General features: G+C 63.7%; 49 protein-coding genes, 1 pseudogene and 1 CRISPR repeat array (1 of these 51 only partly in view). Of the genes and pseudogenes, 31 read left to right on the top strand and 19 right to left on the bottom strand.

The genetic code is table 11. The features are described from left to right. Window positions 1–13 precede the first annotated feature (13 nt). Together HELO_RS00510 and HELO_RS00515 are read right to left on the bottom strand one after the other, a co-directional pair. The gene (locus tag HELO_RS00510; RefSeq protein ID WP_013330857.1) at window positions 14–1,255 is read right to left on the bottom strand and encodes an ammonium transporter; all 1,242 of its coding nucleotides are present in this window, start codon (window positions 1,253–1,255) and stop codon (window positions 14–16) included. A gap of 45 nt (window positions 1,256–1,300) precedes the next feature. Then, window positions 1,301–1,639, bottom strand: a complete 339-nt coding sequence (locus HELO_RS00515) for a P-II family nitrogen regulator (RefSeq protein WP_013330858.1) — start codon at window positions 1,637–1,639, stop codon at window positions 1,301–1,303. Window positions 1,640–1,931: 292 nt separating this feature from the next. Here HELO_RS00515 and HELO_RS00520 point away from each other — a divergent pair, with 292 nt between their 5' ends. From HELO_RS00520 to cas6f, 8 genes are all read left to right on the top strand, one after another. Next, complete coding sequence (locus HELO_RS00520; RefSeq protein ID WP_013330859.1) at window positions 1,932–2,273, top strand: accessory factor UbiK family protein; 342 nt, start codon at window positions 1,932–1,934, stop codon at window positions 2,271–2,273. 92 nt (window positions 2,274–2,365) lie between these two features. Next, the gene (locus HELO_RS00525) at window positions 2,366–3,871 is read left to right on the top strand and encodes a YifB family Mg chelatase-like AAA ATPase (RefSeq protein WP_013330860.1); all 1,506 of its coding nucleotides are present in this window, start codon (window positions 2,366–2,368) and stop codon (window positions 3,869–3,871) included. Window positions 3,872–4,133: 262 nt separating this feature from the next. After that, a complete protein-coding gene (cas1f, locus tag HELO_RS00530; protein ID WP_041601826.1) occupies window positions 4,134–5,111 on the top strand; it encodes a type I-F CRISPR-associated endonuclease Cas1f in 978 nt (325 codons plus the stop codon). Beyond that, window positions 5,108–8,449, top strand: coding sequence for a type I-F CRISPR-associated helicase Cas3f (gene cas3f / locus HELO_RS00535; RefSeq protein ID WP_013330862.1), 3,342 nt, complete (start codon window positions 5,108–5,110; stop codon window positions 8,447–8,449). The genes cas1f and cas3f overlap by 4 nt, the downstream gene beginning before the upstream one ends. A 392-nt stretch (window positions 8,450–8,841) precedes the next feature. Beyond that, a complete protein-coding gene (gene csy1, locus HELO_RS00540) occupies window positions 8,842–10,218 on the top strand; it encodes a type I-F CRISPR-associated protein Csy1 (RefSeq protein WP_013330863.1) in 1,377 nt (458 codons plus the stop codon). Next, on the top strand, window positions 10,211–11,170 hold the full coding sequence (csy2, locus tag HELO_RS00545; RefSeq protein WP_013330864.1) for a type I-F CRISPR-associated protein Csy2: 960 nt from the start codon (window positions 10,211–10,213) through the stop codon (window positions 11,168–11,170). Before csy1 ends, csy2 begins: the two co-directional genes overlap by 8 nt. Window positions 11,171–11,187: 17 nt before the next feature. Further along, on the top strand, window positions 11,188–12,219 hold the full coding sequence (csy3, locus tag HELO_RS00550) for a type I-F CRISPR-associated protein Csy3 (protein WP_013330865.1): 1,032 nt from the start codon (window positions 11,188–11,190) through the stop codon (window positions 12,217–12,219). A 3-nt stretch (window positions 12,220–12,222) separates the two neighbouring features. Beyond that, window positions 12,223–12,792, top strand: coding sequence for a type I-F CRISPR-associated endoribonuclease Cas6/Csy4 (gene cas6f / locus HELO_RS00555; protein WP_109637282.1), 570 nt, complete (start codon window positions 12,223–12,225; stop codon window positions 12,790–12,792). 129 nt (window positions 12,793–12,921) lie between these two features. Beyond that, window positions 12,922–13,369: direct repeats of the CRISPR family, unit length 28 nt; unit sequence GTTCGCTGCCGCCCAGGCAGCTCAGAAA. 80 nt (window positions 13,370–13,449) lie between these two features. Here cas6f and HELO_RS00560 read toward each other — a convergent pair. Next, window positions 13,450–14,307 (bottom strand): annotated as a pseudogene (locus tag HELO_RS00560) (glycerophosphodiester phosphodiesterase family protein); the annotation flags it as partial. 120 nt (window positions 14,308–14,427) lie between these two features. Between HELO_RS00560 and HELO_RS00565 the strand changes: the two are divergent. Then, window positions 14,428–15,048, top strand: coding sequence for a DUF4202 domain-containing protein (locus HELO_RS00565; RefSeq protein ID WP_013330867.1), 621 nt, complete (start codon window positions 14,428–14,430; stop codon window positions 15,046–15,048). Window positions 15,049–15,158: 110 nt separating this feature from the next. Further along, entirely contained in the window at window positions 15,159–15,437 is a 279-nt protein-coding gene (locus HELO_RS00570; protein WP_013330868.1) for a hypothetical protein, read from the top strand. Window positions 15,438–15,509: 72 nt separating this feature from the next. On the opposite strand, the gene HELO_RS00575 is transcribed toward HELO_RS00570, so the two are convergent. Continuing rightward, window positions 15,510–16,766, bottom strand: coding sequence for a dicarboxylate/amino acid:cation symporter (locus HELO_RS00575; protein ID WP_013330869.1), 1,257 nt, complete (start codon window positions 16,764–16,766; stop codon window positions 15,510–15,512). A gap of 147 nt (window positions 16,767–16,913) precedes the next feature. Beyond that, window positions 16,914–17,675: a dienelactone hydrolase family protein gene (locus tag HELO_RS00580; RefSeq protein ID WP_013330870.1), complete on the bottom strand. Its 762-nt coding sequence runs from the start codon at window positions 17,673–17,675 to the stop codon at window positions 16,914–16,916. A 182-nt stretch (window positions 17,676–17,857) separates the two neighbouring features. Between HELO_RS00580 and HELO_RS00585 the strand changes: the two genes are divergently transcribed. Further along, window positions 17,858–19,096 carry an ABC transporter substrate-binding protein gene (locus HELO_RS00585; RefSeq protein ID WP_049786177.1) on the top strand — a complete coding sequence of 413 codons (1,239 nt, stop codon included), beginning with the start codon at window positions 17,858–17,860 and terminating at the stop codon, window positions 19,094–19,096. 108 nt (window positions 19,097–19,204) lie between these two features. On the opposite strand, the gene HELO_RS00590 is transcribed toward HELO_RS00585, so the two are convergent. The 6 genes from HELO_RS00590 to HELO_RS00615 form a co-directional block, all read right to left on the bottom strand. Next, window positions 19,205–20,524: a branched-chain amino acid ABC transporter permease gene (locus tag HELO_RS00590; protein WP_013330872.1), complete on the bottom strand. Its 1,320-nt coding sequence runs from the start codon at window positions 20,522–20,524 to the stop codon at window positions 19,205–19,207. Continuing rightward, a complete protein-coding gene (locus HELO_RS00595) occupies window positions 20,521–21,528 on the bottom strand; it encodes a branched-chain amino acid ABC transporter permease (RefSeq protein WP_013330873.1) in 1,008 nt (335 codons plus the stop codon). Before HELO_RS00595 ends, HELO_RS00590 begins: the two co-directional genes overlap by 4 nt. Before the next feature lie 40 nt (window positions 21,529–21,568). Further along, window positions 21,569–22,273, bottom strand: a complete 705-nt coding sequence (locus HELO_RS00600) for an ABC transporter ATP-binding protein (RefSeq protein ID WP_013330874.1) — start codon at window positions 22,271–22,273, stop codon at window positions 21,569–21,571. An 86-nt stretch (window positions 22,274–22,359) separates the two neighbouring features. Continuing rightward, the gene (locus HELO_RS00605; RefSeq protein ID WP_041601828.1) at window positions 22,360–23,130 is read right to left on the bottom strand and encodes an ABC transporter ATP-binding protein; all 771 of its coding nucleotides are present in this window, start codon (window positions 23,128–23,130) and stop codon (window positions 22,360–22,362) included. Window positions 23,131–23,200: 70 nt separating this feature from the next. Continuing rightward, entirely contained in the window at window positions 23,201–24,646 is a 1,446-nt protein-coding gene (locus HELO_RS00610; protein ID WP_041602309.1) for a sodium-dependent transporter, read from the bottom strand. Window positions 24,647–24,796: 150 nt separating this feature from the next. Continuing rightward, the gene (locus HELO_RS00615; protein ID WP_013330877.1) at window positions 24,797–25,117 is read right to left on the bottom strand and encodes a hypothetical protein; all 321 of its coding nucleotides are present in this window, start codon (window positions 25,115–25,117) and stop codon (window positions 24,797–24,799) included. A 161-nt stretch (window positions 25,118–25,278) separates the two neighbouring features. Between HELO_RS00615 and HELO_RS00620 the strand changes: the two genes are divergently transcribed. Further along, window positions 25,279–25,623: an I78 family peptidase inhibitor gene (locus tag HELO_RS00620; RefSeq protein ID WP_013330878.1), complete on the top strand. Its 345-nt coding sequence runs from the start codon at window positions 25,279–25,281 to the stop codon at window positions 25,621–25,623. 90 nt (window positions 25,624–25,713) lie between these two features. Here the strand turns inward: HELO_RS00620 and typA are convergent, their stop codons facing one another. Next, entirely contained in the window at window positions 25,714–27,540 is a 1,827-nt protein-coding gene (gene typA, locus HELO_RS00625; protein ID WP_041601829.1) for a translational GTPase TypA, read from the bottom strand. Window positions 27,541–27,738: 198 nt separating this feature from the next. On the opposite strand from typA, the gene HELO_RS00630 reads away from it, so the two are divergent. The 8 genes from HELO_RS00630 to ntrC all read left to right on the top strand — a co-directional run bounded on the left by HELO_RS00630 (window position 27,739) and on the right by ntrC (window position 37,083). After that, window positions 27,739–28,623 carry a LysR family transcriptional regulator gene (locus HELO_RS00630; RefSeq protein ID WP_013330880.1) on the top strand — a complete coding sequence of 295 codons (885 nt, stop codon included), beginning with the start codon at window positions 27,739–27,741 and terminating at the stop codon, window positions 28,621–28,623. A 136-nt stretch (window positions 28,624–28,759) separates the two neighbouring features. Next, the gene (locus HELO_RS00635; protein WP_013330881.1) at window positions 28,760–29,656 is read left to right on the top strand and encodes a HalD/BesD family halogenase; all 897 of its coding nucleotides are present in this window, start codon (window positions 28,760–28,762) and stop codon (window positions 29,654–29,656) included. A gap of 72 nt (window positions 29,657–29,728) precedes the next feature. Further along, window positions 29,729–30,997: a M24 family metallopeptidase gene (locus HELO_RS00640; RefSeq protein ID WP_013330882.1), complete on the top strand. Its 1,269-nt coding sequence runs from the start codon at window positions 29,729–29,731 to the stop codon at window positions 30,995–30,997. A gap of 29 nt (window positions 30,998–31,026) precedes the next feature. Continuing rightward, window positions 31,027–31,896 (top strand): glycine betaine ABC transporter substrate-binding protein, encoded by an 870-nt coding sequence (locus HELO_RS00645; protein WP_013330883.1) that lies wholly within the window; start codon window positions 31,027–31,029, stop codon window positions 31,894–31,896. Between the two features lie 373 nt (window positions 31,897–32,269). Further along, window positions 32,270–33,676: a glutamate--ammonia ligase gene (gene glnA / locus HELO_RS00650; protein WP_013330884.1), complete on the top strand. Its 1,407-nt coding sequence runs from the start codon at window positions 32,270–32,272 to the stop codon at window positions 33,674–33,676. Between the two features lie 207 nt (window positions 33,677–33,883). Further along, complete coding sequence (locus HELO_RS00655; RefSeq protein ID WP_013330885.1) at window positions 33,884–34,465, top strand: DUF4124 domain-containing protein; 582 nt, start codon at window positions 33,884–33,886, stop codon at window positions 34,463–34,465. Window positions 34,466–34,637: 172 nt separating this feature from the next. After that, entirely contained in the window at window positions 34,638–35,684 is a 1,047-nt protein-coding gene (gene glnL / locus HELO_RS00660) for a nitrogen regulation protein NR(II) (RefSeq protein ID WP_013330886.1), read from the top strand. Further along, on the top strand, window positions 35,677–37,083 hold the full coding sequence (gene ntrC, locus HELO_RS00665; RefSeq protein WP_013330887.1) for a nitrogen regulation protein NR(I): 1,407 nt from the start codon (window positions 35,677–35,679) through the stop codon (window positions 37,081–37,083). The genes glnL and ntrC overlap by 8 nt, the downstream gene beginning before the upstream one ends. 89 nt (window positions 37,084–37,172) lie before the next feature. Here the strand turns inward: ntrC and HELO_RS00670 are convergent, their stop codons facing one another. From HELO_RS00670 to HELO_RS00680, 3 genes are all read right to left on the bottom strand, one after another. Next, window positions 37,173–39,365, bottom strand: a complete 2,193-nt coding sequence (locus HELO_RS00670) for an esterase-like activity of phytase family protein (protein WP_013330888.1) — start codon at window positions 39,363–39,365, stop codon at window positions 37,173–37,175. Window positions 39,366–39,511: 146 nt separating this feature from the next. After that, window positions 39,512–41,329 (bottom strand): aminopeptidase P family protein, encoded by a 1,818-nt coding sequence (locus tag HELO_RS00675; RefSeq protein WP_013330889.1) that lies wholly within the window; start codon window positions 41,327–41,329, stop codon window positions 39,512–39,514. 3 nt (window positions 41,330–41,332) lie between these two features. After that, window positions 41,333–42,904, bottom strand: coding sequence for a peptide MFS transporter (locus tag HELO_RS00680; RefSeq protein WP_013330890.1), 1,572 nt, complete (start codon window positions 42,902–42,904; stop codon window positions 41,333–41,335). A gap of 367 nt (window positions 42,905–43,271) precedes the next feature. Here HELO_RS00680 and HELO_RS00685 point away from each other — a divergent pair, with 367 nt between their 5' ends. From HELO_RS00685 to HELO_RS00710, 6 genes are all read left to right on the top strand, one after another. Next, entirely contained in the window at window positions 43,272–44,231 is a 960-nt protein-coding gene (locus HELO_RS00685) for a hydroxymethylglutaryl-CoA lyase (RefSeq protein WP_013330891.1), read from the top strand. A 2-nt stretch (window positions 44,232–44,233) separates the two neighbouring features. Beyond that, on the top strand, window positions 44,234–45,439 hold the full coding sequence (locus HELO_RS00690; RefSeq protein ID WP_013330892.1) for a CaiB/BaiF CoA transferase family protein: 1,206 nt from the start codon (window positions 44,234–44,236) through the stop codon (window positions 45,437–45,439). A 65-nt stretch (window positions 45,440–45,504) separates the two neighbouring features. After that, the gene (locus HELO_RS00695; RefSeq protein ID WP_013330893.1) at window positions 45,505–46,503 is read left to right on the top strand and encodes a Bug family tripartite tricarboxylate transporter substrate binding protein; all 999 of its coding nucleotides are present in this window, start codon (window positions 45,505–45,507) and stop codon (window positions 46,501–46,503) included. Further along, a complete protein-coding gene (locus tag HELO_RS00700) occupies window positions 46,500–46,964 on the top strand; it encodes a tripartite tricarboxylate transporter TctB family protein (RefSeq protein ID WP_013330894.1) in 465 nt (154 codons plus the stop codon). Before HELO_RS00695 ends, HELO_RS00700 begins: the two co-directional genes overlap by 4 nt. A gap of 9 nt (window positions 46,965–46,973) precedes the next feature. Continuing rightward, window positions 46,974–48,470: a tripartite tricarboxylate transporter permease gene (locus HELO_RS00705; RefSeq protein WP_013330895.1), complete on the top strand. Its 1,497-nt coding sequence runs from the start codon at window positions 46,974–46,976 to the stop codon at window positions 48,468–48,470. 73 nt (window positions 48,471–48,543) lie between these two features. After that, entirely contained in the window at window positions 48,544–49,881 is a 1,338-nt protein-coding gene (locus tag HELO_RS00710) for a deoxyguanosinetriphosphate triphosphohydrolase (RefSeq protein WP_013330896.1), read from the top strand. 12 nt (window positions 49,882–49,893) lie between these two features. Here the strand turns inward: HELO_RS00710 and HELO_RS00715 are convergent, their stop codons facing one another. Beyond that, window positions 49,894–50,703, bottom strand: coding sequence for an ATP-grasp domain-containing protein (locus HELO_RS00715; protein ID WP_013330897.1), 810 nt, complete (start codon window positions 50,701–50,703; stop codon window positions 49,894–49,896). A 7-nt stretch (window positions 50,704–50,710) separates the two neighbouring features. Here HELO_RS00715 and HELO_RS00720 point away from each other — a divergent pair, with 7 nt between their 5' ends. Then, a complete protein-coding gene (locus HELO_RS00720) occupies window positions 50,711–51,526 on the top strand; it encodes a ribonuclease T2 family protein (protein ID WP_225884542.1) in 816 nt (271 codons plus the stop codon). Here HELO_RS00720 and HELO_RS00725 read toward each other — a convergent pair. Next, entirely contained in the window at window positions 51,504–52,412 is a 909-nt protein-coding gene (locus HELO_RS00725; RefSeq protein ID WP_013330899.1) for a nuclease-related domain-containing protein, read from the bottom strand. The two genes, HELO_RS00720 and HELO_RS00725, sit on opposite strands and share 23 nt — an antisense overlap. Window positions 52,413–52,508: 96 nt before the next feature. Between HELO_RS00725 and HELO_RS00730 the strand changes: the two genes are divergently transcribed. Further along, complete coding sequence (locus HELO_RS00730; protein ID WP_041601830.1) at window positions 52,509–53,366, top strand: NAD-dependent protein deacetylase; 858 nt, start codon at window positions 52,509–52,511, stop codon at window positions 53,364–53,366. A gap of 233 nt (window positions 53,367–53,599) precedes the next feature. Here the strand turns inward: HELO_RS00730 and HELO_RS00735 are convergent, their stop codons facing one another. Continuing rightward, on the bottom strand, window positions 53,600–53,974 hold the full coding sequence (locus tag HELO_RS00735; RefSeq protein ID WP_013330901.1) for a translation initiation factor Sui1: 375 nt from the start codon (window positions 53,972–53,974) through the stop codon (window positions 53,600–53,602). A 100-nt stretch (window positions 53,975–54,074) separates the two neighbouring features. Next, a complete protein-coding gene (locus HELO_RS00740; RefSeq protein ID WP_013330902.1) occupies window positions 54,075–55,256 on the bottom strand; it encodes an alpha-hydroxy acid oxidase in 1,182 nt (393 codons plus the stop codon). Between the two features lie 134 nt (window positions 55,257–55,390). On the opposite strand from HELO_RS00740, the gene HELO_RS00745 reads away from it, so the two are divergent. The 3 genes in view from HELO_RS00745 to HELO_RS00755 are tightly spaced (at most 12 nt apart) and all read left to right on the top strand, a layout consistent with a single transcriptional unit that may run on beyond the window. After that, complete coding sequence (locus HELO_RS00745) at window positions 55,391–56,128, top strand: GntR family transcriptional regulator (protein ID WP_013330903.1); 738 nt, start codon at window positions 55,391–55,393, stop codon at window positions 56,126–56,128. After that, a complete protein-coding gene (gene manD, locus HELO_RS00750) occupies window positions 56,125–57,336 on the top strand; it encodes a D-mannonate dehydratase ManD (RefSeq protein ID WP_013330904.1) in 1,212 nt (403 codons plus the stop codon). Before HELO_RS00745 ends, manD begins: the two co-directional genes overlap by 4 nt. Window positions 57,337–57,348: 12 nt before the next feature. Then, a protein-coding gene (locus HELO_RS00755) for a Zn-dependent oxidoreductase (RefSeq protein WP_013330905.1) crosses the window boundary here: on the top strand, window positions 57,349–57,671 show its start. Its footprint extends 700 nt past the window's final position; the window shows 323 of its 1,023 coding nt (coding positions 1–323); its start codon is at window positions 57,349–57,351; the stop codon falls past the right edge of the window.

The raw sequence follows: 57,671 nt of genomic DNA on the forward strand, positions 1-57,671 counted from the left end.
GGGACACATCGCCTCACTTCTTGGCGACGTTGAACTCGGGGTAGGCCTCGAGACCGCATTCGGCCAGGTCGACGCCTTCGTATTCCTCTTCCTCGCTGACCCGGATGCCCATCACGGCCTTGAGGATCAGCCAGACGATCAGGCTGGCCACGAACACCCAGACGAAGATACCGAAGATACCGATGATCTGGGCGCCGAAGCTGGCTTCGCCGTTGGACAGCGGGACCGCCAGGACCCCCCAGATGCCGACCACGCCGTGGGCGGAGATCGCACCGACCGGGTCGTCGAGCTTCAGCTTGTCGAGGCAGACGATGGAGACGACGACCAGCAGGCCACCGAAGCCACCGATCAGGGTGGCACCCAGGGCACTGGGCGACAGCGGGTCGGCAGTGATGGAGACCAGGCCGGCGATGGCACCGTTCAGTGCCATGGTCAGGTCGGCCTTGCGGAACCAGGCCTTGGCCAGGATCAGGGCGGCGATCACGCCACCGGCGGCAGCCGCGTTGGTGTTGACCAGGACTTGCGCCATGTTGTTGGCGGAGGTCACGTCGGACACCTTCAACTCGGAGCCGCCGTTGAAGCCGAACCAGCCCAGCCACAGGATGAAGGTACCCAGTGTCGCCAACGGCATGTTGGCGCCCGGGATGGCGTAGATGGCCCCGTCCTTGCCGTACTTGCCCTTGCGGGGGCCGAGCACCAGCACGCCGGCCAGGGCGGCAGAGGCACCGGCCATGTGCACGATGCCGGAACCGGCATAGTCGGAGAAGCCGATCTCGGCCAGCCAGCCGCCGCCCCAGGTCCAGTAGCCGGAAACCGGGTAGATGAAGCCGGTCAGGATCACCGAGAAGATCAGAAAGGCCCACAGTTTCATGCGCTCGGCGACCGCGCCGGAAACGATCGACATGGCGGTGGCCACGAACACGACCTGGAAGAAGAAGTCGGCGCGGGCGGAATAGTAGGGCGCGTCATCGCCGCCGGCCATGACCGCATCCACGGAGTTCTCGCCACCCAGCAGGAAGCCCAGGCTGGGCAGGATGCCGCCGGCGCTGCTGGAGTACATGAGGTAGTAGCCCACCAGCAGGTACATGGTGCAGGCGATGGCGAACAGGGCGATGTTCTTGGTCAGGATCTCGGCGGTGTTCTTGGAACGGACCAGACCGGCCTCGAGCATCGAGAAGCCGGCGGCCATCCACATCACCAGGGCGCCGCAGACCAGGAAGTAGAAAGTATCGAGCGCGTAAGCAAGCTCTGTCATGACGAATGTCTCCGTATCGGGAACAGGCAGGAAGGCGGTCGGCGATCAGACGGCGTCGGCGCCACGCTCGCCGGTGCGGATGCGGATGACGTCTTCCAACGGGGTCACGAAGACCTTGCCGTCGCCGATCTTGCCGCTGTTGGCGGCATTGCAGATCGCGTCCAGCACGGTATCCAGTCGATCGTCGTCCACCGCGACCTCGACCTTGACCTTGGGCAGGAAGTCGACGACGTACTCGGCGCCGCGATAGAGCTCGGTGTGGCCCTTCTGGCGACCGAAGCCCTTGACCTCGGTGACGGTGATGCCCTGAACGCCGTTGTCGGCGAGCGCCTCGCGGACATCGTCGAGCTTGAAGGGCTTGATGACGGCAGTGATCAGCTTCATCCCGATTCTCCCTTGTTCGGTGAACGCGGCACGTTGCCGCGCGGTGCATAGTTGTCCTGATGAAGCGCGAATCGTGCCAGGTGGCGGGATATTGCTGACTTTTCATGAACCTGTGACTAGCGCGAGGTATCGCTGAGCAAGGAAAGTGCAATGCGGGGCCGGCTCATGCACAGGATTGGTGCCGGGGTGGCGGCGCCATGCCCCACAAGGTGGCAGGCATAAGGAATGCGGCGAGGAGCCGCCTTGCGTATCCTGTCGGTAGGTTTTCCACAATACGTTCAGGAGAGTCAGCATGGTCAGCCAGGACCGCATCAGCCGCTTGGCCCAGCAGATCGGGGAGCGCCTGCAGGGGGCTTCCCAGGCCCCGGAAGATGTGCAGAAAGGGGTGCAGCAGGTGGTGAAGGGCGCCTTCGACCGCCTCGAGCTCGTCTCGCGGGAGGATTTCGACATCCTCATGGATGTCCTGCAGCGCACACGCGGGCGGGTCGAAGCCCTCGAGAAACAGGTCGCCGCCCTGGAAGAGGCCCTGGACGCTTCCGCCGCCGCCGATGAAGATGCCGAAGAAGTCCGGGAAGCCGAGGTGGGCAGCGACTCCCCCGAGGAAGACGCCGGCGCCGGAGAGACCGGACGGTGAAATCCCGGGCGCGCTCCGTGTCACTGGTCTAGCCTGAAAAAGCGAGACAAGGAAGTCTCTCCAAGAAGGTACAGTGGCGCGAGGGAACGCCTATGACGCTGGCGATCATTCGCACCCGGGCGGGCCTCGGCCTGGAGGCGCCCGAGGTGCTTGTCGAGGTACACCTGACCAACGGCCTGCCTGGCATCACGCTGGTCGGGCTGCCCGAAACCGCCGTCAAGGAAAGCCGGGAGAGGGTGCGCAGCGCCCTGGTCAATGCCGGTTTCGAATTTCCGCTGCGGCGTATCACCCTGAATCTGGCGCCCGCCGATCTTCCCAAGGACGGCGGGCGCTTTGATCTCCCCATCGCACTGGGCCTGCTGGTCGCTTCCGGACAGATTCCGCCCGAGGCCCTGGCCGAGGTGGAGTGTGTGGGCGAACTGGCGTTGGACGGCGGCCTGCGCCCGGCGAGCGGGGTGCTACCGCTGGCCATGGCCACGCGGCAAGCGGGGCGGCGCTTGATCGTGCCCCGAGCCAACGCCGACGAAGCGGCCCTGGCCGGTGATCTCGAGGTTCTGCCCGCCGAGCATCTGCTGGAGGTGGTGGCCCATCTTCTCGGGCAGGAAACCATTGCCGCCCATCGGCTACAGGCGCCGCCACGTCGCGATACCTCGGAGCCGGATTTACGCGAGGTGAGAGGGCAGCACCAGGCGCGTCGTGCCCTGGAAGTCGCGGCGGCGGGAGGCCACAACCTGTTGTTCGCCGGCCCGCCCGGCACCGGCAAGACCATGCTGGCCAGTCGTCTGCCCGGCATCCTGCCGCCGCTCGGCGAGGACGAGGCCCTGGAGGTCGCGGCGGTACGTTCGGTCAGTGGATTGCCGCTGGCCGAGCAGTGGGGACGTCGCCCCTTTCGAGCCCCACATCACACTGCGAGTGCCGTAGCTCTGGTCGGCGGCGGCTCGCGTCCCAAGCCGGGGGAGATCTCCCTGGCGCACCACGGCGTACTGTTTCTCGACGAACTGCCGGAGTTCTCGCGGCAGGTTCTGGAAGTGATGCGCGAGCCCATGGAATCCGGACAGATCCACATTGCCCGCGCCAACCACGAGCGTCGTTATCCGGCGCGTTTCCAACTGGTGGCGGCCATGAATCCCTGCCCCTGCGGTCATCTTGGCGACCCGCGCCAGGCCTGTCACTGCACGGCCGCCCAGATTCAGCGCTATCAGGCGCGACTGTCAGGCCCCTTGCTGGATCGCATCGACCTGCAGGTGGAAGTGCCAGCCCTGCCAGCAGAGCAATTGACCTCGCGGGAGTCGGGAGAGGATTCGGCGACGGTACGCGAACGGGTTTTGGCGGCGCGTGAGCGCCAATGGTCGAGAGGAGCGCTCAACGCCTACCTGGCAGGCCCCGATCTGGAAGCTGCTTGCGCGCTGGGTGCCGATGACCGTGCCTGGCTCGCCGAAGTGCTGGAGCGACTGCAGCTTTCGGCACGAGCCTTCCATCGCGTGCTCCGGGTGGCCCTGACCCTCGCCGACCTGGCCGGTGCCCCCAGGCCGACCCGCGAACATCTGATCGAGGCCATCGGTTATCGCCAGCTCGACCGCTTGCTCAAGGGCGGCTGAAGCGACTGACGCCCTGACTGTCGCAAGAATTCGGCAGGTGTCGTTACTCATCAACCCGGCCTCGGGTGAAGAAAGCCTGGCAACCGGGAACCGGCTGCAGGCCAGGATCCCGGTAGCGCTGTACTGGTTTCGACCCGGATAGCATTGTCCCGACTCGAGGCCGGGTTGAAGAGTGTCGTGGATGAATGTCCAGAGGTGGCGGGTAGAAAGGGGGCGTGCTTGGATAGGGGATCAATGGGGCAGTAAAGAGGGCAGTGGCAACATGGATGATCTCTCTCCTTCCGATCTCAAGACAATCCTGCACTCGAAGCGTGCCAATCTGTATTACCTGCAGCACTGTCGAGTGTTGGTGAATGGTGGCCGTGTCGAGTACGTCACCGACGAAGGCAAACAGTCGCGCTACTGGAACATACCGATCGCCAATACCACGTCACTATTGCTGGGAACGGGGACTTCGATCACACAGGCGGCGATGCGTGAATTGGCCAAGGCCGGTGTGCTGGTTGGTTTCTGTGGCGGTGGCGGTACGCCACTCTTTGCCGCCAATGAGGTGGATGTCGATGTTGCCTGGCTAACACCGCAGAGTGAATACCGTCCGACTGAATATCTGCAGTACTGGGTGCGGTTCTGGTTTGATGATGAAAAACGTCTCGACGCAGCGCGTTGTTTTCAACTGGCACGGCTAGATCGGATCGAGCATCTCTGGGGAGAGTCGCGCTTTCAACGGGATACAGGTTTCACGCCGAGCAAAACCGAGCTAAAAGCGTTGCTTACATCGAGCCGGGAGGCTATCGGTCAAGCTGTTGATACCACTGCACTGCTGACAGAAGAAGCGCGACTCACCAAGAAACTATTCCGGTTGGCAAGCCATGCCACCGATTATGGTGACTTTACCCGCGTGAAGCGTGGGCAGGGCGTGGATCCGGCCAACCGCTTTCTCGACCACGGCAACTATTTGGCTTATGGGCTGGCGGCCACGGCAACCTGGGTACTGGGAATTCCTCATGGTTTGGCGGTCTTGCATGGCAAGACTCGGCGAGGTGGCCTGGTTTTCGATGTGGCAGACCTGGTCAAGGACGCCATCATCCTCCCGCAAGCGTTTCTCTCGGCCATGAAAGGGGACGAGGAACAAGAGTTTCGCCAAGCGTGTATCGAGCGGCTGACACGTACCGAATCCCTCGATTTCATGATCGATACGCTCAAGGCTGTGGCCCTCGATCTCGGAGGGCCTGAGGCATGAATGTGCTACTGGTCTCCCAGTGCAACAAGAACGCACTCAAGGAAACGCGGCGTATCCTCGATCAATTCGCCGAGCGCCGAGGAGAGCGTACTTGGCAAACTCCGATTACGCTCGAAGGGCTCGACACGCTGAGGAAGTTACTGCGTAAGACGGCGCGGAAGAATACCGCCGTAGCGTGCCATTGGATTCGTGGTCATGACCACAGCGAACTGGTGTGGATCGTCGGAGATGCCAAACGTTTCAACCCGCAGGGCGCGGTGCCGACCAACACCACATCGCGGGATATTCTGCGCCGCGAAGACGAAAACGACTGGCATAGTGGCGAGGACATCTTGTTGCTGGCGTCCATGTCAGCGTTGCTGCACGACCTGGGTAAAGCGTCCGCAGCCTTCCAGCAACGGCTTCAAGGCAAGCTGGAAGGGCGTAACCTGTACCGCCATGAATGGGTGTCGCTGCGGCTCTTCCAGGCCTTCGTCGGTGATGACGATGATGCGACCTGGCTCGCTCGACTCGCCGAGGGGCGTTATCAAGAAGCAGATTGGTTAGAGAATATGGAACGAGATGGGCTCGACGCCGAGCCAGCCGCCATATTCCGGCGTTTACCGCCCTTGGCCGCTGCTCTCGGGTGGTTGATCGTGAGTCATCACCGGTTACCTCTCAAGCCACCCGACGATCTCTCGAACCCGGCGACTCGCTGGGGCAGCCAGAATGTCACGCTGCAAATGGAACAACTAGGGGATGTTCTGTCGTTGATCGACGCGCAGTGGAACGAGATCTCCACGACCCAGGACCCGCAACGAATCACTCCGTATTGGACGTTTCACCATGGGTTGCCGCTTTCCACGTGGCGTTGGCGTGAACGCGCTGCCAAGCAGGCGAAACGGTTACTGGCCAGGTTATCCGATGACACGAACTGGCTTGATAGTCCCTATGTCATGCATCTCTCGCGCCTGTGTTTGATGCTGGCGGATCACCACTATTCGAGTCTTGAAGATCCAGCCAGACGGGTACAAGGCGAGCCCGGCTATCCGCTGGTGGCCAATACCGTGCGCAAGACGGGACAACCCAACCAATTGCTCGATGAGCACATTCTGGGGGTTGAAAAGCACGCCAGCACCATCGCGCGGGCCTTGCCTACCGTGGAGAGCCATTTATCACGCCTGGCGCGGCACAAGGGCTTTCGCAAGAGAAGTGAACACCCTCGCTTTCGTTGGCAGGACCAGGCGTTCGACCTTGCCCAGTCATTGCGCGAGCGTAGCCAGTGTCAGGGATTTTTCGGCATCAACATGGCCTCCACTGGCTGCGGTAAAACGCTGGCCAACGGACGAATCATGTATGCGCTGGCGGATCCCGAGCAGGGCGCGCGCTTCAGCATCGCACTGGGGCTTCGCACACTTACGTTGCAAACCGGCCAAGCGCTGCGTGAGCGCTTGCATCTCGGTGAAGACGAGCTCGCGGTGCGGGTGGGTGGCAGTGCCAACAAGGCGTTATTCGAGCACTACGAGAAAGACGCTGAAGCGAGCGGTTCGGCTTCGACGCAAGGACTGATCGATGAAGATGCCCACGTGGTATTCGAAGGCCATATCGACACTCACCCTGTGCTTCGACGCTTGGGGGATGAGCCGGGAACGCGTTCGCTGATTGCCGCGCCCATTCTCGTCTGCACCGTGGATCACCTGGTGCCGGCCACTGAAAGCACGCGAGGTGGACGCCAGATTGCCCCCATGCTCCGCCTGATGAGCAGCGACCTAGTACTCGATGAAATCGACGACTTCGATATCAACGATCTGCCAGCGCTGACCCGATTGGTGCACTGGGCAGGGTTACTCGGGTCGCGTGTGTTGCTGTCATCGGCTACCTTGCCGCCCGCTTTGGTACACGGATTGTATGAGGCGTACCGCAGCGGACGTGAAGCCTATCAGCACCATCGCGGTGAGCCAGGCCAGCCCGTGAATATCTGCTGTGCGTGGTTCGACGAAAATGATCGCCAGCATCAGGATTGTGCCGACGGTGATGCCTTCAGCGCCGCGCATGCCGCCTTTGCGACGAGACGGCTCAAGCGCCTGGCCGAGAATCCCGTGCGCCGCCGAGGAGAACTCCTTTCTTTACCGGCCTTGGGAAAGCGCCCGGAAGAGATTCGTCCTGGCCTGGCCGAGTTGCTTCGAACCCAAGCCGCCCAGTTACACGAGCGTCACCATTCGCGTGACCCTGTCACCGGCAAGCGCGTCAGTTTCGGTTTGATCCGCATGGCCAATATCGATCCGTTGGTCGATGTCGCCAGGTCGCTTTTCCAGCAGGGCGCTTGCTCTGGACAACGCATCCACCTTTGCGTGTATCACTCGCGGCATCCTCTGGTGATGCGCTCGGAAATCGAACGCCGCTTGGACCGCACATTGCAACGTGCCGAGCCGGAACGCGTGTTCGAGCAGGCCGATATCCGGCGTCTACTCGATGGCAGTGACGAAGCCGATCATCTCTTTATCGTGCTCGGGAGCCCGGTTACCGAAGTTGGTCGAGACCATGACTATGACTGGGCCATTGTCGAGCCTTCTTCCATGCGCTCGATCATCCAGTTGGCTGGGCGCGTATGGCGCCATCGTGACAAGCCCTGCGACACGCCGAATATCCAGCTTCTGGATACCAATCTCAAACATCTGGAAGACCCCGGGCGACTCGCCTTCCAGCGCCCAGGGTTCGAGACGGATGAGGCCTGGCGACTTAATCATCACTCGTTGAACGCGCTGCTCGTACCGGATGAATACCAGATCATCGACGCTCGGCCGCGCGTGCTGGCGCGCGAGACGCTATTCCCACGCGATAGCCTGGTCGATTTGGAACACCAGCGGTTGGTAACGCAAATGCTGGAACCGCCCACACAGCCGCTGACCAAGAAGGAGCGCAGGTTGGGCATGGAGCCGTCACCACCGCCCTTGGGGGCTTATAGCTGGTATGCCGTGCCGCGAATGCACCTGACAGGCGTACTCTCACAGCGTCAGCGTTTTCGCCAACCAACCCAGACCGATGTGGCGCTCGCGTTATTACCTGACGAGGGTGGTGGAACCTGGACGCTGCATCGCGTGGAAGACGGGGCCAAGCGTGGTGAAACGCTTTACGTGGCAGTCGAAGAGAGTCTGATGGCGCGGATAGACCTGGAGCATGAACAGGGCGAGCGCATTCAGCCCTGGGGCGCCGATGACTACCTGACCGCGCTTGCCGACCTCGCCGAGGACCTAGACATCCCGCTCGACAAAGCCGCACGCACCTTCGGCATCGTCAGTGCACCCGAAAGCACGCATGGGTGGCGCTATCACCCCGTGCTGGGATTTGTGAAGAAGTGAGGGCTGGTTGCGACCAGCCCGAGCTGCCTTTGCGGCAGCTGAGCATTCATAGCGTGAGGTGATATTTCTGAGCTGCTTTTCGGCAGCGATGGAACTATAGCATAGGGTTACAGAGGAAAGGTGTCAGATTCAATCAAAGTGTGAGTTGATAGGATTGATTGTTTGTGGAAAGGCTACTAACCTCTAAAGGACTGGACGGTGGCGGCCGTCCAGTGATGAGACAACATAACCTGATAACTGTGTTGCAGCAGTAAGGAGGTGAGAGGGTGATTGGCTATTGCTCCGTTAGGAGGGTATAGATTTCTACCCAAACAGCTCCGAGGTTCTTGCCTCGGGGCTCATTGTCTCATTAGCGCTTGTTTTTACCAAGCCCCATCTCGTAAGGACATGTTATGCCCACTATGTCTGGTGGCTGGCAGGAACTCCGTGAGTTAATTGAGGCGTTCTTGAAAGACCGCTTCGATACCAAAGCGGAAAAGCTGGCTACCGATGATCCCAAGTACCAAGCGCTGGTTGAACAGTTTCAGCGTGACAGCTGGCTCCAAGACGCCGCGCGGCGTGTCAGCCAATTGCAAGTCGTAACCCACTCTCTCAAGCCTATTCATCCAGATGCAAAGGGCTCGAATCTCTATACGCCCCCAGAGTTTCTGTCTAAGCATCAAGGGGTGGGAAGCCATTTGTTACCGGCAGATTTCGATGGCGATGTTGTAGGTAATGCTGCTGCACTCGATGTCTATAAATTCCTGAAGATTGAGTACGATGGGAAGTCATTGCTGGAGCGTGTGCTCGAGGGAGACACCGAACTGGCGCGTGCCTTGAGCGATAATTCAGAGCAGTCACAAGCTTGGATGAAGGCCTTTGCTGGCATTACCGAGCCTCGCGGTGAACATGCTTCTCATACTCGTGCCAAGCAGGTGTACTGGTTAACAGGGGACGATGCCGTGGATGATGGAGATTTTCATCTATTGGCACCACTCTATGCGACCTCGCTGGCACATCAAGTCTTTCAGACGATCAATCGTGATCGGTTCAGCGACGAGGCCAAGGAGGCCCGCAAGGCCAAACGTGAAGGGAAATTGGGCGAACAAGAAGTTCATGACTATCCCAATATAGCTTCACAAAAAATGGGTGGCACAAAGCCGCAGAATATTTCGCAACTGAATAGCGAACGAGGTGGTAACAACTATTTATTGGCGTCGTTGCCGCCTGCCTGGAGCTCTCGTGATATCCGCCCACCATTAAAGGCGGACTCCGTTCTGTCTCGCGGCGGAATGTTTGGTCGACGCAAGGAAGTACGGGCATTGGTCGGTGATCTGAAGCGATTTCTGGAGACCAATCCCAACATAGATATGCATACACGTGATCTACGTGATGACTACACCGCGATGATCATGGATGAACTAGTACTGTTCACGATGCAGATGCATAGCCTCGAGCCAGGATGGAGTGCCGATGAAAACTGCCGTCTAGCCGAAGAAGAGGTTTTCTGGCTTGATCCGGGCCGTGCCCAAGAGGATGCCGAGTTCCGTAAAGCGCGCCATGCAGCAGACTGGCCTGACGAGATTCGTCAGCGTTTCGCCAATTGGCTTAACGAGGCGCTTGGTGGCAAGTTACCGCTAGGGGATGTCGAGTTTCGTCACTGGAAGAAAGAGCTCGGTCAAGATGCTTCCCATCAACGACTGCTAGATAAAGACCGTCGCTGGATGGCTGCCCTGGTGGAAGAACTCGATGAGTTGGAAGAGCTAAAGGGAAGGGAAGACGATGAGTGACGTCAAGAACCTTCTGGTGCTACCGCGTCTCCGCGTACAAAACGCCAATGCGATTTCCAGTCCAATGACGTGGGGCTTCCCGGCGATGAGTGCTTTTGTGGGTATGATGCATGCACTGGAGCGCAAGTTGGTTGAAGCGGATATCCAGGTATCGCTGGACCGTGTCGGAGTGGTTTGTCATGACACCGAGGCACAAGCAACTGAGGGCGGCTATACCCGTGCTTTTCACCTCACGCGTAACCCTGTCGATAAAGCGGGTAATACCGCTGCCATTGTCGAGGAAGGTCGAATTCACTTGGATATCACCCTGATATTCGCGATTGCTGGCAAGGTGGTGGAGGGAGAACGCCAGGATATCGCACATCAGATCAGTGAAATGGTCGCCGGGATGCGCGTGGCTGGTGGAAGCGTAATGCCCAACCGGAGCGTTGCTGCTAACTACCAGAAATCGGCCTGGGTCGCGTTGGATGATGAACCGAGTGAGCGTGAAAAGCAGTTCAAGAAGTTGAAGCGTCGCTGGTTGCCAGGATTTTCCTTGGTGTTACGTGATGACCGCCTTGCCGAGCACACCAGGACCCTTCAAGCCCAGGACGAGAACGCGACGGCGCTGGATGCCTGGCTCGATCTATCGCGCCTCAATCACGAATGCCATGTCGATCCCGAGAGCGAAGAGGTGCGTTGGCAAGTGCGACGCCCCTATCGTGGCTGGCTGGTACCGATGCCAGTGGGGTATGGCGCCATCTCCAAACAATTCGAACCAGGTAGCGTGGAGAATGCGCGCGATACGCAAATCCCGTTCCGCTTCGTGGAAAGCATTTACTCTATTGGGGAGTGGATCAGTCCTCACCGTTTGACTTGCCCCGAAGATATGCTCTGGTATGTCGATAACGACCTCGATGCCGGTCTTTATCGCCTTAACAACGACTATGTCCAGCGCGCGCACCGCGCCTAATGACAAGGAGCCCAATAATGGCTAAGAAAGACGACGCTTTGAAAACTGCTTCCGTTCTCGCCTTTGAACGTAAACTCGATCCCTCCGATGCATTGCTCTATGCCGGACAATGGTCGCAGCGCGATGCGCTGGAAGACTGGCAAGCGGTGTCGGTTCGTGAAAAGTCGGTGCGCGGTACGATCTCCAATCGCCTCAAGGCCAAGGAGCAAGACCCGGCGAAGCTCGATGCTGCAATCGAGAACCCCAACCTGCAGACCGTCGACGTTGCCACCTTGTCCCATGACGCTGATACGTTGATGGCACGTTTCACGTTGCGGGTGCTTGGCGGCGCGGGTACACCTTCGGCATGCAATAACGCCGATTACCAAGCCAAGCTGCAACAAGCCGTTGCGGACTATGTGAAAACAGAAGGGTTTAGCGAACTGGCCCGACGTTACGCTCACAATCTGGCGAACGGGCGTTTTTTATGGCGTAACCGTGTTGGCGCTGAACAAGTCGAGGTGCGTATTCGTCGTATGGAAAAAGGCCACGTCGACAAAGAATGGACATTCGATGCACTGAGTTTGTCACTTCGCGGTTTTGAAAGTGATACGCACACCGCGGAGCTGGCTCAGGATATTGCAGATGCTCTCGCGGGCGAGCGTCATTTGATACTGGAAGTCATCGCCTTTGCGCATGTCGGTAACGGGCAGGAGGTTTTCCCATCGCAAGAGTTGATCCTGGAGCGAGGGCGGGGCGATAAAAGCAAGACGCTCTATAGCGTTGACGGCGTGGCCGCTATCCACTCTCAGAAGTTGGGCAATGCCATCCGCACCATCGATACCTGGTATCCGGCGCCGGAAGATGGAAGCGACCTTGGCCCCATTGCCGTCGAGCCCTATGGCTCCGTGACCACTCAGGGCACTGCCTATCGCCAGCCGAAGCAGAAGGTGGACTTTTATTCGCTACTGGATAACTGGATGCTCAAGGACCAAGTGCCAGAAACGGAACAACAGCATTTCGTAATGGCTACGTTGATTCGCGGTGGTGTCTTCGGCGAAGCGGGGTAAGCCATGGACCATTATCTCGATATTCGGCTACGGCCGGACCCGGAGTTTCCGGCATCGATGCTGATGAACGCACTCTATAGCAAGCTCCATCGGGCACTTTATGATCTAGGGGCCGATGATATCGGCATTAGTCTGCCCGATCACAAAACCGGCGTACGGACACGCACACCGGGTGATCGGTTACGGCTACATGCGCGAAAAGAGCGGCTCGAGCAACTGATGGCGCTGTCATGGCTGGCAGGCATGCGCGACCACGTCGAGACTACCGATATTGCGCCCGTGCCGGCAGCGGCGCGTCATTGTCGTGTTACTCGGAGGCAGTTCAATACAGGCGGCCCAAGCCGGGTCAAGCGCTACGCGCGCCGCCACGACATTAGCGAAGACGAGGCGCGCCAATGCATGTCGGTACCTGCTAAGCGCAAGATCTCACTGCCGTTTGTGCAGGTGAACAGTCGGTCGAGTGGCCAACGTTTTGCGTTGTTTATCGAACATGGTGAACTCCAAGATGCCCCCATGACGGGACACTTCAACCACTATGGCTTGAGCCGTGAAGCAACCGTTCCCTGGTTTTGACCCTTTTTCGGGAGCCTCTGTTGAGGCCCAGTAAATCAATGAGTTAGCGCCGCTTCCTAGAAAAGGGTGTGGCGCTTTCTTTTCACGAATGCTCTTTAACAATCAGCTGGTTAGCTATGATAAGCTCTTGTTCGCTGCCGCCCAGGCAGCTCAGAAATCCCGGCGGACGGAAAGCTTGGCAGACCAGCGGTTCGCTGCCGCCCAGGCAGCTCAGAAAAAGGCATAAAGATGAATACATTGAGCTCCCATGTTCGCTGCCGCCCAGGCAGCTCAGAAACAGTGCAGTTGCGAGATCTGTTTGCCATCGTTGTTCGCTGCCGCCCAGGCAGCTCAGAAAGTAAGCGCCGCATGCTGTGGGCGTCACGCCCTGTTCGCTGCCGCCCAGGCAGCTCAGAAATTGCGTCTCGAAGTCCTCAAAGCGCGTAGCATGTTCGCTGCCGCCCAGGCAGCTCAGAAAACATTGCAGCCGTGACCATTCTTGCTGTGATCGTTCGCTGCCGCCCAGGCAGCTCAGAAACAGCCGTCCTGGCTGTAGTCGCTCAGTTGGCAGTTCGCTGCCGCCCAGGCAGCTCACTCCTCCCTAACGTCCTTCAACCGGTCGGGGAAGTTGGTGAAGAGGCCGTCGACGCCCCAGTCGAGCAGTTGGCGCATCTGGTCTTTTTCGTTGATGGTGTAGACGTGCACCAGCAGGCCGTTGGCGTGGGCCTGGTCGATGAAGTCGGCGTCGATCACCGGTTGGCCGTCGTAGAGGTAGTTGGGTCCGACGCCGTCGGCGTAGTCGGCGATGGCCTGGAAGTCGGCGTCGGTGATGTCGGCTGGGCTGGGGGTGACACCGGTCCATTCTTCGAGCGTCTGGCCGTCTTCGCCGGGGGAGTACCAGAGAAGCTGGACGAGCGGGATGTCGGGGTTGAGGTCGTGCACTTCCTTCAGGCTGGTCTGGCTGAAGGATTGGATGACCACCGAGCCCGATTGCACCAGGCCTTCGGCCTCGAGCTTGCTGACCAGGGCGTCCTGCAGTTCGGGGTAGTCCTTGGGCGACTTGGTCTCGATGTAGTAGCGCACGTCCTGGCCGTAGCGGTCGATGACTTCGTCCAGGGTGAGGATCTCGGCGCCGGCGTAGGCGTCGTCGGCGTGTTCCGGGTGGGCCTCGTTGAACCAGCTACCGGCGTCCAGCGTCTTGAGCTCGTCGAGGCTGCGTTCCTTCACCGGCCCCTGGCCCTCCGTGGTGCGGTCCAGCGTGGTGTCGTGAATGGCCACCAGTCGCCCATCGGCGCTCATGTGGACGTCCAGCTCGAGGTAGTCGGCGCCCATGGCCAGTGCCTGGTCGTAGGCGGGCCAGGTATGTTCGGGGGCGTGGCCGCTGGCGCCGCGATGGGCGATGACCTGGAAGCCTTCGAGGTCCTGTCGCTGTTGTTCGAGCGCATCGGCCTGGGCGGCCAGCGGGGCCATGAGGGTCGCGCCGCCCAGCAGGGCGAGCGTGGACGAAAGCGCGGGACGATGGGAAAACATAGGCATCCTTTTTGTTGAATGATCGTGCAATAACCTAACCGGGTCATGGGGCTCTCTGCAAATCGGTGCCCCGGTGATCACGGCGTGTTTACATGGGGGCGATGGCCCAGAGGAGGAGAAAACATCATGTCAGCATCGTCTGCCTATCAGCGGGCGCTCGACGCCCTGGACGCTCTCCACGCGGAGGATCCGCGTCGGGTGGAGGTCGAAGGGCAGTCCTCGTCCAAGGAGCTTGTGCCGAAGGAACTTATGCCGAAAGAACTATGGCACGCCGGACGCATGAGCGCCTGGTTGGAACGTCTGGAGGCGTCGCCCGATGAGTTGGTGCGCCTGGCGGTACGCGGCCAGCATCTACAGCGCTGGCAGGTGCCGCGCGACGAGTATCCCGAAGGCCGCGTGGGCTATCTGACCTGGCGGCGCGACCAGGGGCAGCGGGCCGGCGAGACCACGGCGAAGCTGATGCGCGAGGCGGGCTTCGACGAGGAGGATGCCGAGCAGGTGGCGCGCATGATCCGCAAGCAGGGACTGGGTCGCGATGCCGGTACCCAGGCGGTGGAGGACTGTGCCTGCCTGGTGTTTCTGGAGAATTACTTCGCGGATTTCTCGCGTCAGGTGGAGCACGATCACTTGATCCGCATCGTGCGCAAGACGTGGGGCAAGATGTCGCCGCAGGCGCGTGAGCTGGCACTGGAGCTGCCGATGAGCGATGAAGCGAGGGAGATCGTGGAGGCCGCGTTGCGTACCTGAGTGTCTTGACAGATTGTCACACCCTGGCCAAGCTTAAAAATGATAATTGTTATCATTTATGAGTGCGATTGGAATCAGCCCGAAGAGCGAGCAACGCGAGGGAGAGTGACATGGCCTATCACATCAAGACAGCGTTTCGCGGTACGAACCCCATCCTGCAGATCTGCGATGTCAGTTCGGGCTCGGTACGCATGGCATGGGAGTATCCGAAGGACGACCTGGAGCGTGGCGAAGATCCGGAACTGCTGGCGATGCGCCGGGAGGAAGCCATCCATGATCTCTTTCGGCGTCTGTTCCTGCTGACCACCGAGCAGTACCTCAAGGGCGAACTCGAGCCCATGCCCGGGCTGGGAGCCTGGCGTCGTGCGCCCCGCCCCGGTGCGAAGTGATCGTTCGTCGCGGGTCGGCAATGCAGAGGCCGCCACTTTCCGAGTGGCGGCCTTCCTGCTGATGGAGAAGGCTCAGCGCCAGGACTTGGCGTTGTAGACGTCCTCGTCCAGTTCGCCTTCGCTCTTGCCGACCAGGGTCGTGACCATCAGGTCACCGGCCACGTTCACGCAGGTACGCGCCATGTCGAGGATGCGGTCGATGCCGGCGATCACCGCGATGGCCTCCAGCGGCAGGCCGATCTGGGCCATGACGATGGAGAGCATGACCAGGCCTGCGCCGGGCACGCCGGCGGTGCCGATCGAGGCCAGGGTGCCGGTGAGGATGATCATGCCGTAGTCGGTCATGCTCAGGTCGACGCCCAGCAACTGGGCGATGAACACCGCGACCACGCCCTGGTAGATGGCGGTGCCATCCATGTTGATGGTCGCGCCCACCGGCAGTACGAAACCGGCGACGCCTTCCGATACGCCGAGGTTATTGCGGGCACAGCGCAGCGAGACCGGCAGGGTGCCGGAGGAAGAGGCCGAGGAGTAGGCCACCACCAGGGCATCGAGGATGCCTTGCAGGTAGCGCAGCGGGTTGAGGCGGCCGAGCAGGGCCAGCAGCCCAGAGTAGACCAGCAGTACGTGCAGCACGCTGGCCAGGTAGGCCACGCCGATCACCTTGGCCAACGGCAGCAGCACCTCCAGCCCATAGCTGCCTGCCACGTGGGCGATCAGCCCGAAGACGCCGAAGGGCGCGAAGCTCATGACGATATTGGTCAGCTTGACCATCGCTTCGGCGAAGCTTTCGAAGACCTTCACCACGGGCTCGCCTTTCTCGCCGATCAGCGTCAGCGAGATACCCAGCCCGATGGCGAAGACGATGATCTGCAGGATGTTGCCGTTGGCCAGGGCATCGATGGGATTCTGGGGTACCAGGCCGACCAGGATCTCCACCAGGGTGGGCGCTTCCTTGGGTTCGACACTGGAGTCGAAGGTCATGTCCAGGCCCACGCCGGGCTGGAATATCCAGGACGCCAGCAGGCCGATGGCGATGGCGAAAGCCGTGGTCAGCAGGTAGAGGGCGATGGTGCGCAGGCCGATGCGCCCCATCTTCTGCGGGTCGCGCATGGCGGTGATACCGACCACCAGGGTCGAGAACACCAGCGGCACGATCAACATCTTGATGGCGTTGATGAAGATGTCGCCGAGCGGCTTGAAGAGGCTGGCCCGTTCGCCCATCAAGGCGCCGGCCAGAACGCCGAGGACCAGGCCGGCGAGGATCTTCTGCCACAGTGGGATGCGCTGCCAGAGATTGGGGCGGGCAGTCGGGTCTTGTTCGGACAAGGGGAGCTCCTTTACTGAAAACGTGCGTTCATGCGATAAATTCGAATGCCGGTCGGCGATTCTACCGAAACATTCACGCGGTCGTTTACATAAAGGAGCCGTTCTATTTGGCCTTTGGCGGTGGCTTATTGTCTACGGGATGGAAACTTACAGCACCTCGCCGAGCAGGTCGTGGAAGGCAGCCCAGGATTTTTCGTCGGCGCGCTGCTGATAGGCGTCGCTGCCGATGACGGTGAAGGCATGGGGTGCGCCGGAGTAGACCTCGATCTCGTAGGGGGCGCCGGCGGCTTCCAGCTCCTCGGCGAGGGCGGCGACGTCCGACATGCTGATGGAGGTGTCGGCGCCGCCATGGGCGATCAGGATGGGCGGCGTATCGGCGGAATACGCTTGGCCTTCCGGCGTGTTGAGGCCGCCGTGGAAGGTGGCATAGCCGCGCACGTCCTCGGCCTGTCCGGAACGGGCCAGTTCCAGCACCACGGCACCGCCGAAGCAGTAGCCCATGACCACGGTCGGCTGGGCGACGCCCTGGCGGCGGGCTTCCTCCAGGCCGGCCAGCGTCAGACGACGCATGCGCTCGCGGTCGTCGTAGAGTCGCGCGGTCTCGGCCTTCTTGGCATCGGTTTCCACGGGGCGATTGCCCTTGCCGTAGAGATCGATGGCGAAGGCGTCGTACCCCTCGGCGGCAAGCATGTCGGCGCGCTGGCGCTCGTAGTCGGTCAGGCCGTCCCAGTCGTGGACGATCAGCACGGTGCCTCGGGCTTCGTCCGGTGCACTGGCCAGATAGCCGGTGAAGGCTTCGTCGTTCACCTGGTAGTCGATGCGCTGGCCGTCGGTTTCCTCGGCCAGGGCGGTGTCGGCGAAGCCGGCGAGCAGCAGGCTGCCGAGCGTCAACGTTGCGATGGGTCTCATCGTCGGGCTCCCTTCTGGCGTGGTGATCGGGAATCGCGGCTCCCCGGCAGGGAGCGTGGCACTTCAGTATAGGACGACATACCCGTGGGGCGGCGAACGTTGGCAGCTCTGGCTTGTGTTTTGGCGTCTCCCCTTCCAGATTGTGGAAGTGTGATCCTGTGTAACCAGAAGCGAGACCAACAATCATGAACAAACGCATTCTAGCGATGGCGGTGGCGGCGTCCTCCGTGGCATTTACCGGCCTGGCCCAGGCCGAGGTGAAGATCGGTTTTCTCGGTGGCTTCACCGGGGGTATCGAGAGCCTGACGCCGCCGATCTATGACGGTGCCGAGCTGGCGGTGAAGCAGATCAACGAACAGGGTGGCCTGCTGGATGGCGAGGAGATCGTCATGCCCACCGGGGATACGACCTGCTCCGATGCCTCGGCGGCTTCCAACGCGGCCGATCGCATGGTCAACACCGAAGAGGTCACGGCCATCGTCGGGGCCTTGTGTACCGGGGCCACCATTGCCGCGGCCAACAACGCGGCGGTACCCGGTGGCGTGACCATGGTATCGCCGGCTTCCACGGCACCGGCGGTGACCAATATCGACGACAATGATCTGGTCTTCCGCACGGTGCCCTCCGATGGCTTCCAGGGCAAGATGCTGGCCAAGCTGCTGCTGGACAAGGGCATCGAGGAGGTCGTGGTCACCTACGTCAACAATGACTATGGCAGCGGTCTGGACAAGGCCTTCACGACGGCCTTCAAGGAAGGCGGCGGCACGGTGGCGGAGAACCTGCCCCACGAGGACAACCGTTCCGACTATCGCGCCGAACTAGGGCGCCTGTCGTCCACCGGCGTGCCCAATCTAGTGGTCCTGGCCTATGCCGATACCTCGGGACAGACGGTGGTGCGTCAGGCTTACGAGAGCGGCATGTTCACCCAGTTCATCGGGGCCGACGGCATGGTCGGCGACAGCCTGGTCAAGGCCATCGGTGCCGATGTGCTCGACGGCATGATCGCCACGCGGCCGGGTAGCCCGGAGCTGCCGGGTACCGAGATCTTCAACGAGGACGCCAAGGCTGCCGGGATCGATCCCAGCGCGGTGTTCGCCGCCCAGGCCTATGATGCGGCCTTCCTGCTGGGCCTGGCCATCGAGCAGAACGGCAATGCCGAGCGCGCGGGGCTCTCCGAGGCGCTGCGCAGCGTGGCCTCGGCGCCGGGCGAGGTCATCCTGCCCGGCGAGTGGAAGAAGGCCAAGGAACTGATCGCCGCCGGCACCGAGATCAACTACGAGGGTGCCTCGGGCACTCACGAGTTCGACGAGAACGGCGACGTACCGGGCGTAGTGCTGGAAATGGTGGTCCAGGACGGCGCCTTCACCAGTCAGGGGTATGTCAGCGAGGAAGGCGAGCCGAGCGAGGACAGCGGCTCCTGACGTGCAAGGGCTCGCTGGCCGAGCCCATCGTTGATGCCTGAAACCTCGAGAGCCCCGGTCTCACGACCGGGGCTCTTTTCGATTTTCCGTCCGTCGTCCTGGCCGGAATCAGCCGTGGTGGCGCACCTTCTCGGGCAGCATGCCCTTGGGCGCGAAGCGTAGCACCAGGCTGATCAGCAGGCCGATCACGAACACCCTGGCCTGCAGGGCGCGGCTGTCCAGGTTGGTGGGTGCGTCCCAGCCGAAGGTGGCGCTGCCGATGTCGACGGCCAGTTGCATCAGAAACAGTGCCAGCGGTTCGGACATCAGCCAGATGATATAGACCACCACGGCGCCGAAGATGGTGCCAAGGTTGTTGCCCGGTCCACCGAGGATCACCATCACCAGCACCAGGAAGGTATGGTTCAACGGCAGGTAGCCCTGGGGATCGAAGAGGCTGTTGAAGCTGGCCAGCACGGCGCCGCCGATACCCATCAGGATGCAGCCCAGCACGAAGATCTCCAGGCGGCGCTTGTTGATGTCCTTGCCCATGGCCGCGGCGGAGACTTCGTTGTCGCGGATGGCGCGGATCATGCGCCCCCAGGGGGCGTTGTAGGCGCGATGCAGCAGGAAGAAGATGGCCGCGATGATCACCGCGGTAACCGAGAGATACAGCGCCCGGGCCAGGGTGAAGCCCACATCGCCGGGACCGGGTACCGGCCAGGGCAGCGGCGAGACCGTGGCGGTGCCGCGCGTCAGCCAGTCGGCGTTCTTGAGAAAGGCCTTGATGATCTCGGCGATGCCGATGGTGGCGATGGCCAGGTAGTCGCTGCGCAGCCCCAGGCAGACATGGCCGATGAAGTAGCCGACGCCGCCGGCCAGGGCGCCGCCGATGATCCAGCCGAACCACGCCGGCAGGGCCAGGCCGCCGATGAAGTCGACCCGTGACTCGATCTGGCCGGCCACCTCACGGAAGTTGCTGATCACTGCCATGTAGAGCACCACGCCGAGCACCACGGTGATGAAGGTGCGCAGCGGCTTGGGCACGCCGATCCGGTCCAGGCGTGACACGGCGACGACCAGCACGATGGCGGCCACCATGTAGAGCAGTGCCAGCCCCAGTTCGCCGGGCAGCTCGCTGCTCCAGAAGGCTTCGTTGACGGGAATGCTGAAGAACATGGCGCAGAACCCGCCGAGGGCGACGAAGCCCATGACGCCGGCGTTGAACTGCCCGGCGTAGCCCCACTGGATGGTCAGCCCCAGGGCCAGGATGGCGTAGCAGGCCGCCTCCACCAGCATGCGTGTGCCATAGGCCGAGCCCATGGCGGCATAGACCACCAGCACTGCGGCCAGCAGAGCCAGGAAGATGACCGATTCGCGCAGCGGGAAACGACGCGGCGCAGCCACGCTATCGGCGCGTTGTTGGCGCGGAGGATGCGACTGGGTCATGTGATCACCTTGCCCTTGAAGATGCCGGTGGGGCGCCACACCAGGATGGCGACGAGGATGAAGAAGGGCACCACGATCTTGTACTCGGTGCCGACGAAGGAAAGGTTGCTCGGCAGTGCCAGCCACTCGGGCAGGCTGTCGCGGAAGGGCCTGAGCAACACGCTCCAGTTGAAGACCGCCAGGGACTCGGCGAAGCCGACCACGAAACCGCCGGCGACGGCGCCGAAGGGATGTCCCACGCCGCCGACGATGGCCGCCGCGAAGATCGGCAACAGCAGGAAGAAGCTGAGGTCGGGCTTGAAGGTCACGTCCAGCGACAACAGGGTGCCGGCGATGGCGGCCAAGCCGCCGGCGAGCATCCAGGTCACCGCCACGATGGTATTGGTGTTGATGCCCGAGGCCTGGGCCAGGTCGGGATTGTCGGACATGGCGCGCATGGCCTTGCCCAGTCGCGAGCGGCTGAGGAAGAAATGCAGGGCTACCACGCAGATGATCGTCAGCACGAACAGGTAGAGCTGAGGTTCGGTGATCACCACCGGCATCCGTACGCCCTCGATGGGAATCGGCAGGCGGAAGATCTCCTTGCGGTCATCCACATAGAGGCTGGAGCCGCCGGTGCCGGCGAACAGCCGGATCAACCCCTGCAGCATCAGGGTCACGCCCAATGAGGCGATCACCATGACGATGGGCTTGACCCCATGGGCGCGCAGCGGCCTGTAGAAGGTGCGGTCGATGCCTACCGCCAGTCCCGCGGTCAGCACCATGGCCAGCGGCAGCATGAGTATCGGCGTGGGTACGCCGATGGCGGCGCCGGCCTGCGGGAAGAGGGTGGTCAGCAGCAGCACCATGAAGGCGCCGAAGGTCATCATGTCGCCATGGGCGAAGTGGGCAAAGCGCATGATGCTGAAGATCAGCGTCACGCCCACGGCACCCATGGCATAGATCGAGCCGGAAACACTGCCGGCGATCACCACGTTGTTGATGAAGAAGACGAGTTCGTTCAAGGCACAGCCTCCGGATGGTTTCGTCGACGCCGAGCGAGGCTCAGCCGCCCAGAAAACTCTTGGCGACGTCCGGGTCGGCCAGCAGGGCCGCACCGGTGTCGGTGAAACGGTTCTGGCCGGCGGCCAGCACGAAGCCCCTGTCGGCGATGCCGAGCGCCTGCTTGGCGTTCTGTTCGACCATCAGCACGCCCACGCCGGCGGCGTTGATTTCCTTCACCCGGGCGAAGATCTCGTTCATGTAGCGTGGCGAGAGCCCGGCGGTGGGCTCATCGAGCAGCAGCAGGTCGGGCTCGGCCATCAGGGCGCGGCCCATGGCGACCATCTGGCGTTGTCCGCCGGATAGTTCGCCGGCCGGCTGGTGGCGCTTGTCGTACAGCGGCGGGAAGAACTCGTAGATGCGCGCGAGCATGCGCTTGACGTTGTCGGGCTTGAGGTAGGCACCCATCTGCAGGTTTTCCTTCACCGTGAGGCTCGGGAAGATGTTGTGTTCCTGGGGCACGAAGCCCATGCCGCGCTTCACCAACTGGTTGGGCGGCTGATTCTGGATGGGCTCGCCGTTCAGCAGGATTTCGCCCTGGCTGACATTGAGCAACCCGAAGATGGCCTTGAGCATGGTCGACTTGCCGGCCCCGTTGGGCCCGACGATGACGCCGACCTCGTTGGCCTCGATGGCCATGTCCACCCCGTTGAGGATGTTCATGCCGCCATAGCCACCGTGCACGTTGCGTGCGTCGAGTAGAGGCATAGTGAAGGATCTCTGCGTTGTCGGGTACGTCGCGGCGTACCCCTGCTGTTGTTATCCGCGTTATTCGCTCTGAGCGTGGCTGGCCCTCAGGCCACATCGGCACCGAAGTAGGCCTCGATCACCCGCTTGTCGTTGCGTATCTCCTCGATACTGCCCTCCATCATCACGCTGCCCTGGGCAAGCACGATCACCGGGTCGCACAGCCGCGCGATCATGTCCATGTCATGCTCGATGACCAGGAAGGTATAGCCCATCTCGCGATTGAGGCGCTCGATGTTGCGCATCAGGTCGCCGAGCAGGGTACGGTTGACCCCGGCGGCGATCTCGTCGAGCAGCACGATGCGCGCATCGGTCATCATGGTGCGGCCGAGTTCGAGAAGCTTCTTCTGGCCGCCGGAGAGGTTGCCGGCCAGCTCGTTGCGCACATGGTGCAGGCCGATGAAGTCGATGACCTCCAGGGCCCGTCGGCAGACCTCGGCCTCCTCGCGGCCCACGGCACGGGGCTTGAGCCAGGTGCTGAACAGGTGTTCGCCGGATTGGCGGGGCGGCACCATCATCAGGTTTTCCAGCGCCGTCATGTTGGCGAACTCATGGGCGATCTGGAAGGTTCGCAGCAAGCCCTTGTGGAAAAGTTCGTTGGCGGGGCGGTTGGTGATGTCCTCGCCGTCGAGCCATACCTGGCCGCTGTCCAGCGGCAGGGCGCCGGCAATGATGTTGAACAGGGTCGACTTGCCGGCCCCGTTGGGGCCGATCAGGCCGGTGACCGAGCCCTGCGCGACCTGGATCGAGCAGTCGTCGATGACCTGCAGGCCTCCGAAGGCCTTGCGAACATGCTGTACGTCGATGATGGCAGACATGGTGGTTCCGTCGATGTTGTTCGTTGTTGTCAGCCGAGGGACACAACCGAGTGCCCCCGTCACGTTGCCCTCAGGGGTTCTGATGGCTCTCTGCCAGGAAGATGCGACTGGCGGCGAAAACCCCCACGATCACCACTGCGCCGATCAGCGGGAGCAGGTAACCGTCCAGCTGCGGGATGGCCTGCAGGAACACGAAGGCCACCGCCGCCGGGGAGACGAAACGTACCAGGAAGCGCCAGGTTTGAAACCAGCCCTCGCTGGTGCGCAACTCCTTCATGACTTCGCCGTGTGTCAGCGCCCAGCCGGCGAACAGCGAGATCATCAGCCCGCCCAGGGGCATGAAGATATGGGTCAGCAGTTCCAGCAGGCCGAAGGCGCTGAGCCCCAGTAATTCGTGGAAGGGGCTGTGCTCGGCCCAGACATTGAAGCTGAACACGCTGAGCAGACCCAGTGCCCAGCTGGTGATGACCATGGCGGCCACCGCCTGGGCGCGGTTGAGGTCGAAGCGTTCCACCAGAAAGGCGGCGACCGGCTCGATCATCGAGATCGCCGAGCTGATGGCCGCACCCAGCACCAGAATGAAGAAGGCGCCACCCACCAGTGAACCGCCGGGCATCTCGGCGAAGGCCAGCGGCAGGGTGACGAACATCAAGCCCGGACCCTCGTCCGGCGCCAGATCGGCGCCGAAGACCAGCGCGAAGATCGCCAGCCCGGCGATCAGTGCCACTGCGGTGTCGATCACGACGATGGCCAGGGCGGTACGGCTCAGCGAAGCCTCGCCGGGCATGTAGGCACCGTAGGCCATGATCGCGCCCATGCCGAGACTCAGGGTGAAGAAGGACTGGCCCATGGCGGCCAGCCAGCCTGCGACGCTGAGATCGCTGAGCTGGAAGGTAAACAGGAAACGTGCGGCTGCATTCATGTCACCCTGCATGGCGCTGTAGGCCAGGATGACCAGCAGGATCGCGAGCAGGGCGGGCATCAGCACGCGCAGGCCGTTCTCGATGCCACGATGGATGCCGAGCCCGACGATCAGGCCAGAGGCGGCGATGAACAGCGTATGGTAGAGCGTCAGCAGGGCGGGCGAGGCGAGCAGGGCGTCGAAGCCGCTGGCGATGGTGGCGGCATCAGCGCCGGCCAGCGAGCCGGTGATCATGCGCCAGGTATAGTGCAGGGCCCAGCCGGCGATCACCGAGTAGAAGCTGAGAATGATGAACGCTGAGGCGGCGCCCAGCCAGCCGATCGATTCCCAGGCTCGTGAGGTGCCGTGGGTACGGCTCAGAAAGCGCATGCCCATGATCGGGCTGCGGCGGCTGCTGCGGCCAAGCAGGATTTCGGCGATCAGGATCGGGACGCCGACCGCGAAGAGCGTCACGGCGTAGATCAGCAGAAAGGCACCACCGCCGTTCTCGCCGGCCAGATAGGGAAAGCGCCAGAGATTGCCGAGCCCTACCGCCGAACCCACCGCGGCCAGCAGGAAGGTTCCCTTGTGCGTCCAGATGTTGTTTGTGCTCATCAAGGCCCCGCGGTTGCCCGGGGCGGGAAGCATTCCGCCCCGGGGTTGCCAGCCGAATCGTCTTCAACTGTGCGACACCGGGGCAGTGCTTGGCTAGTGGGCGAGCGTTTAGGTGTCGTTGGTGGCGGTGGATGGTAACCGCGCACGGAATCAGTCCTGCTCCTCCTCGTCCTCGTGAGGATGGTTCGGCTCCATGGCGCGATCGGTGTCGGCAAGGCGTACGGTGTCGCCCAACTCGAGGTCGCCGACGCTTTGCTGGCGGCGACCATTGTCCGGTGCGATCAATGCCACCACGTCACCGATGCTGGTGTCCTCGACGCGTGCTTCGACCCGCACGCGCACCGTGGTGCCCCGATACAGGCCAGTGATGATGCTGCCGACGTGCGGCTCAGGTGTGTCGTCGGGATGGTCGGCATAGAAGCGCAGAACGCCGTTGGCGCCGGGGTCGTCCCAGTCGATGTGCTTATGCATGGTGTGGTCTCGTGCTGAGGGAGTGTTCTCCTAGCCTAGCCGTTGTCGGGCGGGGGGCAAAAGGGCGTGGTTCCGGCCTCGAGACAGAAGTTCTCGATGGACGTGTCGGCCTGGTCGCCATACGCTGGACGGGAAAGTGACGATCAAGGAAAGGAGTCGAAATGCCGCTGCGAACTCTCACCGCCGCCACCCTGGCACTCATGTTCACGGGCTTGCTCGCGGGCTGTGCGGGATCGGCGTCGACATCGAATGCCCCGCCCCGGGACGAGGCGCCCAAACCGCCGACCATGAGCCAGTCGGAGGATGCCTGCGGGGCCCAACGGCTGCAGGACCATGTCGGCGATGCCTACACGGAGGCCCTGGGGGAGCGTCTGGAACAGGAGAGTGGCGCGGCGACCGTTCGGGTGAAACGGCCGGGGCAGGCCTACACCATGGAATTTCGCGCGGACCGCCTCGATGTGAGCCTGGACGACGCCGGCGTGATCCAGGCCATCCGTTGCGGATGAGGACCGGCATCATCGGGCCGATGAGTGAAACGAGCCGGAGGGGAGTCGGGCTCCCCTCCGCTCACATCGGCAATGCCAGGCGTTGCGCCGTTACTTCTTCTTGGCGCGCTTGCGCTCGTTCTCGCTGAGCAGCTTCTTGCGCAGGCGAATGTGGTTGGGAGTGACTTCAACCAGCTCGTCGTCATCGAGGAACTCGATGGCCTGCTCCAGGGTGAAGCGTATCGGCGGAGTCAGTACCAGGGCTTCGTCGCTGCCCGAGGAGCGCATGTTGTCGAGCTTCTTGGCCTTGGTGGGGTTGACCACCATGTCTTCGGCGCGGTTGTTGATGCCGACCAGCATGCCTTCGTAGACCTCGGTGCCGTGCTCGATGATCAGCTTGCCGCGATCCTGCAGGGCGAACAGCGCATAGGCCAGGGCCTTGCCGCTGACCATGGACACCAGCACGCCGTTGCGCCGCTCGACGGAGGCGTCGGGCTTGAGCGGACCATAGTGGTCGAAGCGGCTGGTCAGGATGCCGGTGCCTGACGTCAGGGTCAGGAACTGGCCCCGGAAGCCGATCAGGCCGCGCGCGGGGATGATGAAGTCCAGGCGCACCCGGCCCTTGCCATCGGGGTTCATGTTCTTGAGCTCGCCCTTGCGGTAGCCGAGCTCTTCCATGATGGCGCCCTGGTGCTCCTCCTCGCAGTCGATGATGACTTCTTCGTAGGGCTCCTGCGAAACGCCGTCGATCTCGCGGATGATGACCTCGGGGCGACCCACCGCCAGCTCGAAGCCTTCACGGCGCATGCTCTCGATCAGCACCGAAAGGTGCAGCTCGCCACGACCGGAGACCTTGAACTTCTCGGGGCTGTCGCCCTGCTCGACGCGCAGCGCCACGTTGTGGATCAGTTCCTGCTCGAGGCGGTCCCGGATGTTGCGGCTGGTGACGAACTTGCCGTCCCTGCCGGCGAAGGGCGAATCATTGACTTGGAAGGTCATGGACACCGTGGGCTCGTCGACGGTCAGCGCCGGCAGGGCCTCGACGTCGGCCGGGTCGCACAGCGTATCGGAGATGGCCAGGTTCTCGATGCCGGTGATGCAGATGATATCGCCGGCGGTGGCCTCTTCGGTCTGTACGCGTTCCAGGCCGAGGTGGGTCATTACCTGGCCGATCTTGCCGCGCCGGGTGTTGCCCTCCTTGGTGACGATCGTGACCTGCTGGTTCGGCTTGACGCTGCCGCGGGTGATACGGCCCAGGCCGATGACGCCGACATAGCTGTTGTAGTCCAGCGCCGAGATCTGCATCTGGAAGGGAGCTTCCAGTTCGACCTTGGGCGGCTCGACGATGTCGACGATGGCCTTGAACATCGGCGTCATGTCATCGGTGAGTTGGTCCGGCTCGGGACCGGCCACGCCGTTGAGCGCCGAGCAGTAGATGATCGGGAAGTCGAGCTGCTCGTCGCTGGCGCCGAGGTTGTCGAACAAATCGAAGATCTGGTCGATGACCCAGTCCGGACGCGCGCCCGGGCGGTCGATCTTGTTGACCACCACGATCGGCTTGAGGCCCTGGTCGAAGGCCTTCTGGGTCACGAAGCGGGTCTGCGGCATGGGGCCATCGACGGCGTCCACCATCAGCAGGACCGAGTCGACCATCGACATCACGCGCTCGACCTCGCCGCCGAAATCGGCGTGTCCGGGCGTGTCGACGATGTTGATGTGGTAGTCGCGTTCGTCGGGCCCCTGCCAGCGGATCGCCGTGTTCTTGGCCAGGATGGTGATGCCGCGCTCCTTCTCCTGGTCGTTGGAGTCCATGATGCGTTCCTGGCCCTCAGCCTTGCGGTCCAGGGTGCCGGACTGCTGGAGGAGCTTGTCGACCAGGGTGGTCTTGCCGTGGTCGACGTGAGCGATGATGGCAATGTTGCGAAGATTCTCGATCACGACGGGATCCTGCTGGGAAAAGTGGGGCCGCATTATAGGGTCAGGGCCGTGACGCTACCAGCCTTGTGATGGGAATCCGTTTTTCGAATGCCGTGAAAATGGCTTCGATACGGCGAATAAAAGGCGTGACCACGCCGGTCGTCGCCGATGCGAGTCTTGGGTAAGATTGTTGATCCTGTCGGTCAGGCGAGCAACGCCATGCTGGATATCAAGTTCTATGTGCTGATCGATGCCATCGCGACGCACGGTACTGTCCATGAGGCGGCTGCGGCGATCGGCGTGACTCAGCCGGCGGCGACGCATCGTATCCGCGAGATGGAACGTCGGCTGGGTGTGTCCCTGTTCCTGCGGGAGGGGCGCCGTCTGGTGCTGACGGCATCCGGCGAGCGCCTGGTGGCTGCCGCCAGGGATGTGCTGCCGAAGTTGCGCAATGCGGAAATCGAAGCCTGGCAGCTGGCGCGTCATGGCGAGCCGCCCATACGCCTGGGTATCGGCCCCTACGATACGCTCTCCCGGATCGTGCCCCATCTCTATGATCACCAGTACGGCGACATCGACCTGGTGAGTCTGCCGATGCCCGAGATGACCGGCGCCTTGCTGGCCAGGCGGGTCGACATGATTCCCATGATCGAGGTGCCCGTGCAACGGGGCCTCGACTATCGTGAACTGTTCGAAGAGCCGCTGATGGCAGTGATGCCGCCGTCTCACCCCTATGCCGACAGCGATGCGGTACCACCCGAGGTGTTCGATCGTGAGCGTCATTTCACTTATAGCGTGGCGCCGGAAGCAGGGCATGAGTTCGAACACTTCTTTCAGCCCGCCGGCATCTATCCCTCGCACATGGTGCAGGTCGAGTCCGTGAACCTGATTCTCGACCTGGTGGCGGCCGGCAAGGGGGTGAGCATCCTGTCTCGCTGGGCGGTTCGTGATGCCGCCCGTTCGGGGCGTGTGGTCATGCGCCCCCTGGCCGGCGAGTTGCCCCGCATTCCCTGGTATCTGGCTTTCGCCGATGAGCCTCGCGTCGCCGAGGTGGCCATTCCTCTGGCGTTGCTGTTGCGCGAGCAATATCGGCAGACCACGTGAGCCACGTTTTCAACTGATTGAATCAATTGATAAAAAAGTCATGACATCGGCGACGGAATTCTGATTGGAGTTGGCGAGAGGGCCTGCCTAGCCTAGGCCGCAGTACTTATCCCGCCACCCAAGAGGAGACGAGTCGATGCCAACTTCTGCCCTTCGCGACGAACGCTCAGCGACCCCCCAAGCGCCTGGTACCCCTTCCCTGGCGCGGCTGGTCGACCTGCAGCAGTACCCGATCGACCGGCAGGAAAGCGACGCCTATCGTCATGCGGTTGAACAGGTGCGAGCCCAACTGCGACAGGACGGCTGCGCACTGTTGTCCCGGTTCATTCGTGACGATGTCGTCGAGACGCTGCGCCAGGAAAGTGAGGCCCTGGCCCCTCTGGCCTACTATTCCGACAACAACGTCAATCCGTATGTCACCCAGGACGATCCCAGCTTGCCCGAGGATCACCCGGTGCGTTGCTTCCAGCACTACACCAATGGGTTCGTGGCCAAGGACCTGATTCCCGAGGACGCCATCGTCAAGACGCTCTATCGCGATCCGGCGTTTCAGCGGTTCATCGCTGACTGTCTCGAGGAACCGGTCATCTATGAGTTCGCCGATCCCATCGCCGGCCTGGTAATCAATGTCATGCCTGACGATACCGAGCTGCCCTGGCACTTCGACACCAATGAATTCATCGTCAGCCTGATGACGCGACGGCCTCATAGCGGCGGGGAGTTCCAGTATGCGCCCAACATCCGCCGCCCCGGCGAGGAGAATTTCGCCGCTGTGCAGCGCATCCTGGAAGGCGATCACACCGAGGTCGAGTCGCTGACGCTCAATACCGGCGACCTGCAGCTCTTCAAGGGGCGCTATTCGATGCACCGTGTGGCCTCCGCCCAGGGACAGCGTTTGTGCACCCTGCTGGGTTACGCCAAGACCCCGAACATGATGGGCAGCCTGGAGCACACCGAAAAGATCTATGGTCGCGTGACCCAGGCCCACATCGACGCTCACAACCAGCATCGCCACGACAATCTCATGGGGTAGGCGCGACGAGCCGAGGCTCTCCATGCCTGACCTGTCCGCCTGCCCGCTGACCAACGAGAGAGTGCAGTTTTCATGAGCCAGATCGTGGCACTGGCCGACGTCCCTCGAGACGGTCGGTCTTACGTTGACGGTGATTTTCGTCGCCAATCCATCGATGACGAGCTGCTGTCGCGGGTCGAGCGCTATCGTCTCGACCGCCTGCGTCAGCAGATGCGCCATCATGAGATGGATGCGCTCATCCTGTTCGACCCGATCAATATTCGATATGCCTGCGGCGTTCGCAACATGCAGGTCTATTCGCAGCGCAATCCCGCGCGCTATCTCTACGTGGCCGCTGACGGTCCGGTAGTGCTCTACGAGTTCAGTGCCTGCATGCACCTGGCGAAGGATGCCCGGCTGCTGGATGAAGTTCATCCGGCGAGGGCCGTCATGCCGCAGTACAGCGGGCCTCGTTGCCCGCAACACACGGCGGCCTTCGTCGATGACATGCGCTCCCTGTTCGCACGCTCGGCTACGCAGGGCAAACGGCTGGGCATCGAGTCGGCTCCTACCGCGGCCGTATCCGCCCTTGGCGAGGCGGGATTCGAGCTGATCGATGCCGCCGTCGCCGTGGAAGGCGCCAAGTCCATCAAGAGCCTCGATGAGCTGAGCCTGATCCACCGTTCGGTGACACTGACGGAATCCGCCATGGCGCACATGGAAGCGGCCCTGAGGCCGGGCATGTCCGAAAACGAGCTATGGTCCATTTTCAACCAGCATGTGCTGGCCACGGGGGGCGAATATGCCGAAACCCGGCTGCTGGCCTCGGGGGCACGCACCAATCCCTGGTTCCAGGAGTGTTCCGACAAGATCATCGCGCCTGGTGAACTCGTGGCCTTCGACACCGACATCGTCGGCTGCTTCGGCTATTACACCGACTTTTCAAGAACCTTCCATGTCCCCGGATGTGGTGGTCCCACCCAGGAGCAGAAGCGGCTCTATCGGATGGCGGCCGATCAACTGGAAAGCAATATCGCCCTGCTGGCACCCGGCATGAGCTTTCGCGAGTATTCACGCCGCGCCTGGCCGATTCCCCGGGGATATCGCGAGAACCGCTACCTGGACATCGTCCATGGTTGCGGGATGACCGGTGAATGGCCGCTGATCGCCCATGACATGGATTGGGACGATGTCGGCTACGACGGTGACATCGAACCCGGCATGACCCTGTGCGTGGAAGCCTATATCGGGCATCGCGATGGCCGCGAAGGGGTCAAGCTGGAGGAACAGGTGTTGATTACCGAACGGGGGATAGATCGTCTGTCGACGTATGGCTATGACGATGAGTTGCTGGGTTCTTGACCCTTTTCCATGACAATCTAAGGAGACCCATGAAATCGATTACTTCTCTTCTCGTTGCACTTGGCGCCCTGGGGGTTGCCACTACGGCATCGGCCGACGAGACATTGACCATCGGCACCAACAACTGGTCGGAGAATATTGCCGTCTCTCACCTATGGCAGCAATTGCTGGAGGAGCGGGGATACCGCGTCGAGCTGACCACGACCGGCAAGAGCATCATCTTCAGCGCGCTGGCCCAGCGCGATATCGACATATCGCTGGAAGTCTGGCTGCCCAATGGTGATGCCCAATACCTGGAGCCCTATCAGGATCGTATCGATGTCCATGACGCCTGGTATCACGGCGCCCAGGACGAGCTGGTGGTGCCGGCCTATCTCTCGGATATCGACACCATGGAAGACCTGAAGGCCAATGCGTCACGCTTCGAGTACCAGGGAGAGCCGACAATCATGGGCATCGAGTCGGGTTCCGCCATCGCGGGGGAAACGGAAACCGCCATCGAGCGCTACGAGCTGCCGTTTCGCCAGTTGAATAGCTCGTCACCTGCCATGCTGGCCTCGCTCGAGGAGGCGTATCGCAAGGAAGAACCCATCGCGGTCACGCTCTGGCAGCCGCATTGGGCCTATGCGCAATATGACCTGAAGGCCATCGAGGATCCCGAGGAGGCCTATGGCGGCGGCGACGACATCAAATGGATGTCCACGGCCGGGTTCGCCGAAGAGCACCCCGAAATAACGGATGTCCTCGATGGCTGGTACATGAGCCATGGCCAGCTATCGGATTTGATGTTGACCATCGAGGACGTCGGCAGCCCAGAAGAGGGCGTCCGTCGCTGGATCGCTGACCACCCGGCGCTCATCGAGAAGTGGCTGGGCGATTTCGAGGACGCCGATGCATGACGCGTCTCGTCCCATGGGGGCGTGAGGGCAGCACATTTGCACTGTTTTGGTGCTGACTCTTTCATGGCGCTCCATTTTGGTTCATCGAGAGCTGCCTGTGTCGCATCGATATAGGGCGGTGAGCAGGCAGGCTTGGCTCGGGAGAACCAGGAAGGAAAATTTTCCTTTGCAAGATCAGGGTGCTATGAAAGCCGGGCATGAGGATGCGCCATTTTGGCACGCTTTCTGCTTCACCACTGCAAACGCCATGGTCGCTTCGGCGGTTGTGGGCAGCCAGCTTACGGCGTGCTACAACGTTCGCTACTCGACCAGCAGTCAAGACGCTTTGAATTCGCTTCAGAGTTAACGAGCCAAGCTCATTGTGGAGGACCTCATGTCTGACAAGACTCTCGCCCTGATTGAAGAACATGATGTGAAGTGGGTCGATCTGCGCTTCACCGACACCAAAGGCAAGGAACAGCACGTCACCATCCCGGCTCGCGATGTGGACGAAGAGTTCTTCGAGAACGGCCAGATGTTCGATGGCTCCTCCATCAATGGCTGGAAGGGGATCAACGAGTCGGACATGATCCTGCGTCCGGAGGACGGCACCGGCTTCCTCGACCCCTTCACCGAAGATGCCACCCTGGTGCTGCGCTGCGACATCATCGAGCCGGCCACCATGCAGGGCTATGAGCGTGATCCGCGCTCCATCGCCAAGCGTGCCGAGGCGTATCTGCAGTCTTCCGGCCTGGGCGACACCGCCTTCTTCGGTCCGGAGCCCGAGTTCTTCGTCTTCGACGAGGTGCACTGGAAGGCCGACGCCGAAGGCGCCATGTACAAGATCACCTCCGAAGAGGGTGCCTGGGCCACCGACCGCCACGTCGAAGGCGGCAACCTGGGTCACCGTCCGCGGGTCAAGGGTGGCTACTTCCCGGTACCGCCGGTGGACAGCTTCCACGACATCCGTGGCGTGATGTGCAGCACCCTGGAGGCCATCGGCCAGACCGTCGAAGTGCATCACCATGAGGTGTCCAACGCCGGCCAGAACGAGATCGGCGTCAAGTTCAACACCCTGGTGAAGAAGGCCGACGAGCTGCAGGAAATGAAGTACGTGGTGCACAACGTGGCCCACGCCTACGGCAAGACCGCGACCTTCATGCCCAAGCCGGTGGTCGGTGACAACGGTTCCGGCATGCACGTCCACCAGTCCTTCTGGAAGGACGGCCAGAACCAGTTCGCCGGTGACGAGTACGCTGGTCTCTCCGAGATGGCTCTGTACTACATCGGCGGCATTATCAAGCATGCCCGTGCCCTGAACGCCTTCACCAACGCGTCGACCAACTCCTACAAGCGTCTGGTGCCGGGTTTCGAGGCGCCGGTGATGCTGGCCTACAGTGCGCGCAACCGTTCTGCGTCCATCCGTATCCCCTACACCGCAAGCCCGAAGGGCAAGCGCATCGAGGCCCGCTTCCCGGACCCGACCGCCAACCCCTACCTGTGCTTCGCGGCGATGCTGATGGCCGGCATCGACGGCATCAAGAACAAGATCCATCCCGGCGATGCCATGGACAAGAACCTCTATGACCTGCCGCCGGAAGAAGGCAAGGCCATCCCGACCGTGGCCGAGAGCCTCGATCAGGCGCTGGAAGCGCTGGATGCCGATCGCAGCTTCCTGACCGAGGGCGGCGTCTTCACCGACGAGACGATCGATGCCTACATCGAGCTCAAGTCCGAGGACATCGAGCGTCTGCGCATGACGACCCACCCGATCGAGTTCGACATGTACTACAGCTGCTGATCGTCGGCGCTTCGGCGCCGCGTTGCAGCGAGAAGGGGCACGCCTGCCGGGCGTGCCCTTTTTTATGCACGAGATGTATACGCTGGAGTTTTTCGTGCGAGGGACTGTGCGCGAGACATTGCCCGAAAGCGTGCGAGGTCGCTGATCTGTCGGGCAGTGCCTAATCTCCAGTTGAAGGGCAGGATGCCCGCTGCCGGGGAAGGGCTCATGGATAGGCCAACAATCGCGATACTGCTGTGGCTTGTGGTGGTGAATCAGGCCATGGGCGGGCAGGTCCTCTACCGCACCACCGACGCGCGGGGCCATGTGTTCTTCACCGACGATCCCGCGCGTGGCGGCGAGCCGGTCGAGCTTGCGCCGATCAGTGTGGTGCCGGCGCTGCCGGCCTCGTCAACGGCGACTCGTGCAGCATCGAGCGACGCCGCCGGCGATGCACCCTCCCGGACGTATGACGTCTTCACGATCGCCGCACCCGACGATGACACGACCCTGCCCACAGGATTCGCCGGCAAGGTGCGGGTGCGGCTCGAACTGCGGCCGGCGCTGCGTGAAGGGCACGGGCTGCGTCTGCTGCTCGATGGAGACATCGTGAGGCCCGCGGCGCGCGAGCCGGTCATCGAACTCGTCAATCTGGTGCGTGGCGAGCACCGCTTGCAGGCGGAACTGCTCGATGAGCGGGGCCGGGTGCTACGCCGCACGCCCGAGGTGACGCTGCATGTGCAGCGGGCCAGCGTGAACCTGCCGCAGAATCCCAATTGTCCCGCTTCCCGTGGCCAGGACGACCGCTGAGGGTGCATCGATCGGCCAGGATCGTGCATGCACCATAGTAGTGCACTAGGATGGTGCACAGTTCCGGTGCCTGTTGCCCGCCAGCGCCCGTATGCCGGTCGTGCCGAAGTGGCGCGCTTCTTGCACCGGACTTCTCCAGTTGGAAACTTCTACGTGCATCGCGGGATCGTCCATGTATCAACGTTTGATGGAACACCTCACCACTGCCGTCCTCTTGCTGGATGGCGGGCTGCGATTGCAGTGGATGAATCCGGCGGCCGAGGCGCTGCTGGCGCTGAGTCGCTCGCGGGTGACCGGCCAGCCCCTGCCGGAACTGGTCGTGGGCGAGGAAGACATCGGCGAGCTGCTGGCCAAGGCGAGGGACGAGTTTCATCCCTTCACCCAGCGCGAGGCGCGCCTGACGCTGGTCACCGGCGATGTACTGACCGTGGACTACACCGTCACGCCGCTTTCCCGGGACGAGCTCTTGCTGGAAGTGGAGCCACGCGACCGCCTGCTGCGCATTTCCCGGGAGGAAGCGCTGCAGACGCGCCAGGAAACCATCAAGGTGCTGGCGCGCGGCCTCGCCCATGAAGTCAAGAATCCCCTCGGCGGCATTCGCGGTGCGGCCCAGTTGCTGGAACGCGACCTGGAAAGTCCGCAGCTCACCGAATTCACCCGGATCATCATCGAAGAGGTCGACCGCCTGCGCGACATGGTGGATGCGATGCTCGGGCCCAATCAGGTCGAGCGCCATGAGCCGCTGAACATCCACAAGGTGCTCGAGCGGGTGCGTTCGCTGCTCACCGTCGAGCATCCGAGCGTGACGATCATCCGCGATTACGATCCCAGCCTGCCGGATCTCGTCGGCGACGAGTCGCAGATGATCCAGGCCATGCTCAACGTGGCGCGCAATGCCGTCGAGGCCATGACGGAATCCGATGTACCGGCCCCCAGCCTGATGCTGAGAACCCGTGCCCGGCGACAGTTCACCCTGGGCGCCGAACGCCATCGGCTGGTCTGCGAGGTGTCGATCATCGACAACGGTCCGGGCATTCCCGAGCGACTGCGCGAAACCCTGTTCTATCCGATGGTCTCGGGGCGTGCCGAGGGCAGTGGGCTGGGCCTGTCCATCGCCCAGTCGATCCTCCATCAGCACCAGGGGCTGATCGAGTGCGACTCCGCGCCTGGCCACACCGAATTCCGCCTGCTGATACCGCTGGAGAAATCCCATGAGTGAAGCCGCTCGCGTCATGATCGTCGACGATGACCGCGCCATCCGCTGGGTGCTGGAGCGTGCCCTGGCCCAGCCCGACCTGGAGGTCGAATGCGTCGAGCGCGCCGATCGGGTGCTGCCACGGCTGCTCGAGGAGCCGCCCGACGTGCTGGTCACTGACATTCGCATGCCGGGGATCGACGGCCTGGATTTGATGGCCCGGGTGCGGGAGGCGCATCCCGATCTGCCGGTGATCGTGATGACCGCGCATTCGGATCTCGACAGCGCCGTGGCCTCCTATCAGGGCGGAGCTTTCGAATATCTGCCCAAGCCCTTCGACGTCGACGAGGCGCTGGCCCTGGTGCGCCGCGCCGTGGCCCATGCCCGGGAACGCCAGCGGCCGGTCACGCCCCCGGAAGGCCTCGAGACCGAGATCATCGGCGAGGCGCCGGCCATGCAGGAGGTGTTTCGCGCCATCGGCCGGCTCGCTCAGTCGCACATCACGGTGCTGATCAACGGTGAGTCGGGCACCGGCAAGGAGCGCGTGGCCCAGGCGCTGCATCAGCACAGCCCTCGGGGCAGCCGGCCCTTCATCGCCCTGAACATGGCGGCGATTCCCCGCGATCTGATCGAATCCGAGTTGTTCGGTCATGAAAAGGGCGCCTTCACCGGTGCCACGGCCCAGCGGCAGGGACGTTTCGAACAGGCCGATGGCGGCACCCTGTTCCTCGACGAGATCGGCGACATGCCCGCCGAAACCCAGACCCGCTTGCTGCGGGTGCTGGCCGATGGCGAGTTCTATCGGGTCGGCGGCCATACGCCGGTCAAGGTGGATGTGCGCATCATCGCCGCCACCCACCAGCACCTCGAGGAACTGGTCGACGACGGGCGTTTTCGCGAGGATCTCTTCCATCGCCTCAACGTGATTCGCATCCACCTGCCGAAGCTTGCCGATCGGCGCGAGGACATTCCTCGCCTGGCGCGTCATTTCCTCGCCGAGGCCGCCAAGGAACTGGCCACCGACGTCAAGGTGCTGACCGAGGAAGCCGAGGAGCACCTGACCCGTCTGGCCTGGCCGGGCAACGTGCGTCAGCTCGAGAACACCTGCCGTTGGCTGACGGTGATGGCCTCCGGGCGCGAGGTGCTGGTGGAGGACCTGCCGCCCGAACTGCGCGACGGGGAGGGTGGTGGCGCCTCGGGCGACTGGCGTCTGGCCTTCCGCGATTGGGCGGATCGTGCCCTGGCCGCCGGCCATACCCACCTGCTGGAAGAGGCGGTCCCGGATTTCGAGAAGATCCTCATCGAGACCGCGCTCAAGCATACCGGCGGACGCAAGGGCGAAGCCGCCGAACTGCTGGGCTGGGGGCGCAACACCCTGACCCGCAAGCTCAAGACGCTGATGCCGGAAATGGCGGAGGATTGAGCTACGGGCTGAACCCCCACTCTCATCGGTGACCCTCTGAGTAGCGGGGGTGGGGTTGCTCGGATCTCGTGGCTCGAAACTCGTGGCTTTTAGTCGAGTGCGACCGGGAAGAAGCGGGTTTCGCCGGAGGCGTCGTCCACGCCGTCGTTATCGGTGACCACATAGGCTTGTCCGGCGGCGTCGAAGGTCAGCCCTTCGACCTTTTCCAGGACATAGCCGCCCGTGTCGCGCAGCAGCGGTATCAGATCGAGAACGACGTCTTTGCGCACGGTAGGCAGCTCGCCACCCAGCTCGGCGGGCTGGAGCTGGTCGAAGGCGACGCGCGTGACCTGCTTGATGTGCGCGGCTTCGCCGACCTGATTGTCGCGCTCGATCAGATAGAGCGCATCGTCCTTGGCGGCGAGATCCGAGAGGCCGACCCAGCCGTCGCCTTGCGGCCTATCCAGCGGGTAGCGCACGCCGCCCCACTGCTGCGTTGCGGGATCGTAGGCGAGCAGCATGGCGGTATTCTCCGGATCGCCCTGCCAGGGGCGCTGCAGGGCCACCCAGAGCTTGCCGTCGATCCGTACGATGCCTTCGGCACCATAGCGCGTCTGGCGCTCGAGGACCGATTCGGGCAGCGGGACCTGTGCCTGGATCGCTCCCTGGCTGTCGACATGCAGCAGGGCGTGGGGAATCTCCTTCTCGGCGTTGCCCTCGTTGGCCAGCCAGAAGCCACCGGCGCCATCCGGGGCGATCCCTTCGAGATCGAGTCCGGTGGCAGGCTCGCCATCGCGGGTGACCACGCTGGCGGCCGTGATGCGCGCCGGCTGCGAGGCCTTGTCGATGGTGTAGATCGTCGGTGCATTGGCATAGGCCGAATCGTTGACCGCATACAGGCGGTCGGCGTCTTCGGGGTCGCTGGCCAGGGCGGAAAGCGCACCCCAGCCGGTGATCGGCTTGCCATCTGCATCGAGCGCGGCGGTGATTTCCGGATAAGCGGCGTCGCCCTCGGCGCGCTGATAGATCATCACGTGGCTGAGTGGCCCGCCATCCGCTCCGAGATCTTCTTCGTTGGAGGTGGCGAGCAGTTGCCGCCCGGGAATCGCGACCGCGCCTTCCGGGCCGCTGCCGGAGGGCAGAAGCTGCACCAGTTCCGGCGCCTCTCCGGTATCGCGGTAGACGCCGACGACCGAGCCGCGCTCCGAGAGCACGAAGATATAGCGCTGACCGTCATAGGTGCCGACTTCCAGCCCTTCCGGCTCGACGCCCTTCGCGTCGGAGCGTCCTTCCGGATAGTGCCCGGCGGCGGCCACGGCATGCTCGAACGCAGCCCCGGACTCATGGGCCACGCTGCCATCCGCGTTGAAGATGGTGAAGCCGCGGGAGCCGCCTTCGTAATCGCCTTCATTGGCCGTCACCAGGCGTTCGGTATCCAGCCAGTGGACGGCATCGGGCTCGCGCTTGATGCCTTGTAGCCGCTCGTCGAACGACAGGCGTCCATCTTCCGCCGTGTCGATGTCGGCGAGATCGACGGTACCCGCGGAGAAGTCGCTGACTACTCGACCGCTGGCGGCATCGACGATCACGACGTGGTTGTTCTCCTGCAGCGTGACGGCGATCCGGTTGTCGTCGTTGATGTCGACGAATTCCGGTTCCGGGTCTGAAGGTGCGATCTCGGCAAGGCCGGTCAGGGCCACCTTGCGGCCGTTGTCGCAATCGGGAACGCCTTGCTCGAGCGGGAAGATCATCAGATAGCCGGCCGGCATCTGAGGTATGCGGCCGTCATTGGCATCCTCGTCGCGCTCGTTCTCGATGGCGATGGCGGCCCAGCCGTCGTCGGGCGATATGGCGACGGAGTCGGGTTGTCCGCCCAGTTGGCAGGAGCGGATCGGCTGCTGGTCCGCCACGTCGATCGCGCGCAGCTCGCCGCTGGGACTAGTGTAGCTCTCCGAGGTATTGATTCCCACCAGTGCCACACCGTGCAGGGCCGAGACCGAAGTCGGCTCTCCCTGCATCGCCATGAAGCCTCCCGCTTGTGGCGCGGCCGGATCGGTGATGTCGATGAAACCGATGCCGCCATGCGGGCTGTCGGAGTAGATCAGGGTATTGCCGTCGGCGCTGGCGGTGATGATCTCCGCCGACGTGACGCTGTCGGGGGCGGCACCTTCTTCCAGGTTCTTGGCGACCGAAAAGGAGGCAATGCGGTTGAACGTCTGGGCTGCCAGTGCAGGCTGGCCGAACGCCAGGACACCGGAGCTCAGCCCCAGCAGACCGGCAAGAGACAATGGCTTGAATGACATCCCTTTTCCTTTTGGCATGACGAATAGCCCAAGGATTGGAACAGACGAGCCATGACGGTTGGATGAAGGGAAGAAGACCCGATGCCGTCGACGCGGCACGAGGGCGCCCGCCGGCGAGGCCGGCGCCCTTCGTCATATGCGCCCGATCAGCCGCGTGCGAGCGGTTGGGTGCGCTTCTCGAGCCAGGCCAGGGCGTCGCCCTCGAGCTTGGGCGCGAGGCGCTCACGCACTTCGGCGTGGTAGGCGTCGAGCCAGTCGATCTCGCTTGCGTCGAGCAGGGAAGGCTCGATGCAGCGGGTGTCGATGGGGCACAGCGTCAGGGTCTCGAAACGCAGGAAGTCGCCGAACTCGCTCTCGGCGGCGGGACGGTTGGCCACCAGGTTCTCGATACGAATGCCCCACTTGCCGGGGCGATACACACCGGGCTCGATGGAGGTGATCATGCCGGGCTGCATGGCGGTATGCGCTGCCACCGGGGCGTGCCAGGCGATGACCTGCGGGCCTTCGTGGACGTTGAGGAAATAGCCCACGCCATGGCCGGTACCGTGGCCGTAGTCGCGTCCGCTGGTCCACAGCGGTGCGCGGGCGATGGCATCGAGCTGCGCCGAGGGAATGCCGCGCGGGAAGTGCGCCCGGGACAGCGCGATGGTGCCCTTGAGCACCAGGGTGTAGTCATCGCGATGCGCGGCGTCGATCTCGCCCACCGGGACCACGCGGGTGATGTCGGTGGTACCGCCCGGATACTGGCCGCCGGAGTCGATCAGCAGCAGGCCGTTGCCTTCGATGGTGGCATGGGCCTCCGGCGTGGCGTGGTAGTGCGGCAGGGCGCCGTTGGCATTGAAGGCGGCGATGGTGGAGAAGCTGCGGCTGACGAAGCCCGGGCGTGCCGCGCGGGCGGCGGTCAGCTTGTCGTCGACGGTCAGCTCGGTGACGGTCTCGCCCCGGGCCAGGGCGTCTTCCAGCCAGGCGAAGAACTCGCAGAGTGCCGCGCCGTCTTCCTCCATGGCGTGGCGAACGTGCTCCAGGTCGCTGTCGCTCTTGCGGCCCTTGGCCAGGGTGCTGGGCTGGAAGGCCTCGACCAGGGTGGCGCCGTCCGGCAGGGCCTGGCGGGTGCCGAGGGTGAGGCGTGCCGGGTCGACCAGCACGCGTGACGTCTCGGGCAACTCGGCCAGCCGTGATGCCCAGTCGGCATAGGGCGCGACCTGGATGCCGTCGCCGGCGAGCGATTCGCGCAGGGTGTCGTCGAGCTTGCCGGGGGCGACGAACAGGGTGGCCGTCTCGCGACCGATCAACAGATGGGCGAGGAAGACCGGATTGAAATCCACATCGTCGCCGCGCAGCTGGGTCAGCCAGGCGATGTCGTCGAGGGTCGAGATCGGGTGCCAGTCGGCCTCGTGCTCGGCCATGGCCTCGCGCACCCGGGCCAGACGCTCGGCGCGGCTCTCGTCCAGGTAGGTGCTGTCGTGGGCGTAGAGCGGCGCCTTGGGCAGCGAGGGGCGATCCGGCCAGATGCTGTCGAGCAGGTCCAGATCGCCGCGCAGTCGAATGCCGGCCGGCGACAGCGCCTCTTCCAGGCGCCGGGCGCTGGCCAGGGTGACGACATTGGCGTCGAAGCCCAGGGTAGCGCCGGATTCGAGATTTTCGGCCAGCCATTGCATGGGCGCATCGCCCTGGCCGGGGTGCAGCTTCATCAGCTCGATGCCGCTGCCGGCCAGTTGCTCCTCGGCCTGAACCCAGTAGCGGCTGTCGACCCAGACGCCGGCGGCATGCCGGGTGACCACCAGGGTGCCCACCGAGCCGTCGAAGCCGGACAGCCAGGCCCGGCCGGCCCAATGCTCCGGCAGGTACTCGGAATTGTGCGGATCGGAGGAGGGCAGCCACCAGGCGTCAATGTCGTGCTCGCGCATGGCATCGCGCAGGGCGGCCAGGCGCTCTGCCGGGGAAGTAGGGGCTTCACGGGACATGGATCAGGCTCCGGTTGAGTGAGTGGGCTGTGTCGGCTCGGCGTTCATTCCACCCTTGAGCATACGCTTGATGAGCGGTGTCAGCAGCGCCAGGACGAGTGCGCACAGCACCAGGGCGAGGGCCGAGCGGCCGAACAGGTCGGGCAGCTGCTGGAGTTCATCGGCGTTGACGTGACCGCCGATCAGGCCGGCCACCAGGTTGCCGAGCGCCAGCGAGGTGAACCACAGGCCCATCAACTGGCCGCGAATACGCATCGGCGCCAGCTCGCTCATGGTCGAGAGACCCACCGGGCTCAGGCACATCTCGCCGAGAGTCAGCAGCAGGAGGCTGGCGGTGATCCACAACGGCGAGACCAGAGTGTCGCCGCTGATCACCTGCCGGGCGGCCAGCATCATCAGGCCGAAGCCGGCGGCGGCGAACAGCAGGCCAAGCGTGAACTTGGCGGCACTGCTCGGTTCCAGGCCACGGCGCCCGAGGGCCGGCCACAGCCAGCCGAACAGCGGGCCGAGCAGGACGATGAAGATCGCATTGAACGACTGGAACCAGACGGTGGGGATCTCCCAGCCGAACAGCGCGCGGTCGGTATAGTCGTGGGCGAACAGGTTGTAGGAGGTGGGCTGCTGCTCGAAGGAGGCCCAGAAGAAGGCCGAGGCCACGATCAGCAGGAAGGCCACCACCACGCGGGCGCGCTCGCGATTGTCGAGGCCGGCGAAACACAGCAGGTAGATGAAGAAGGCCAGCGCACAGACGATGATCACGCTGGTCATGCCCTCGGCGATGGCGACGGGATCCAGGGTGATCACGCCGGTGGCGACCAGCGCCACGAATAGTGCCGTCAGGGCGGACAGGGCGGCGACGACCCGGCCCACGCCACGCCGACGCACGGCCGGTGCGTCCCAGCTGGCCTCGCGACCGCGCAGGGTGTCGGAACGGCGCATGGCGGGGATCGCCCACAGGCGGAAGATCAAAAGGGCCGCCAGCATGCCGAGCCCGCCGATGCCGAAGCCCCAGTGCCAGCCGTGTTCGCGCATCAGCAGGCCGGTGAACAGCGGTGCGAGTAGCCCGCCGATGTTGATACCCATGTAGAAGATCGCGAAACCGCCGTCGCGGCGGGGATCGCCTTCATCATAGAGACCGCCGACCATCACCGTGATGCAGGTCTTGAACAGCCCCGAGCCGAGCACGATCAGCAGCAGGCCGATGAAGAACATCGTGGCGCCCCATAGAGCGGAGAGGGCGATGGCCAGATGCCCCAGGGCGATCAGGATGGAGCCGTACCAGACGGCGCGTCGCTGGCCGAGCCAGTTGTCGGCGAGCCAGCCACCGGGCAGGGCCGAAAGATAGATCGCCCCGGCGTAGATGCCGACGATAGCGGAGGCATCGGCGCGACTGAAGCCCAGACCGCCGTCGTAGAGACTCGCCGCCATGAACAGGACCAGCAGCGGACGGATGCCGTAGTAGGAGAAGCGCTCCCACATTTCGGTGAAGAAGAGTGAGCCCAGGGCCCTGGGGTGACCGAAGAAGCCGTTGTCGCTTCGGGACGCGCTGTCCGGCGTCGGGGATGTCGAATGCATGAAACCGTGCCTTGTGATGATGTGCGAACCCTTCCCGGGTGCCTGCGGCGAAACGATGATCGGCGATTCGTTGATCGCCGCCTCTGGCGGAGAACGGTGTTCGTTTAGATAAGGAAACGTCGATGGGCGCACGACATTGATGATTTGTTCTGTCGATGTCGCCGTTGGCAGGGAATTCTATGGCAGATATTTAGCGAGCGAAATGATCGGGTGGCAATACGTCAGAAGGTGACGCGATCCTGCAAATCGGGCGGGGAGCATGCTGGATGTTGATTCATCAACAAAAGGCGAATGTGAGCCGGCCGGTCCGATGCCTATAGTGGGAACGTTGTGCCCCCAGAGGGGAATTCGTCGACAGGAGGGCTGCATGTCCGCCACCGCCAGCGCCGAGCACCTGCCACGACGGGTGACGATTACCGAAGTGGGCCCCCGCGACGGACTGCAGAACGAGCCGGTGGTATTGCGTACCGCCGAGAAGCTCGAGCTGGTCCATGCCCTGCTGAATGCCGGCGTGACGGCCTTCGAGCTGACGTCCTTCGTCAGCCCCAGGGCGGTACCGGCGCTGGCCGATGCCGACGAGCTGACCGCCGCGTTGCGCGACCGCCGGGACGTGCATCTTTCTGCACTGGTGCCCAATCCGCGTGGTGCCGAGCGGGCATTGGCGGCCGGCGTCGATGCCGTGGTGCTCTTCGTCTCGGCCTCGGAGACGCACAACGCCAAGAACGTCAATCGCTCGGTCGAGGCGTCGCTGGAAGGTTTCGAGGCGGTGGCCAGAACGCTGGAAGGCAGCGGCATCGAGCTGCGCGGCGCGATCGCCACCAGCTTCGGTTGCCCCTTCGAGGGCGACGTGGCGGTGGGTGATGTCGGGCGTATCGCCCAGCGTTTCGCCTCGCTCGGCGTTCGTCATGTCTCGCTCGGCGACACCACCGGCATGGCCACGCCGCCGTTGGTGACCGAGCGCATACGGCATCTGCGCGAGGTCGCGCCGGAGATCGTGCCGACCCTGCATTTTCACAATACCCGGGGCATCGGGCTGGCCAATGTCATGCAAGGGCTGGCGCTGGGCGTGGATCGCTACGAAAGCTCCATCGGCGGTCTGGGCGGCTGCCCCTTCGCGCCCGGCGCCTCGGGCAATATCGCCAGCGAGGACCTGGTCTATCTGCTCGACGAGATGGGCATCGACACCGGCCTCGACCTCGGTGGCATGATCGAGGCCGCCAGGGTCGCCACGCGCCTGATGGGGCGCTCCTTGCCGGCCCAGGTTTCCAAGGCCGGACCACGCCTGGCACTCAGTGACTGTGCCGCCGTTCCCACCGCGAGAGGATGAAGATGTCGGATACGCCGCCCCACGCCGAGGGCGCCCTGCAGGGCATTCGCGTCATCGACCTGACCCGGGTGATCTCCGGGCCGTTCTGCACCCAGATGCTCGGCGACCACGGGGCCGAAGTGATCAAGATCGAACCGCCCGGTCGCGGCGATATCGTGCGTTCCCAGGGCAACATGGTGAACGGCTTCAGCTGGTATTTCGCCCAGTTCAATCGCAACAAGCGCTCGCTGACGCTGGACCTGCGCCAGGAAGAGGGCAGGGCGGTATTGATACGCCTGCTGGAAGACGCCGACGTGCTGGTGGAAAACTTCCGTCCCGGCGTCATGGGCAAGATGGGCCTCGACGACGCCACGCTGCGTGAACGCTTCCCGCACCTGGTGGTCGGGCGCATCAACGGCTTCGGCTCCACGGGCCCCTATCGAGACCGACCCGCCTACGATTTCATCGCCCAGGCGATGAGCGGCTTCATGGGCGTCAATGGTCCGGCCGACGGCGAGCCGATGCGTGCCGCGCCGCCGATCAGCGACATGGTGGCCAGCCAGAACCTGGCGTTCGGCATCAGCGCGGCTCTGGTGCGGCGCGAACGCACCGGGCAGGGCGACATCGTCGAGACGGCGCTGACCAACGGTCTGATCAGCATGATGGGCTACCTGGCGGCGGAGTACTTCGCCACTGGCGAGGTGCCCCGGCGCACCGGCAACGATCACCCCATGCTCTATCCTTACGGTCTGTTCCAGGCCAGCGACGGCGAGGTGGCCATCGCGCCCAGCAACGACATCATGGTCGAGCGCTTCCTCGGCGCCCTGGACATGCGCTCGCTGCTGGATGACGAACGCTTTGCCGACAACCGACGCCGCATGGCCAACCGCGAGGCGTTGCGCGAGATCCTGAACCGGGTGATCGAGCGGCACAGCGTGGCGGAATGGATCGCCCACCTCAACGAGGCCGGCGTGCCCTGCGGTCGTGTCCAGAACCTGCGCGAAACCTTCGAGGATCCCCAGGTCCAGGCCCAGCAGATGGCGCTGGAGCTCGACCAGGGCGAGCATGGCAAGGTGCCCACCACCGGTTTCCCGGTGAAGATGAGCGAAGCGCCCGCGGCGCTGCATCATCCCGTGCCGGGGCTTGGCGAGCATAGCGAGGCCATACTCGCCGAGCTGGGGCTGAGCGACGCGGAACTCGCCGAGTTACGGGACAAGGGCGTCACTTGATCTCAATGACCATAGGCGCCGGAGCAGCTCGAGTAACGATCGATACAACAAGACGGAGCGACGATATGCCGATTTCGACCCACAAGACGTTACGAAGCCTTGGCGCCTCGGCTGTGCTGGGCCTTGGCCTGGCGATCAGCCTGCCGAGCCAGGCGCTGCCCATCGACGAATGCATCGCGCCTGCCGATCCCGGGGGCGGCTGGGATTTCACCTGCCGTTCGGTGGGCAAGCTGATGCGCGAACTGGACCTGGTGGATGGCAGTGTCCAGGTCACCAACATGCCGGGTGGCGTCGGCGCCGTGGCGTTTTCCAACGTGGCCGGCAAGCGGGCCGACGACAGCAATCTGATAGTGGCCACCAGTACCGTGGGGGTGACCCAGATTGCCCAGGGGCGTTACCCGGGCGGCGCCGATACCATGCGCTGGCTGGCCATGCTGGGCACCGATGTCGGCGTCATCCTGGTCGATGACGAAAGCCCCTACGAGACCCTCGATCAGTTGCTCCAGGCTATCGTCGACGATCCTGCCTCGGTGGCCATGGCCGGCTCCAGTGGTGCCGGTGGCTGGGACCATATCCGTGCCCTGCGGCTGGCCAAGGCGGCCGGTCTGCCCGGTGATCGAATCGGCAGCCTGCGCTGGGTGCAGTTCGATGGCGGTGGTCCCGCCGTGACCCAGATGATGGGCGGTCATGTGGATGCGGTGTCCACCGACCTGGGCGAGATCGCCGGCTTCATCGAGTCCGGCGATGTGCGCGTCCTGGCGGTGCTGGCCGAGGAACCGTTGCCCGAACCCTTCGAGGAGCTGCCGACGGCGGTTTCCCAGGGCTATGACGTGACCGGCTACAACTGGCGTGGCTTCTATACCGGCGGCGAGGTGTCGGACGAGGACTACGCTGCCATGGTCGATACCTTGAAGACCCTCTACGAGAGCGACGAGTGGAAGGACGTCGCAGCGCAGAACGGCCTGGTGCCGCTGTGGCGGGGTGGCAAGGAATTCAACGACTTCGTGCGTGAATCGATCGATGACGTCGAGGCCATTTCCCGGGAGATCGGAGTCATCCAGTGAGCGAGGCGGTGTCGTCCGAACGTGCCGACCTCGGCGACCGCATCGCCGGGGCGGTACTCGCCGTGCTGGCGCTGGGGGCCTGGTGGCATGCAGGCAGCTTCGTCACCGGCTTCATGCAGCCGGTGGGGCCGGGCGTCTTCCCGCGGCTGGTCAGCGTGCCGCTGGGGCTCCTGGCGCTCTACCTGATCGTTCGCCCCGGCCTCAATCATCGCTGGCCGGGGGCGGCGGCGCTGTGTCGCCAGCTCGGTGTACTGCTGTTGCTGGGGGCTTATGCCGCCTTTCTCGAACCCTGGGGCTTCGTGCCTTCGACCCTGGTGGCAACCGTGGTGCTGATGCGCCTGTTCGGCGCGCGCTGGCGCCAGGCCCTGCCGTACGGTGTGCTGCTGGGGCTGGCGCTCTACGTGCTGTTCGAGTTCGCCCTGGGCATCCCCTTGCCCGACATGCCCGGCCTGAGTGTGTAGCGTTCCGATATGGAAATTCTCGATTTTCTCGCCCATGGCTTCGCGGTGGCGCTGCAACCCGAACACCTGCTGCTGGCGCTGATCGGCTGCACCATCGGTACCCTGATCGGCGCCCTGCCGGGGCTTGGCCCGGTCAACGGCGTGGCGCTGCTGATTCCGCTGGCCTTCAACTTCGGCCTGGCGCCCACCTCCGCCATGATCCTGCTGGTCAGCGTCTATTATGGCTGCATGTACGGCGGGCGGATCAGCTCCATCGTGCTCAACATTCCTGGCGACGAGCCGGCGATGATGACGACCCTGGACGGCTATCCGATGGCCCGCGCCGGCCGTGGCGGCGAGGCCCTGGGGCTCTCCGCCGTGGCATCCTTCGTCGGCGCGACCGTGGCCACCATCGGCCTGACGTTGTTCGCGCCCCTGCTGGTGCAGGTGGCGATCCGCTTCGGCCCCGCCGAGTACTTCGCGCTGTTCGTGCTGGCCTTCGCCACCATCGGCGGGGTGACCAGCGGCAGCTTCACCAAGAGCTTCATCGCCGCCTGCCTGGGCCTGCTGCTGGGCACCGTGGGGATCGATCCGGTCTCGAGCGTGGCGCGCTATACCTTCGGCTGGTATGAACTGTACGACGGTATCGATTACATCGTTGCCCTGGTCGGGCTGTTCGCGGTCTCCGAATGCCTGCTGTTTCTCGAACGCGACCATGACAAGGCCACCGCCTCGCTGCGCATCGGCTCGGCGATTCCGGGCATGCGCCGTTCGGTCGCGTGCGCCTCGACCATCGGGCGGGGCTCGGTGATCGGTTTCATCTCCGGCGTGCTGCCCGGGGCCGGCGCCTCGCTCGGCAGTTTTCTCTCCTATGTGCTGGAGAAGCGCTGGTGGGGCGCCAGGGGCAAGTTCGGCGAGGGCGACCCGCGTGGCGTGGCGGCGCCGGAAGCGGGCAACAATGCCGCCGCCGGCGGCGCCTTGATTCCCATGCTCTCGCTGGGCATTCCCGGCAGCGGTACCACGGCGATCCTGCTGGCGCTGTTGCTGTCGATGAACATCACGCCGGGCCCGCTGCTCTTCGAGCAACAGTCGGACATGGTCTGGGGGCTGGTGGCGGCACTGTTCATCGGCAACGTCATGCTGCTGGTGTTGAACATCCCGCTGGTGGGCCTGTTCGCCAAGGTGCTCCAGGCGCCATCCTGGTTCTTGATGCCGATGGTGACGCTGGTGGCGTTCGTCGGTATCTACTCGCTCAACAACAGTCCCTTCGATCTGTACATGATGCTGGCCTTCGGGGTGCTCGGCTATGTGCTGCGCAAGCTCGATATCCCCACGGTGCCGGTGGTGCTCGGCCTGCTGCTGGGCGGCCAGATGGAGTTCAACCTGCGGCGTGCCATGTCCATCTCCGGCGGCGAGTGGAGCATCCTGTGGAACAGCGGTATCTCGATCGGCATCTATCTGTTCGCCGTCACCCTGCTGATGGCCGGGCTGGTTTATGCGCTGTTGATCCGCAAACGGCTGGAATAGACGAAAAAGCGCGGCGGATGGCTGGGCGAGTCGGGGTCCCGGTGCCAGAATGGGAGCCTCAAGGAGGTCGCCCATGACGCAGATGACCTGGGAACGCCTGCTCGATCCGGCCCGCCTGCACGACGAACGCGGCGTGGCACGGGGCGAGATCGGCCGCAGCCCGTTTCACAAGGACCACGACCGGATCGTCTTCTCCGGTTCCTTTCGCCGCCTGGGACGCAAGACCCAGGTGCATCCCCTGACCGACAACGACCATATCCACACCCGCCTGACGCACTCCCTGGAAGTTGGTTGCGTGGGTCGCTCGCTCGGCATGAGCGTCGGCGAGGAGCTGCGTCATCGCCTGCCGGCTGACATCACGCCGGCGGATCTCGGCGTGATCGTCCAGGCCGCCTGCCTGGGCCACGATATCGGCAACCCGCCCTTCGGGCATGCCGGCGAATACGCCATTCGCGACTGGTTCAAGCGTGCCGAGGCCGATGGCAGCGGCCTGCTCGAAGGGCTGTCGGACATGGAACGGGAAGACCTGCTGACCTACGAGGGCAATGCTCAGGGCTTTCGTATCGTCACCCAGATCGAGTACAACCAGTTCCGCGGTGGCATGCGGCTGACCGGCGCGACCCTGGGCACGCTGCTCAAGTATCCCTGGACGGTGGCTCACGGCGGGGCCGCCGGCAAGTTCGGCTGTTATCAGAGCGAGCTGCCCCTGTTGCAGCAGGTGGCCGAACGCCTGGGACTGCTGCCCCAGGGCGAGAACCGCTGGTGCCGCCACCCGCTGGCCTGGCTGGTGGAGGCCGCCGACGACATCTGTTATGCCCTGCTCGATCTCGAGGACGGCCTGGAAATGGGCATCCTGCGCTTCGAGGAAGTGGCCGAGGTACTGATCCAGATCGCCGGCGGTGAGCCCCCGGATTACGCCACCATGCAGAGCGAGGGCGTCTCCCAGCGTCGGCGTATCGCCGCCCTGCGTGGCGCGGCCATGGAGCAGGCGGTCAACGAAGTGGCCAAGGTCTTCGTCCAGCATGAAGGCGAGCTGCTGAACGGTACCCTGCGTCATGACCTGCTGGAGCTCTGCCACCCGGATCTGGACTGGGGCGTCAAGTCGGCCAAGGACCTGGCGCGCAAGCGTATCTTCCGCAACGAGCGCAAGGCCAAGCTGGAGATCGGTGCCTACACGACGCTTGGCATCCTGCTCGAGGCCTTCATCGGCGCCGCCCACGAGCTGCACCATACCGGCCATTCCAACTTCAAGCACCAGCGGGTGCTGGCACTGATCGGCGAGAACACGCCCCTGCCGTCATGGACGCTCTACGACAGCTACCGGCGCATGCTCGATTTCATCGGCGGCATGACCGATCACTACGCCGTCGATCTGGCCCAGGAGATGGGTGGGCGCCTGCGGGGGGATTGAGTCGACGCGAGTTTATGCCGTGAGGCGTAGCGGCGGCTCGCCATCCGGATCCCGGTCGTCGTCCTGGGCGCCCAGCACGCGCAGGACGGCCGCGCCGATGCGCTTGCTGCTGTCGGCGATGCCCTGATTGCCGAACAGCCGGTTGAACTCGAGCACATACGGATGACCGTCGACCATGGCGATATCGAAGCCGGCATGGTCGATATCCAGCTCCCGGGCGAGGCGCCGGGCCAGGTCGATGGCGGCCTCGGGAATGGCCGTGCGCTCGATGCTGCCGCCCTGGCTGACGTTGGCGCGGTAGCCGCCGAGGGGCGTCACCCGCCAGTAGGCGGCGATCAGCTCACCGCCGACGAGCACGATGCGCAGGTCGCGGTCGATGGGCAGGCGCTGTTGGGCGTAGAGCACCGTCTCCTCGGCGACATGCGCCAGCAGTTCCTGGCGGGAGGCGATCAGTCGCACGCCCTCGCCCATCGAACTCTTGATGCGCTTGGCGATGAAGGGATAGCCGAAGCGGGCCTCAACCTTTGCCAGAGAAGCCGGCGAGGTGCCGAGTATCTCGGTGGGTGGCACATGCTCGGGAGCCAGCGCCAGGAAGGCGCGGGTCTGCTCGACCTTGTCATGGCCGAGATGGTAGCTGGCCGGACTCGGGAAGATGCGCGCGCCGAGGCCATAGAGCAGACTGTTGACCTGCCAGTACTCGGGAAACAACAGCCAGTCGGCCTGGCGGATTTCCTCGATATGGTCGAACATGCGCTCGGGCTTGATATAGCGCACACCGGGAATTCCCAGGGTGCGAAAAACATCGAATGTGATGAGTTTCATGGATGCAATGTCATTAACTCCTGCGAAGCGAGCGGATTATTGTCCGCCGGGGCGGTTCTGGCAAGCGCTTCTGTCGGTCCTTCTGTCGGGAATGCTGCTGCTGGGCGCTTCGCCGGCCCGGGCCGAGGTGCCGTCGATCGAGGCGCAAGGCTTCGACCACTACACCCTGGCGCTGACCTGGCACCCCGGTTTCTGCGCCAGTCGCTCCCGGCCACCCCGGGAATGTCGCGATCCGGGGTTGCGGCGTGGCACCGAGGAGGGCTTCGTGCTGCACGGACTCTGGCCCTCGCTGCCACAGCGGTTGCGCGAGCGCGGCGTCGAGCGCCGGCGCTGGTGGCGTCAGGGCTGTTTCATCGAGCGTCCGCGCCCGGACGGTGGGTTCTGTCGTCATCCTTCCCTCGAATTGTCCGATGAGCTGACGCGGGAACTGGATGGTGTCATGCCGGGACGCGCCAGTTGCCTGGGGCGCTATCAGTACGCCAAGCACGCGGCCTGTCTGGATGTGACGGCGGAAGATCTGTTCGACACCTCGGTGGCCCTGGTGGAGGCCGTCAATGCCAGCGCCTTCACCGACTTCCTGGTGATCCATCGCGGCGGCGAGGTGAGGCGTAACGCCTTGATCGAGGCTTTCGAGGCAGCATTCGGGAAGGGGACGGGCCGGGCTCTGCGGCTGGAGTGCGCGGGGCGCGGCAATCGGCTGCTGACCGAGGTGCGGATCGGCATCGCGGCTCGGTCGCTGGAGAACTTTCCTGCCGCGGACAGCCTGGTGCGTCTGGATCGCGGCAACTGCGCCACTCGCGTCAGGATTGCGGCGTTCGATTGAGCGCGGTTGTGGCGATACGCTGGCGGAGGGCGCGAATCACGGCATCGTGGGTGGCGGCATCGAGTTCGCCAGGATGCCGCTGCGGGAGCTGATCCGCCAGATCCTCGCCGCTGACCACCAGCAGGTCGCTGGCCGCGGTTGCATCCTCGATGTGCCAGCCCGGCAGGGCCAGCACACCCTGTACGGGTACCGCCTGGCCCACCTCGCGTTCCAGCCAGCTCGCCAGCCAGCGTACGGCTCGCCGTGTCTCGCGCAGGGGGCGGCGTTCCTTCCAGCCGGGAAAGCGCAGCCGCTCGCTTTCCACGACGACGACATTGCGTTCCTCGCCCGAGGGCAGCACGGCCGGTGTGCGGGCGCGCGTCTCGATGGCGAAGACGCCGTGGGGGGTCACGGCCACGTGATCCAGGGTGTCGTCGCCGGCCCCCGGGACATCATGGAAGACATAGTAGGGATGCGCCTCGGGGCGGATCAGGCGCGCGAGTTCCTGGCCCACGGCCAGCTCGCAGGCCAGGCCCAGCTTGAGGCGGCGAATGCGCTGGAAATCGCGGATCAGGCGCAGGCAGAAGACCAGCACCAGCAAAGTGGAAAGGGCGCCGTAAATGCCCCATTCCAGCCAGTTCTGCTGGCGGGCGAATATCATGCGCCCCATGCCGTAGACCAGTGGTACCAGGGTGATGATGGGACCCAGGGCACCATTGAGAAACAGGCTGGCAAAGGCGCGGTCGAGACGATCGCGCAGTGACTGGCCCGGTTCGCGCAGGCGGTGGGCGTCGAAAGGGGAGCTGACCCGGGCATCATGCAGGTTGCGCAGGCCCACCACGATCACCGCGGTCGCCACCAGGGGGAACAGAAAGATCAGTGGAAGTAAATATTCCAGCCAGGCCATCGGGAATCCTTGCCCGTGGGGAAAACTTGATCATTCTAGACAATCTTGCCCCTCCAAGGCCATGCTCGGGGCTTGATGGGCAATCGGGGAGACGGCATGGCGCACGAGGAAATCGAGGCACTGGCGGCGTTCATGACGCGCACGCCGGGACTGGCGGTACTGACCGGTGCCGGCGTCAGCACGGCCAGTGGCATCCCCGACTACCGCGACGATGAAGGTGACTGGAAGCGTTCGCCGCCCATGCAGCATCAGGTATTCATGGACAGCCATGCCGCCCGCCAGCGTTACTGGGCGCGGGCTCTGGTCGGTTTTCGCGCCCTGCACGAGGCGCGGCCCAACCCGGCGCACCGGGCCCTGGCCGAACTCGAGGCGAGGGGACTCGTGACGGGCGTGATCACCCAGAATGTCGACGGCCTGCACCGGCGAGCCGGTTCCCGGCGAGTGATCGACCTGCATGGCCGGGCCGATGTGGTGCGTTGCATGGCGTGCGGCGCGCGTCGCATGCGTCACGACCTGCATGACGAGTTGGGTGAACTCAATCCCGATTGGCTCGAACTGGGCGCCAGTGTCGGCCCGGACGGGGACGCCGACCTGGAGCGCGATTTCTCCGACTTTCGCGTTCCCTCATGCCAGCGATGCGGCGACGGGATCTGGAAACCGGACGTGGTGTTCTTCGGCGACAGCGTGCCCCGGGACACCGTGACCGAGGCTTTCTCCCTGCTGGACGAATGCCGGGGCCTGCTGGTGGTGGGATCCTCGCTGATGGTCTATTCCGGGTATCGCTTCGCCCGGCGGGCGGCCCGCGACAACAAGCCGATGGCCTGTCTCAACCTGGGCCGCACCCGGGCCGACGACCTGTTCGACCTCAAGGTGACCGCCAGCGCCGAAACTGGGCTGACGGCGCTGGCCGAGGCGTTGGAGGAAATGGCGCCGCGTCCAGCCGATCAGGCCTGACCCGAAGAGTCGACGGACACCACAGCCCAACCGGTGGCGTCGGCCAGGATGGCCATGGGTCGTCGAGCGCAGCAATACATCCGTGCTTCCTTAGGCATTGTCTGAAAAGTCGGCGAGCGAAGGTTAGACAAGGCGAAAAACTGCGAAAACGCGGAGTTTACGGGGAGTAAATGAGCATTTTGAGCAGATTTTCAACGTCGTATAACCGAGCGTAGACACTTTTCGGGCAGTGGCTAGCCGCCGGCCAGCTTGACCTTGAACCCCTGCTTCTCCAGCTCCCCCTTGAGCACCTCGCGCTGGTCGCCCTGGATCTCGATCACGCCATCCTTGAGCGCGCCGCCGGTGCCGCAGCGTTTCTTCAGCGCCTTGGCCAGCGCCTTGAGTTCCTCGGTCTTGAGCGGTACGCCTTCGACCAGGGTCACGCCCTTGCCCTTGCGGCCCTTGGTCTCGCGGCGCAGACGCACGATGCCGTCCAGCGTCGCCAGGCGTTCTTCCTCGGCCGCCTCGGCGCAGCGGCAATCGTCCAGCGGCTGTCGGCATTCGGGGCAGGTATCGCCGTGTTCGGTGGAATACACCAGACCGTGTAGCTGGTCCTGAAGGGATGCCATGTCGGGCTCCTGTTGGGAACGAAACTCACGAATCATGATACCAGAGCAGCACTACTCGGCCGGAACCGTCTCCTCGGCGTTCATGCCGTGAGGTGACGGGTCAACGGCCGCGGTGTCGTGCCAGAACGCTGGCGTCGAGGTCGTCGATGCGGTCCACGCCCAGCAGGCCGACCGTGCGGTCGATTTCCCGATGCAGGATGTCCAGGGCGTGCTCGACGCCCGCTTGCCCGCCGGCCGCCAGCCCGTACAGGGTGGCGCGCCCCAGCCAGACGGCATCGGCGCCCAGCGCCAGTGCCTTGACGACGTCCGTGCCCCGCCGAAAGCCGCTGTCGATGAAGAGCTGGCAGCGCTTGCCCGCCCGGCTCCTGGCTTCGGGCAGCACATCCATCGGGGAGAGGGCGTGGTCGAGCTGTCGCCCGCCATGGTTGGAGAGCACCACGCCGTCGACGCCGATCTCGGCGGCCCGCTCGGCTTCGGCGGGCGCCAGGATGCCCTTGACGATCAACCGGCCCGGCCAGAGGTCGCGCAGCCAGGCGATGTCGTCCCAGTTGAGCGTCGGGTCCAGCTGCTGGCCGATGATGGCCGATGCGCCCTGAACGGATTGCTTGCCGGGCGGCAGAAGGTCGCCCAGGTTCTTGAAGGTCGGCATGCCGTCTGGGACCAGCACGTCGGCGATCCAGCGCGGGCGCGACACGAGATGGAAGAGATTGCGCAGGGTCGGCTGCATGGGCTTGCGGAAGTTGCGCAGATCCCACTCCCGGTTGCCGTAGATGGCGCTGTCGGTGGTGACCACGAGGGTGCTGTAACCGGCGCTGCGGCAGCGTTCGACCAGTTTTCGGACGTAGTCGCGATCGCGGTAGAAGTAGATCTGCATCCAGGCATCGAGCCCCTCGAGGGCGGCGATATCTTCCAGCGAGGTCGTGGCGACATTGCTCAGCACGAAGGGAATACCTTTCCGTGAGGCGGCCGTGGCCAGCTTGATGTCGCCATGTCGGGTCAGCATGCCGTTGTAGCCGGTCGGGCCGATCACCAGGGGCAAGGCATGGGGCCTGCCCTGCAGGGTGGTGGAAAGGTCCCGGGGACCGACCCGGGTCAATGTTCTGGGCTCGAACAGGTAGTTATCGAAGGCGTCGCGATTGTGCCGCAACGTGCGTTCGTCGTCGGCGCCGCCCTGCAGGTATTCATACACGAAGTGCGGGAGCCGGCGCCGGGCTATCCGCTCCAGGTCGGCGATGTTGAGGGCTCGACGGTAGTCGGTACCGGCATAGGGACGGCGTTTCACGGGCTTCCTCCGTCGTGGGCGTCATACCAAGGTCTAGGTCGCGAGTCCTTTCGCTCCTTCCACCATACTACCATACTAGTTATATCAGATAGGCGTCGGCCAGCGTGAGCGCCGACGGAACCGGGATGAAACGCATGAATACGACACTACAAGCGCTATGGCAGGAAACCCGCGACAGCGATTCGGTTCGTCAGCGCCTTCACGAGGTGCTGCGCCAGTCGATCATTCGCATGGAGCTGGCTCCGGGACAGGCGCTGTCGGAAAAGGAACTTGCCGAGACCTTTGCGGTGAGCCGCCAACCGGTCCGTGAAGCCTTCATTCGGCTGTCGGAGGCGGGGCTGGTCGAGGTGCGTCCGCAGCGTGGCACCTTCGTGGTCAAGATCTCTCAGCAGGCGGTGCTCGAGGCTCGCTTCGTTCGCGAGGCGGTGGAAGTGGCCGTGGCGCGCGAGGCCGCGAATCGCGGATTGGCGCCGCCGGTACTCGCCGAGTTGCGCGAGCTGATCGAGCGGCAGCGTCGTTGCAGCGAGCCGGCCGATCACGACCGTTTCTTCCTGCTCGACGAGAGCTTCCATCGCACCCTGTCGCTGGGCATCGGCCAGCAGGCGGCCTGGAAGGTGACCGAAGAGGTCAAGGCGCAGCTCGATCGGGTGCGCTACCTGAGCGTTCCCGAAAGTACGCCTATCGACAAGCTGATCGAGCAGCACGTGGCCATCGTCGATGCCATCGAATGGCGCGATGCCGACGCCGCGGCGGAGGCCATGCGTATCCACCAGTCCGAGATACTGCAGTCCCTGCCCGACCTGGTGCGCCGCTTTCCCGAGATGTTCCAGTCCGCCCGAACACCATCGCTCGCCGAGGAGACCCAGGCATGAAGATCGAACGGGCCTATACCATCGTCACCGCTCCGGGACGCAACTTCGTCACTCTCAAGATCGTCACCGACGAGGGGACCTACGGCATCGGCGATGCCACCCTCAATGGTCGCGAGATGGCGGTGGTGGCCTACCTCGAGGAGCATGTGATTCCGGCCTTGATCGGCCGCGATCCCCAGCGCATCGAGGACATCTGGCATTACCTGTATCGGGGTGCCTACTGGCGGCGGGGGCCGGTGACCATGAGCGCCATCGGCGCCGTGGACATGGCGCTGTGGGACATCAAGGCCAAGGTCGCCGGCATGCCGCTGTACCAGCTTCTGGGGGGCAAGAGCCGCGAGCGCGTGATGGTCTATGGCCATGCCACCGGCAAGGACATCGAGGCCTGCCTCGACGAGGTCGCCCGTCATGTCGAGGAAGGCTATCGCGCCGTTCGGGTGCAGGCCGGGGTGCCGGGCATCGCCAGCATCTATGGCGTGGCCAAGAAGCCCGGCGAGCGCTATGAGCCCGCCGATGCCGAGCTGCCGGCCGAGCATGTCTGGAACACCGCCAAGTACCTCAATCACGCGCCCAAGCTGTTCGCCGCCGTGCGTGAGCGCTTCGGCGACGACCTGCATGTGCTGCACGACGTCCACCACCGGCTGACGCCCATCGAGGCGGCGCGGCTGGGCAAGGAGGTCGAACCCTTCAACCTGTTCTGGCTGGAGGACTGCGTGCCGGCGGAGAACCAGGAGAGCTTCGGGTTGATCCGCCAGCACACCACCACGCCGCTGGCGGTGGGCGAGGTCTTCAACAGCCTGTACGACGCCAAGGCGCTGATCGAGAACCAGTGGATCGACTATATCCGTGCGCCCCTGACCCACGCCGGTGGCATCACTCACGTGCGGCGGCTGGCCGACCTGGCCGGGCTCTATCACGTGCGTACCGGCTTCCATGGTCCCACCGACCTGTCGCCGGTATGCCTGGGAGCGGCAATCCACTTCGATACCTGGGTGCCCAACTTCGGCATTCAGGAGTACATGCCCCACGAGGCGGTGACCGATGAGGTCTTCCCCCACGACTACCGCTTCGAGGACGGCCACTTCCTGGTCGGCGAGACGCCCGGACACGGCGTCGACATCGACGAGGAAAAGGCCAGGAAATATCCCTATCGCCGTGCCAGCCTGCCGGTCAACCGGCTCGAGGACGGCACCCTGTGGCACTGGTAACGAGGTAAGTCGATGCAAGCCTTTCAGGTCAATGCTCCCCAGGACTATCGCCTGGTCGAGACCGAGATCCCCGACGCCGCCCCCGGTGAGGTGCTGGTCAGGGTGGCCTTCGCCGGAATCTGCGGCTCGGACATGCACATCATCCATGGCGACAACGCCTTCGTGCGCTTCCCGCGCATCACCGGCCACGAGTTCGCCGGCCTGGTCGAGGCCGTGGGCGAGGGCGTCGAGGGAGTGGCCATCGGCGATCGGGTATGCGTCGACCCGGTGATCAGCTGCGGCCGCTGCTATCCCTGCCGCATCGACCGACCCAATGTCTGCACGGCGCTGGAGGT

The organism is Halomonas elongata DSM 2581, assembly GCF_000196875.2.
GTDB lineage: Bacteria > Pseudomonadota > Gammaproteobacteria > Pseudomonadales > Halomonadaceae > Halomonas > Halomonas elongata.

Bases quoted from the DNA above. Each gene is read 5' to 3' on its own strand.
- HELO_RS00510 (WP_013330857.1), bottom strand. From the start codon at position 1,255: ATGACAGAGCTTGCTTACGCGCTCGATACTTTCTACTTCCTGGTCTGC.
- HELO_RS00515 (WP_013330858.1), bottom strand. From the start codon at position 1,639: ATGAAGCTGATCACTGCCGTCATCAAGCCCTTCAAGCTCGACGATGTC.
- HELO_RS00520 (WP_013330859.1), top strand. From the start codon at position 1,932: ATGGTCAGCCAGGACCGCATCAGCCGCTTGGCCCAGCAGATCGGGGAG.
- HELO_RS00525 (WP_013330860.1), top strand. From the start codon at position 2,366: ATGACGCTGGCGATCATTCGCACCCGGGCGGGCCTCGGCCTGGAGGCG.
- cas1f (WP_041601826.1), top strand. From the start codon at position 4,134: ATGGATGATCTCTCTCCTTCCGATCTCAAGACAATCCTGCACTCGAAG.
- cas3f (WP_013330862.1), top strand. From the start codon at position 5,108: ATGAATGTGCTACTGGTCTCCCAGTGCAACAAGAACGCACTCAAGGAA.
- csy1 (WP_013330863.1), top strand. From the start codon at position 8,842: ATGCCCACTATGTCTGGTGGCTGGCAGGAACTCCGTGAGTTAATTGAG.
- csy2 (WP_013330864.1), top strand. From the start codon at position 10,211: ATGAGTGACGTCAAGAACCTTCTGGTGCTACCGCGTCTCCGCGTACAA.
- csy3 (WP_013330865.1), top strand. From the start codon at position 11,188: ATGGCTAAGAAAGACGACGCTTTGAAAACTGCTTCCGTTCTCGCCTTT.
- cas6f (WP_109637282.1), top strand. From the start codon at position 12,223: ATGGACCATTATCTCGATATTCGGCTACGGCCGGACCCGGAGTTTCCG.
- HELO_RS00565 (WP_013330867.1), top strand. From the start codon at position 14,428: ATGTCAGCATCGTCTGCCTATCAGCGGGCGCTCGACGCCCTGGACGCT.
- HELO_RS00570 (WP_013330868.1), top strand. From the start codon at position 15,159: ATGGCCTATCACATCAAGACAGCGTTTCGCGGTACGAACCCCATCCTG.
- HELO_RS00580 (WP_013330870.1), bottom strand. From the start codon at position 17,675: ATGAGACCCATCGCAACGTTGACGCTCGGCAGCCTGCTGCTCGCCGGC.
- HELO_RS00590 (WP_013330872.1), bottom strand. From the start codon at position 20,524: ATGACCCAGTCGCATCCTCCGCGCCAACAACGCGCCGATAGCGTGGCT.
- HELO_RS00600 (WP_013330874.1), bottom strand. From the start codon at position 22,273: ATGCCTCTACTCGACGCACGCAACGTGCACGGTGGCTATGGCGGCATG.
- HELO_RS00605 (WP_041601828.1), bottom strand. From the start codon at position 23,130: ATGTCTGCCATCATCGACGTACAGCATGTTCGCAAGGCCTTCGGAGGC.
- HELO_RS00610 (WP_041602309.1), bottom strand. From the start codon at position 24,646: ATGAGCACAAACAACATCTGGACGCACAAGGGAACCTTCCTGCTGGCC.
- HELO_RS00615 (WP_013330877.1), bottom strand. From the start codon at position 25,117: ATGCATAAGCACATCGACTGGGACGACCCCGGCGCCAACGGCGTTCTG.
- HELO_RS00620 (WP_013330878.1), top strand. From the start codon at position 25,279: ATGCCGCTGCGAACTCTCACCGCCGCCACCCTGGCACTCATGTTCACG.
- HELO_RS00630 (WP_013330880.1), top strand. From the start codon at position 27,739: ATGCTGGATATCAAGTTCTATGTGCTGATCGATGCCATCGCGACGCAC.
- HELO_RS00635 (WP_013330881.1), top strand. From the start codon at position 28,760: ATGCCAACTTCTGCCCTTCGCGACGAACGCTCAGCGACCCCCCAAGCG.
- HELO_RS00640 (WP_013330882.1), top strand. From the start codon at position 29,729: ATGAGCCAGATCGTGGCACTGGCCGACGTCCCTCGAGACGGTCGGTCT.
- HELO_RS00645 (WP_013330883.1), top strand. From the start codon at position 31,027: ATGAAATCGATTACTTCTCTTCTCGTTGCACTTGGCGCCCTGGGGGTT.
- glnA (WP_013330884.1), top strand. From the start codon at position 32,270: ATGTCTGACAAGACTCTCGCCCTGATTGAAGAACATGATGTGAAGTGG.
- HELO_RS00655 (WP_013330885.1), top strand. From the start codon at position 33,884: ATGGATAGGCCAACAATCGCGATACTGCTGTGGCTTGTGGTGGTGAAT.
- glnL (WP_013330886.1), top strand. From the start codon at position 34,638: ATGTATCAACGTTTGATGGAACACCTCACCACTGCCGTCCTCTTGCTG.
- ntrC (WP_013330887.1), top strand. From the start codon at position 35,677: ATGAGTGAAGCCGCTCGCGTCATGATCGTCGACGATGACCGCGCCATC.
- HELO_RS00670 (WP_013330888.1), bottom strand. From the start codon at position 39,365: ATGTCATTCAAGCCATTGTCTCTTGCCGGTCTGCTGGGGCTGAGCTCC.
- HELO_RS00675 (WP_013330889.1), bottom strand. From the start codon at position 41,329: ATGTCCCGTGAAGCCCCTACTTCCCCGGCAGAGCGCCTGGCCGCCCTG.
- HELO_RS00680 (WP_013330890.1), bottom strand. From the start codon at position 42,904: ATGCATTCGACATCCCCGACGCCGGACAGCGCGTCCCGAAGCGACAAC.
- HELO_RS00685 (WP_013330891.1), top strand. From the start codon at position 43,272: ATGTCCGCCACCGCCAGCGCCGAGCACCTGCCACGACGGGTGACGATT.
- HELO_RS00690 (WP_013330892.1), top strand. From the start codon at position 44,234: ATGTCGGATACGCCGCCCCACGCCGAGGGCGCCCTGCAGGGCATTCGC.
- HELO_RS00695 (WP_013330893.1), top strand. From the start codon at position 45,505: ATGCCGATTTCGACCCACAAGACGTTACGAAGCCTTGGCGCCTCGGCT.
- HELO_RS00705 (WP_013330895.1), top strand. From the start codon at position 46,974: ATGGAAATTCTCGATTTTCTCGCCCATGGCTTCGCGGTGGCGCTGCAA.
- HELO_RS00710 (WP_013330896.1), top strand. From the start codon at position 48,544: ATGACGCAGATGACCTGGGAACGCCTGCTCGATCCGGCCCGCCTGCAC.
- HELO_RS00715 (WP_013330897.1), bottom strand. From the start codon at position 50,703: ATGAAACTCATCACATTCGATGTTTTTCGCACCCTGGGAATTCCCGGT.
- HELO_RS00720 (WP_225884542.1), top strand. From the start codon at position 50,711: ATGTCATTAACTCCTGCGAAGCGAGCGGATTATTGTCCGCCGGGGCGG.
- HELO_RS00725 (WP_013330899.1), bottom strand. From the start codon at position 52,412: ATGGCCTGGCTGGAATATTTACTTCCACTGATCTTTCTGTTCCCCCTG.
- HELO_RS00730 (WP_041601830.1), top strand. From the start codon at position 52,509: ATGGCGCACGAGGAAATCGAGGCACTGGCGGCGTTCATGACGCGCACG.
- HELO_RS00735 (WP_013330901.1), bottom strand. From the start codon at position 53,974: ATGGCATCCCTTCAGGACCAGCTACACGGTCTGGTGTATTCCACCGAA.
- HELO_RS00745 (WP_013330903.1), top strand. From the start codon at position 55,391: ATGAATACGACACTACAAGCGCTATGGCAGGAAACCCGCGACAGCGAT.
- manD (WP_013330904.1), top strand. From the start codon at position 56,125: ATGAAGATCGAACGGGCCTATACCATCGTCACCGCTCCGGGACGCAAC.